The following is a 57671-nucleotide window of genomic DNA, read 5'->3' on the forward strand; positions in this document are numbered from 1 at the left end:
GTCGGCGGGACAGCCGGGGCGGTGGGCTGGCACATCGCCCCTGAGTGGAGCGGGCGGCCGTCCGTGGACTGGTAGGTGGTCTCGACGCCGCAGCGGACGCACGGGCCGGGGTCGCCCTCGATCGCGCGGCCGTCCGGGCCGCGCAGCGTCTCCAGCCCGACGAGCGCCGCCGGAACCGGGACCGGGGCGGGGGCCGGGGCCGGGGGCTGTGGGGCGCTCGGCTGGGCGGCGGCCAGCAGCTCCGCGACCGGGTCACCGGGCGCGCCGGGGGCGGGGTGGAGCTCGGCCAGGCCCTCCAGCAGGCGCAGGTAGGGCAGGCGGCCGGGCGGGGTCGGGTCGCTCTTCCCGGCCTCCCAGGCAAGGACGGTGCCGCGTGCGACGCCGACCGCCTCAGCGACCTGGGCGCGGGTCAGTCCGGCTGCCTCGCGCAGCCGCAGCCGCTCCTCCGGGGGTGGCATCGCCTTGCTCAGTCGGGCCTCTTCGAGCAGCGACTCAACGCTCACTTTCTCATTCACGAGAAAAGTGTATCACCACTGACCTAGGTTTGATGCTAGATTGTGCAGCAGACGTACCGGATATGGACAGCGCGTAGCGAGGAGCATAGGGGCATGCAGCAGACACCACAGGGGGAACAGCCCGGAGCCACCCCCCGGCCGGATGAGGCCGGGGGTGTTGACGCGGCGACGTGGCTCGGGATCACCCTCCGCCCCCACCAGGCGGAGGCCGTGAGCGCGGCCGTGCTCGGGCTGTCCCTCCCCCGGAACGGGGCGGTGCCCGTGGGCGGGGTGCGCGGTCAGCTCCACATGGCCACCGGCACGGGCAAGACCGTCATGGCGGCCGTCGCCGCGCTGCGGCTGTGCCCGGCCGGGGTGATCGGCGTGCTCGTCCCGACGCTGGACCTGCTGACGCAGACGGTCGAGTCGTGGCGCAGGGCCGGGCACACCGGCCCCGCCGTCGCCGTCTGCTCGCTCGGCACGGACCCGCTGCTGGAGGCGCTGGGGGTGCGCTGCACCACCAACCCGACACAGCTCGCCCTCTGGGCCAGCAGCGGCCCGATGCTGGTGTTCGCCACGTACGCGAGCCTGGCCGGGCAAGGGCTGGCCGACGACCTGGACGACGCCGACGACGAATCCCTCGGCGTGCTGGAGACGGCGCTGCGCGGCTCGTACGGGCAGAAAATGGCGCCCTTCGACCTGGTGGTGGTGGACGAGGCGCACCGGACGTCGGGCGACGCCACGAAGAGCTGGGCGGCCATCCACGACCAGGCGCGCTTCCCCGCCGCGCGGCGCCTGTACATGACCGCGACCCCGCGCCTGTGGGCTGCCGGCCCCGCCGCGGCGGTATCCGACGACAACCCGGCGACCGACCCTGACGGCACGTCCGGCGGTGGTGAGGCGCTGGGCGGGCGGGTCGTCGCCTCGATGGACGACACCGCCCTGTACGGGCCCGTCCTGTACGAGATCGGCCTCATGGAAAGCGTCGAGCGCGGCGTCCTGGCCCGTTTCGAGATCGACGTGCTGGAGATCCGCGACCCCGCCCTGCTCAGCGAGAAGGCCAGCACCGAGGAGCGGCGCGGCCGGCGGCTCGCCGCGCTCCAGGCCGCGCTCCTCAAGCACGCCGACGAGAGCGGCGTGCGCAGCTACATGACGTTCCACTCGCGGACGTTGGAGGCGATGAGTTTCGCGCGTGCGCTGCCGGAGACGGCCGCGCGGCTGCATGCGGCCGACCCCGCCGCCTACCCCTCCCGCGTCGGCTCCGACTGGCTGTCCGGAGAGCACGCGGCCGCCCACCGCCGCGACGTCCTCACCCGCTACGCCGACGGCCTCGACGCCGAGGGGTGGGTGTGCGAGCTGTCCTTCCTCGCGTCGTGCATGGTCCTCGGCGAAGGCGTCGACATCCGGGGCGCACGCGGTGTCGGCGCGGTCGTCTTCGCCGACACCCGCTCATCGCCCGTGGAGATCGTGCAGATCATCGGGCGGGCCCTGCGCCAGGAGCCCGGCGAGGGCAAGGTCAGCCGGATCGTGGTGCCGGTCTTCCTGGAGACCGGCGAGGACCCCGGCGACATGATCGCCTCCCCCAGCTACCGGGGCTTGGTCGCCATCCTCCAGGGCCTGCGCAGTCACGACGACCGGGTCATCGAGCGCCTGGCCCTGCCCACCACCACCGCACGCGGCACCATCACCTCCGTCCTCGCCCTCGACCCGCAGGCCCCGACCGACACCACCGACCAGGACCAGGACCAGGACGAGGACGAGGACGAGGACGAGCGGGCCGACGACGGCGAGGAAGCCGCACCCGCCACCGACGATCGGGACGACCAGGACGACGACGAGGAGACCGACGCGGCCCCCGGCATCACGGCCAGCAGCACGACGCCGCTGCTGCGGTTCTCCCTCCCCCGCGAGGACGTCCAGGGCGTCGCGCTCTTCCTGCGGACCCGAGTCCTGCGCCCCGAATCCGAGATCTGGCTCACCGGCTACCAGGCACTGCGCACCTGGGTCCGCGAGCACGGCCACGCCCGCGTCCCCCGGACCGCCACCGTCGAGCTGGCCGACGGCCGCGTCTTCGGGCTGGGCCAGTGGGTCTTCCGGCAGCGCCGCGCACTCAAGGAGGGCACGCTCCGCCCCTGGCGCTACGACCTCCTGACCGAGACCGGCATGATCTGGGAAGTCGCGGACGCAGGCTTCTGGCGGGTCGTCACCGCCGCCCGCACCGCCTTCGGGACCTACCGGACGCTCGCCCTGCCCCGCTCCCTCGTCATCGACGGCGTACGCATCGGGCAGGCGCTCACCAACCTGCGCCGCCCCGGCGGACTCGGATCGGACCCCGTACGGGCCGACGAGCGCCGCCGGGCCCTGGAGGCCATCGACCCGGAGTGGTGCCCGCCGTGGCCGGCGGACTGGCAGCGCGCCTACGCCGCCACCCGCGACCTCCTCAGCGAGGAGCAGGGCGCGATCCGCGCGGACACCATCCTGCCCGGCAGCACCGTCCACGGCGTCGACGTCGGCGCCTGGCTCACCCGGCAGGCCGACCCCACGGTGTGGGCGGGACTGCTGCCCGAGCAGCGCACCCGCCTCCAGACCCTCGGCCTCACACCCCCGCCCGCCCCCGCCCCGAAGCCGAAGCCGAAGCCGGCGGCGACGCCGACGGTGTCCACGTTCGAGCGGGGAATCGCCGCGCTCGGTCAGTACGCCGCCCGGGAGGGACACCTGAAAGTCCCTCGCCAGCACATCGAGACCGTCGTCATCGACGGCCAGGAGTACGAGGTCAAGCCCGGGGTCTTCCTGTCCAACAGCAAGACCCGCCGCACCCGGCTGACGGATGGTCAGCGCGCGCGGTTCGCCGCGCTCGGCCTCGACTGGGCCGCCGAGTGACCGCCCTCGCCCTCACCGTGGCGCTGGCGGCCGGGTACCTCCTGGGCCGCCTGCGCCCCTGGCGGCGGCTCGGTGACTGGACCGCCGACCAGATCCGCCACACCGGACCCTGGGCCAGGGGCGGACACCTCCGCCAAGCCGCCCTCGCCCTGGCCCACCTCCTCACCGCGCCGCGCACCAGCCTGCGCACCCCGAGCAACCACCCGCCCCCCGCACGCGACCCCGACTGGGCCGCCCACCGCACCCGCCCCCCGGCCGAGGGAAACCCCACGTGAGCACCGACCGCTTCCGCCGCGCCGAGAGGATCGCGGCGATCCTGGCCGATCCGGAAGTACAGCGCATCGGCGCACTGATCCAGGACGAGGAGACCCGGGCCGGGCAAGAGCTCAACGCCGAACTCCAGGTCCTCCAGGACCGGTACGAGACCGCTGTACGCACGGGAGACCTCACGGTCCTCACCCAGGTGTGCGGGGGGGAAGCACGGCCGGTGGGGGCGCATCTGCGTACAGGACACCGGCCACGAGACCCGCACTCCGCACTGGGGCACCACTCCCGACGGCACACCGGTCGCCTGGATCGGCAGCGCACCCGACGACGACTGACCCCACGCACGCGTCCGACAGGCGGGGCCGGATGCAGGTGGCAAGAGCCGCCACCGGCACCCGGGGTCCTGGCCGTACTCTGGGGACCCGGACCTCACCCGTACACCCATACGGCACGAGCTGACCTGCACCCTACCCACCCCGGCACGGACTTCCCCGTCCGCCTGACCCGCCGCCCGCACCCGTGGCATGCTCAACCCGTCTTACCCGCCCCGCACGGGGGTGGTCCTTGCAGAGGCCCCAAGTGGGCTTGTCACCCTCAGAGTCCCCGCGCGTGCGGGGGTGGTCCGATCAGAACGACACCGTGGGCGCCGCAGATGCGACGGTCCGGCAGCAGCCCCCTTCCCGCCGGGTGCGGGGGTGACGCCAGCCTCAGAGGGGGGCCGCCGTACGGCGGCCCCCCTTTCCTCATGCCCGGGTACCCGCACCCGGGGTCCCGGGGATGTGGGCGGCGGCGTGAGCGGTGGCGAGGCGTGCGTACGTGAGGGCCTGGGCGACGGTCGACAGGACAGCGGCGGCGAATCGCGGGTCGCCCTTGTCCGCCGTCGCCACGGCGAGCGCGGCGGGAAAGACAAGCTGGGGCCGGGGGTTGGTCATCTCCCACTCGACATGCCCGATCGCCTCGGCACCGAGGGGCTGGGGGACGAGGAGAGTGGCATGCGCGCGGATCTGCCGGTGCAGCATGGTGCTGTCGGGGTCGCGGTCGAGGTGGTCCTCATGACCGGCCGTCACGTGGATGTCGTAGCCGCTCCACCGGTAGCGGGCGGTCCCTGACGGGGTGAGCCGGACCTCGGCCAGCGGGGCGGCGGGCACCATCGGATCGGCCCGCCGCAGGCGGGGATACGCGGCAGCAAGCGCGGCCACGGTCGCGTCGAGGGGATCTTGCGTGGGGGTGAGGTCGGACATGGCGGGCCCTCCTGCCGCGAGGGGACGGGGATGCGCCCAGACCCGCACACGGAGTGCGGCTGGCTTGAGACGCCGTCCCCGCGTACGCGGGGCAGAAGGCCGGGACTGCCCGGCTCTCACCAGCATGCCCGGCGGCAGCCGCGCCGGTCCACGGTCACGCCGGGGTGACGCGCATGACGGTCAGCTCCGGCCTCGGGGTCGTCGGACCCTCCAGCACCACCGCCCAGCACTCCCCCGTCTCAGCGCCCCGCCGGGTCGCCGCCCGCTGCTCCCGCAGCGGCAGCGCGTCGAAGACCCGCGCCAGGCGGGCCCACTCCTCGGCCGCGCCCGGCCGGCGGAGCATGTGCCAGATCTAGCCGTGCATCCTTCCCGAGCCGATTGGTCTGCTTCTGCAGCCAAAAGGATGCTAAGCACACGCTTCAGGGTCCGGAGAGGACGTGGCGTGAACGAAACCCGTCGCATCACTGCTTCGCCGTACACCGCCGACGCGGACGCACAGAAGCGTCTACGCAGAACCTGCGTTGGGTGCGCGACTGGTGGATCGGTGGTCGCAGTCCGCTGCCGCCCGGGAGCAACGATCAACCCTGGATGATGGAATGGCAGAAAACCGGCGTGCTCGATGCCGAGGTCCCGCCCTGCTGATCGAGCGTCCCCCGAGGGGTCGGTCAGGCTGGATCGTGCAGGGCGTCGGCCGCGTGCACCTTCTGTGGATGCAGCCGGTCAGCTTCTCATCGTTGCGGCTCCGGGACCCGGAGTCCACCTGCGGCCTTACTCCCTCCTCCCGTCACCGCCTCATGCTGCCTGGCGGCGCGTACAGCGCAAGCGCACGGCCGGCTACGAGTGCCCCGGCTCAGGCCGGGTGTATCGACCCGCCCCAGTACCTCGGCATCGCACGCCCGCGTACCGCTGCCGAGGCCACGGTGGCAGTGCGGCTCTGGGTGAGTTCACCGGTCACCGCTTCTCTACTCGCCGGGGGCCGGGCTCGTCCTGCTGGTACTCGTGGTCGAGGATGGAGTGGGTCACCGAGTCCCGCCACTGGCCGGCGCGCTGGATGTGCTCGCGGATGTAGCCCTCCTCGGTGAGGCCGGCGCGTTCCATTGTCCGGGCGGAGGCGTGGTTGTGCCCGGCGTCGTCCTCATGAACGGCGGCGGCTTCGACGGCCCCGAATGGTCCGCCCGGGTCTCCCTCGCCAACCTCGACGACCTCGACGACCTCAAGATCGGCCACCACATGCGGACCGTCTTCGAGCAGTACGTCGAGGAATGGCAGGGGTCCTCGACCGGGAACTGACCGCCGCCGCCCCACAGCTGTCGCCGTACCGGACCCCGACCGGTACGGCGACGCTCCGTTCCCGCCAATCCGCCGGCCAACCCAGCACCCGGAGTTCCGCATGCCCCGCCCGCCGCACCCCGCACCCCACCCGGCCGGCGAGCACGACGCCACCAGCACCGCCCTGGCGAAACTGCTGCGCGGAACCCCCTACGAACACATCTCCTTCCCCGCAGCGCGCGTTGTGCCCCGCACCGAGGCCCAGAGCATCCTCGCTCTGGCCGCCCAAGTCGGGCGTGCTCTGTTCCGGGCCGGGGCCGAGACCCAGCACATCGAAGCGGCCGTCCTCGCCGTCGCCGCCGCCCAGGGCATGCGCGAGGTCACCGCCGACATCAACGCCCGGATCATCACGCTGCAGTACATCTCCCAGGGTTACGACCCGCTGGCCCTCATGGAGGTCATCGGCTCCGAGGAGACCCGCAACCTGCGCCACCTCGCCCAGCTCGACCTCCTCGTCCTCGACATCGCCGCAGGCCACCACACCCCCGACCAGGCCCGCCAAGCCCTCGATCGGGCTGAGAACAGCCCCGCACCCTCGTGGTGGCAGTCTCAGGCCGGCGGCGCGCTCCTCTCCTCCATGCTGTGCCTGCTGGCCGCCGGGACCCTGCGCGCCGCCCTGATACCCCCCGTACTCTTCCTCGTCGCGGCCGCCGTGGAGCGCGCTCTCGCCGTCACGCGCCTGGCCGGATTCTTCGTGACCGCCGCGCGCGTCGCCGTCCTGGTGGCCCTCGTCACCGCGCTCGTCGGCCTCGGCATCTACAGCCATTCGGAAGCGGCCAGCACCCTGGCCGGCAACCTCATCCTCGTGCTTCCGCTGTTCGCCATCGTCTCCCTGGCCGAGGACATGATCAGCGGATACCGGGCCATGGCCGCCGCCCGCGCCATCAGCCTGCTGTCCTTCTTCACAGCCCTGGCCACCGGCTTCGCCTTGGTCGCCTTCATGCTCCGCAACACCGAGAGCGACGCGCGCTCCACCACCCTCCTCGCCCTGCCCGTCGCCGTCTCCCTGCTCACCGGTGCCGTCGGCGCGCTCGGCAACACCTTCTACATGGGCGGCACCTGGCGCTTCGTCCCACCCGCGTGCGCCCTCGACTCACAGCTCCCGGTCTTCCTCGCCACCGGACTGGCCACCTGGGCCATGGGCTTCGCCACCGCCCACCTCGCCCGCCGCACCCCGCACTCTTCCGGAAGGAGAGAACTGGCCTGCAGCATCCACTGCCTCGTGGTGCACACCGAATGTCTCAGCCGTACCGCAGCACACGACCACCCTCAGCGCCTACAACAACACGCGTTCAACCTCAGCAGCCAAGCACCGACCCCTTGCGGCCCTGAAGACATTCCGCGAAACCGGCGACGCACGGACGCACTGCTTCCGGGCATACACCCCAGGCAGGCAAGGTCTGGCTCCAGTTTCAACCTAAAAAATGATATTCCAGGGCCCCGCCCCCGTCACCACCAGGTCTTCATCACGGTCAAGGTACTGGAGCCGACCGACTCACCGTTTCCCCCTTCGACTGTGGCGGCCATAGGAGTCCTTCCGGCTCAAGAGGTGACGCCCGTCCGTCAGATTCCTGCAGTGCTACAGCCGGGTCAGCGCTCGCGGAACGTAGCGGGAACGCGTGGCGACCCTCGGACATGCAGGTGGGAGGCGGCCATCCCGGTGTTGCCCGGGCTCGACCGCCCCGAGGTCGGCGTGAGTCCTGGCCCGCTCCGTGGTCTATCTCGTTTACGAAGCAATCGGCTCTCACTCTCATCCCTCACCAGGGGAAACAGCCGCAGTGCCCTAAAATCACTATCCGATGGTCCGTCATAAACCTTTGCACACATAAAAGCCGACGGCGCAACTGTTCGGCACCTCATATTTCCTTCACACCTTCTTGAGCTTGGACAGTGATCAGCGACCCTATGTTGAGCCTGACTCCGGTGCGCCGATCAGACACTTTTGCACCAGAGATGACGTGCTGTTCGCGAGAGAAGGGAAGAGCAGATGCTTGACACCGATCCAACGCCAGGAGGGGCGGTCGACCTCGTCGTCGGCGACGCCGACGAGTCCTGGGAGGACCTCGTCCGCGATCTGATCGCGGGCCCGGCGGACCCCTCACGCATCCTCACGGACTGCGGTGGCAACGGCTGTAACTGTGCCGGCTGTGTCGGCTGCGGTCTGAACTGCATGAGCGGCGGCTGGAAGTGCGCTACGTGTGGCAGCGCGTGCTGCTAGTTCCTTACCTGGCCGGCCCCGTCGGTCGAGGCGGTAGGTAGCGAATCGGCCCGTCGGCGGTGGTACCGCCGACGGGTACCACCCGGACAAGGAATCCGTGTTCTTTACCTGACCTGGATGACGTGAACATGAAACAGCTTGACCCGCTGCTCTCGCGCTACGGCGTCGTCGGGGACGCCTTCGACCTCTCCCCGTCCCGCTATCGAGGTCTGCCGGAGCTGAGCTCCTACGGTGTCGATCTCGGCAGCGCATTCCCGGGCTTCGAGGCACATTCGGACGACCGAGTTGTGGCCGGAGGACATGCGCTGGGAGACAAGGACAGGGCACGCCTGCTCGCCATCGCCGAGGGGTGCGAGCGCTACTCGGGGGCGCAGTTCGGCACGGAAGGCGTAGTGACCGCCGCCGCGCACGATCTCGATGGCAGGGTGCTCGACTGGTCGCGTATTCCGCGTCTGTCCGACGCGGAGTACGCGCATCCGCAGTGCCCCCTCGTTCCGTTCGATCCGGCCGCACCGATCAGGTGGGTGCGGGGGGTGGATCTCCGGGACGGAGACCCCACCTGGCTGCCGCTCTCCATGGCGGCCTACCGGTCGGGGCGCCGATTCCCGGCCGAGCGCTTCGTAGCGAGCATCTCGACGGGCTGCGCCGTGCACACCGATCCCGCGAGCGCTGTCTTCGGTGGCATGAGCGAGGTCGTCGAACGGGACATGATCGCCGTTCTGTGGCTCCAGAAGCTGCCGCTGCCGCACATTCCCTTCGACGTGCTGGATGAGCGGGAACTCACCCTGACCGCGTGGGCGCACGACCGCTTCCTCGACACCGTGCTCCTGGATGCCACCAGTGACATCGGTCTGCCCACGGTGTACTGCCTGCAGACCGCGCCGCATGACCAGACGATACGCACCATGGTCGGGTGCGGCACCGGGCTCACGATTCAGGATGCCGCGTACAAGGCGTTGCTGGAAGTCACCTGCTTCCGCGATTCGCTGCACGCGGAGTGGGAGGAGCCCGAGTCCTTCGCCGACTACACCGATATCTCGGACGGCGCGAAGTACATGGGCAAGCCGGAGAACGCCGGGCACTTCGCATTCCTCACCGACGACCACCCCGACCGGCCCTCGTTCCAGGACCGCGGCCGTTACGCCGCCGATGTCACTGAGGGGCTGACCCGCGCTGTCCGGAGGTTCGCCGAGCTGGACATGCCGGTGATCGCCGTGGACCGGACGACGACAGAACTTGCCTCGGTCGGACTGTACTCGGCGACCGTGGTCATCCCGGACCTGCAGCCCATGTCCCTGGTGCCGCTCGCCCAGTATCACGCGCATCCTCGGCTCTACTCCGCACCTGCGGCCATGGGATATCGCGTACTGCCTGTCGAGGAGTTGAACCCGTGTCCGCAACCGTTCGCCTGAACCGTCTGTCCGTCCTCGGTACCGGGGCTTTCGGCGCCCGGGTGTCCGAACTGCTGCCGAACATCTCGGGCCTGGCCATCACCCGGGTCGGTCCGGAGATTACCGGCGACATGCTCGCCGATACCGATGCAGCCGTGCTGGTACTGGACCATCCCGCCCGGCGCTTGGCACGCCGATTCCGGCAGATGGCCTCCGAGACCGGAAAGCCGTGGCTCCTCGTGGAGTTCGATCACCCCGTCATCAGAGTGGGACCGTACTTCGATCCTGCGGCCGACCCCTGCCTGGACTGTTTTTACGCCCGTGAGGACCAGCACGCCGATAAGCCGGCGCCCCTTCAGGGATCCGCACACAAGCACGAGCACAACCACGACCACGCCCACGCCCACGCCCACGCACCGGACTGTTCGCACGCCCCGGCCCCAGCGTCGGCGCAGGAAGGACTCGGCATCGAGGCAGCAGCCGGAGTCCTGCCGCATCAGGCCCGCATCGCCGTGGGCCTGATAAGCCTGTCGCTGGCCGAGCAGGTTCGCGGACGGGTGGTCACCGTCGATCTCCGCACGGCGGGGATCCGCTCGGACCAGGTGATCGGTTGCCACGGCTGCCCGCACTGCGGCGACGAGACCGAACGCACGCTCCTGTCGCAACAGCTCAATCACCTGTTCCGCACCGTGGGAGGCGTCACTCATGACGAGCACCGATAGTTCCCTCGCAGCAGGCGGTCTCCGGCCCAGGTTGCGCGGAGGGGTGGCGGTCTCCGCCGCCGACGGCCAGGTCGTCTTCTCGGCCGGACAGATACGCAAGAGGATCGGCGGAGGGGACGCCCTGCGACTCCTGCTGCCAATCGCGTCGGCGATGGACGGCCGCCGCACGATCGGCGACCTCGCCGAAGCGACGGACCTTCCGTACGAGGCAGTGGCCCAGGCCGTGGCACTGCTGGTGAAGCAGGGCCTCGTCCTCTCCGGGGAGGCCTCGTCGCCGAGCCCGCTGGCGGCCGGCGTCGTCGACTACCTGGAACTGAATGCCGGTACCTCGGCCTCGTTCCGCGACGCCTCTGAGGTACTGCAACGCCTGTCTCGATGCGCGGTGCTGATCGTCGCCCCACCGAGCCACACGGAAGCCATCCGCGACGACCTGGCGATGAGCGGCGTCGGAGCAGTGCACAGCGCGTCCACGCCGGCCGGGGTCGGAAACGAGGTGCTCGACAGCCTGCGGGAAGCGGCGGGCAGCCTCGTGGTGCTGTACGGCCCGCCCCGCCCTATTGACGGCACGGACGACTTCACCGACGACTGCGCGGCCCGCGACATCGCAGTACTGCACTACGCGGCGCACCAGGGGCAGGTCGATCTCGGTCCGCTGGTGCATCCGCGAGCGATGCCGTGCGGACGCTGCTTCACCAGCGGCTACCTCGCTGAGTTCGGAAGCGAACAGCCGGCCCCCGCCGACACCGCCACCGAATCGGTCGCCGCCGGACTGGTGGTGGGTGAAGCGCTGGCCTATCTGGCCGACATCGACAACACGCGCACCAGTCAGACCCTCGTCCGCTGGACCCTGCCGGACTCCACCGTGGTGCGGTACGCGGTCGCTGCCGAGGCAGGCTGCACACGGTGCGCGACGACGTCCCGCCGCTCAGGGGAGCATGCAACGGTACTTGAGGCGTACGAGGACATCGTCGCCGCGGACCCCCTCGCCGACCGGCCCCAGCTCCCGGTTACCGCCAGCCGGGAGAAGCGCCTGACGGCGCTGGGCAAGGAGCGCGAGTCGTTCGCCACCGCACCGGTGATACCACTGCCACCGGCGGCCAACTCCGTAACCCCGACCGGTGACGGGGTGCCAGCCGCGTCTGAGGCGGGCCCTTCCGGGACAGAGGGGAGCGCCGACACGGCGTTCGTCGCCGACCTGGCGGCGATGGTGGCGGGACGACGCGGGGACGGCGAACTCCTCAGATGGACCGCCTCCGGGGGAAACCTCGCGTCGGTCGAGCTGTATCTGATGTGCGCGGACACGGTCTCCGGACTGCCCGCGCACACCCTCCTGAAGTACGACGACATCGCTCACCAGCTCCTCGTCACCCGCCGGACCCACGGGCCCGCTCTGTGGCGGTCGATACTCGACGCGACCGGGACCTCGGACAGTCCGGACGTCGTTCTGGTCGTCGTGGGCGCGCTCTGGAGACTGAAGCTGAAATACAGCACCTTCGCTCTCAGGCTGGGACATCTCGACGCAGGGTGCGCCCTCGCGCAACTGCACGCGGTGGCCACCGACGGAGGAGCACGCCTCACTGTGAACGACCGCTGGCAGCCGACGCTGCCGACACTGCTGGAACTCAAGGAAGGCGAACAGGTCATGGCTGTGGCCGGCCTGTGGACCCCGCGGAGCGCGCGATGCCACTGATCGATGAGACCGAGCTGTGGTCTCTGGCGAAGCGGGCTCTAGCCCCCGCCGACCGCCCCGCCGAGCACATGCCTCCCGACGGGGCATCGGCCCAGGACACCTCCCGCATCTCCAGGAGCGTGCCGCTCCACGATGTACTGACAGCCCGTCGATCAATCCGCCGGTTCCGCCAGGATTCGGTGCCCGACACCAGCCTCGCCACCCTTCTGGATCTGGCCACGTCGACCGACCGGCAGATGTGGCCGCACGGTACGGCCGCAACCACCCCGCAGGCATGGCTCGTCAACGGCGTCACAGGCACCTCGGCAGCACGGCTGCGCCAGTACATCCCGCGGCGGTCCACGGCGGGCGAGCCCCTCTCGGGAGAGTTCACCGACCACGGAGACGGCCCCGAACCGGCCCTGCTCGCTACGCGTTACGCCCCGGGCCCGGCAACGATCCTGATCTGCGCGAAGATCACCGACGACATCGACACCGGGTCCGACGACGCCGGCGCGGACTACCGGCGGGCGCTTCTGCGTGCGTCGGCATTCGGCTACAACGCCTGGCTGTCGGCGGTCGCGGCGGGTCTCGGCGGCAGCGTGTACGGCCGTTCCTCACCCGAGGTGACCCGCATCGTGCGCCGGTACACCGGTACACCGGCGAGGCACCTGTTCACCCTTGTGCTGGGGCACCCTGCCGAAGCTCCGCAGGAGTCCGGGTCGTGAACGACAGCGAGCGGATACAGATGCGCGCTCTCGGCCGGCGCGTACTGCGGCGATTCGCCGCCCACAAGGGCGGCTTCGCGCTGTCCCTGCTGACCGTCGTGGTGTCCACGGGGCTCGGGATCAGCGGGCCGCTGTTCCTTCGCGTCATCGTCGACGAGGCGGTGCCCCAGCGCGACCGTGAGCTGCTGATGTGGATGTGTCTGGGCATGCTCGCCGTAGGGATCGCCCAGAGCGGCTTCTTCTACCTACAGAGCCGGCTGACGAACTCGATCGGACTCGGGGTGGTCCACGGTCTGCGGGTGGATGTGTACGAGCGAGTGCAGTCGATGCCGATCACCTTCCACGCCGGCCGGTCGGGAGCAGAGGTGCAGACAAGGCTGGCCAGCGACATCGGTGGCATCTCCGATGTGATCACCTTCACCGCCCAGCACGCACTCGGGGCACTGACGATGGTGATCACCATCGGCACCGCCATGCTCATCCTCAGCTGGCCCGTCGCCGTGGTGGCGATCGGTCTCACACTGGGGCTGGTCATCATGAACCAGCACTACGCCGAACGACAACGGCTCCTGGCTGTCGAGGCACAGGAGCACACATCGGAGATGATGCGCCTGACCGGAGAGCACCTCTCTCTGCCCGGGGTCCTCATGGGACGTACGCTGCGCTGCTGGGACGGCCAGCGGGACCGGTTCCGCGCGTCGTCGTCGGCCATCGCCGACCTGACGATCCGTGAGCGCTCCATGGCGACCAGCGCGGAGTCGATCATCAGCGTCTCCTTCGCGGCGATCCCGCCGGTGGTCTACTGGATGGCTGGCGGCGGCTTCACCAGCCTGTCGATCGGCACCGCGATCGTGCTGGTCGTGCTGCAACTCCAGCTCGCGCAGCCCATCCAGGCACTGCTCGGCCTGAGCACGTCCGTGCGGCGGTCACTGGCGCACTTCGACCGGATCTTCGAGTACATCGACCTCGGGCCGACGGCAGCCCTCCCCGCGCCGCGGAACCCCCACACCGGGACCCAAGTACCCGCGGCAGGCATCACACTGCGCGAGGTCTCCTACCGCTATCCGGAGAGCGGCAGGAGCACACTACGCGGGATCGACCTGGACTTCCCCGCCGGTTCCACCACCATCATCGTGGGTCCGACCGGCTCCGGAAAGAGCACCCTGGGCTACCTCATAGCGGGACTGCTGGAGCCCGGCGCCGGTACGATCCGGGTGTCCAGCGGAGATGAGAAGCCGTCCGAAACGGTCCTGCTGGTGCCCCAGGAGCCCGGAATCTTCAACGCCTCCTTCCGGGACAACCTCCTCCTCGCACGCCCTGGTGCCACCGAGGCCGAACTGCGTGAGGTGCTGTCCAGACTGGCCCTCGACGATCTCGTCTCCTCCTTCCCCGAGGGACTGGACACCTCGGTCGGCGAAAGGGGCTACCAGCTCTCCGGCGGCGAACGTCAGCGGCTCGGGTTGGCCCGCGCACTGCTGTCGGACGCACCCGTCGTCGTGCTCGACGAGGTGACAAGCGCTCTGGACTGGGCGACTGCACGAACAGTTCAGGCAGCACTGGAGGAACTGCGCGGCAACCGGACCACGGTCGTCATCAGCCACCGGCTGTCCGGAGTCAAGGACACCGACCGGGTGGTGGTTCTCGCGGAAGGGCTCGTCGCGGAGAACGGCACCCATGGCGAGCTCCGTACCACGCCCGGCCGGTACTCCGACCTCCTGCGCATGCGCGACGAGGACCTGTCCGAGGCGGGTACAACGCCATGAGTTCCCCCATCAGACTCTCTGCGGCGATCATGACCCACCCCGCCCGCAGGGCGAGAGCCCTCGCACTCAGGGACAGCCTTCCGGAGTTGAGCCTCCAGGTCGTCGAGGATCCCGACCCCTACGGCGCCGGCTCCTGTTCGGCGAGGACCGCAGTGCTCGCTTGGGGGACAGTGGCCCACCATGCCACCCACCACCTGGTCCTTCAGGACGACGCCGTTCCCGTCGCGGACCTGCGGGAACGTGTGCTGCGTATGGTCGGTGAGCGACCGGTCGCCGCGATCAGCCTCTACGCGGAATGGGCTTCGGCCACGTCGTCCGCCGTCCACCTCACGGCCTGGCTCGGACAACCCTTCGCCGAGGTGTGCGACCCGTACACACCCTGTATCGGACTCGTTCTGCCGGCGGAGGCGGCCCGTGAACTGGCGAGAGCGAGACCGGAGGTTCCGCAGGACGACGTCATGATCGCCGGCGTGCTGCGCAGGCTCGGGGTCCCCGAATACGTGACCGTTCCGAATCTGGTCCAGCACGCGACCGAGGTAAGTCTCACCGGCAATACCCCGATGGGGCTGCGGCTGGCCGCCTGCTACTCCACCGCACCCCACAGTGACACCGCGCCGGTGGTGGACGCCCGGGTGGACCTGCTGCCCTGCTTCTCACGCTCGTACGGAAGGCCGTACTACCTGGAACGGGACCCCGGCAGCGTCTCGGGCTGGTCACAGCGAGGTCTCCTCGAGACGCTGCGGCGGCGGGACGTGGACGTGGCCGCACTGCAACGCACGGCGGCACGCCGGTCGGCTGCTCTGCACCGGGCCGAACCAGATCTGCGGCCCGACATCATCATCAGCCTGTGGATCACCGCATGGCTGGGGGGTGCCGAACTCCGCCGGCTCCTCGGCGACCATGCCGTGGACCCGTCCGAGGTGCTCGACCGGAGACTGGGGCAGATAGCTCTGGCCAACATCGGGCCCGGAATCTTCGACCAGTACATGCTGCCGGAACGACTCCTGGAACTGTCACCCGTCCTGCAGACGTTCGCCCTTGCGGCGTTCACCGAGGGCATCACTGCGTCTGTCCGTGACGGGGGACTCCCCGACCACCGGTCGCTCAGCGGCTGAAGAGGAACTTACCGATGAGAGTCAATTTTGTCTCACGCGGTCATGGCTACGGCCACGCTGCCAGAGACCTGAGGATCATGGCCGCGATGCGCCAGGTGAACCCCGGGATACAGATCAGGCTGGCTTCGGCCGGGAGCGGAGCGGACTACTACCGCTCCCGCGGCGTCGAGGCCGTCGACCTCGGTTTCGACGACGCCGACGACATGAGTGAGGCCGCGAGTTGGCGCGTGTGGCGATTCCTGTACGAGCGTGCCGACGCCGACCTCGTGGTGAGCGACGAGTTCCTGACCGTACCCGGCTTCTGCCGCCATGTCCTCGACGTTCCGAACGTGCTGATCACGGACTGGTTCTTCGCCGAGTACGGCCAGCGCGACGCCGACTCGATCATGGACGACGCGCTGGAGGTGGTGGTCCCGGACTTTCCCGAGGCACATCCGGTCCCACCGGCCACGACCGCACCGGTGTGGTTCTGCGGACCCCTCGTGGACGCCTTCGCACCACAGCGGGCGGATGCCCGCAAGGCACTCGGGCTCGACGAGGACGCGCTCGTCATGACGGTGGCGGCGGGCGGTCGCCCAGACCGTATCGCCGCCCTGCGCATCCAGTTGCAGGCGCTCCAGGCGTGGAGCAGATACGCCGCCCCGACGGATCAGCTGCTCCTTTTGGCGGACCCGCCCCCCACACGCGGGCGAGCCCCCGCCACCCCCAACGTCCGATGGGTCGGGCGGACCGACCGGCCGGAGCTGTACTACCGGGCCGCCGATGTCGTACTGGCCGACGCGCTGGGCTTCACCGGCTGCGAACTCGTCGCCAACGGCGTGCCGGTCATCGCCTCCGTCACCCCGGACCCCGGCCGGGCGGTGCGCGCCGGATTCGCCGAGCGCATGGACATGCTGGAGCGGACCGGTCTACTGACCCGCACCCACGCCGACGAGGACCCCGCGGCCCTGTGGGACAAGGTGCGGGAAATGCGCAGCCGCTCCGATGATCCGCGCCCCGGGGGCGTCTGGGCCGACCCGTTGGATGTCGCCACCCGGATACTCAGCCACGGCCGTACGAGTTGAGCAGACGGTTCCGCGATCCCCTCGCACAGACCGATCCCCGGGAGAGTCCGCGCCCTGCTGGCAGTTGCCGAAGCGGAGGCCCTCGTCAGCGAGACCGTTCGACCACAGCGCGACGACGAACGGGGGGCCGGGCCTGGCGGTAGAAGGAAGGCGGCGGTGCGCCCCGCCGCCGGCGCAAGCCCCGTGTGGATGCCTCGCAATGGAGAGTCGGCGGCGGGAACGGCTGCGGACCTGGACCACCGGGGTGCGGCCGCGTGGCGACCATGTCTTCGCGTGCGACGGCGTCATGGAGAAGCCGGCTTCGTCCTCGAAGACCAGCCAGGCCCCACGGTTCGCGACGCCGCCTCGGTGCTGCTGGAGCGTGCCGCCCTGGACCAGGACTCCCGCAACCGGTGGAACGCGCTCCAGGCCGCCGTCGGCATCGGCTCGGAGCGCGCCCAGGTGACCGGCAGGCGGGTGTCCGTCCGGGGCACCGCCGCCACCGGTCCGGTCGTGGCGGCCAGGTACCCGCGGACTGTGGCGTCGTCCTCGGTGGGGGCGGCGTGCTGGAAGGGTACGCCGCCGTTGTGCGTCATGCCCCGTTCCGGTGCAGGAGGTGCCTGTCATTCGCGTCGCCCAGGGTCTGCTCGACGAACTCGGCGTGCTCGGCGCAGCTGTAGCGCAGGCGGTGCCAGCGGGGGAGGTGGTCGGGGTGGCTGGCGAAGCGCTGAGCGGTCTCCACGAGCCGGTTCCAGTCGGTCGGCAGGCTCTGGCGAAGGGTCTGCACGAGCCCCACCTGCTTGATGTCCCCCTCTGTGAGTTCGGCATCCCAGGAGACCAGGGCGTCGTCGAGATCGCGGCAGTCGGCGTCGATGGTCCGGGCGAGGTGCTCGGCTGCCCAGCGGGCGTCGGTTCCCTCCGGCTGTGCCCGGGCGATCTCGCCGAGGCGCGCGACGAGGAAGCCCTGCGGCGGCCCGACGTCGGCGGAGCGGAGGTCGTCGGAGAACTCCAGGACGACCGCCGGGGTGAGGAGCGCGGCGTGGTCGGGGATGACGTGATGGGTCATCGGGTTCCCTCCGAGGAGGAGGTGTTCGCCGGGGCCGCTTCGGCCGTGGCTACGAGCAGTTCGGCGTGCTCACGGTTGGAGGCACTGTTCCGGCGGGCCTGTTCGGCGCTGTCGCGGTGCTCGTCGGCATCACCGCCTCGACGCTGCGGGCCCACATCTCGCGCGGCAACAGCGAGGTGCCCCAGCCGCAGGCCCTGGTCGGTGGTCGTGACCAGTGGGCCCGGGCCGTGGCCGACGACTGGGTCGAGGCACGCCAGCGCTCCCACGAGGGCGTCCGGGCCACCATGTCCGCCGACGACCGCGACCAGTTGTCGCGCGGTGCTGCGGAGGTCCGCGACCACTTCGCCGCCGACTTCCACGGCACCCTGTGGGGGCGGCCGGACGTACGCAAGCGGTGGATCCTGCGCGCCCGCAACGAGGACTCCGTCCGGGAGATCGCCGACGCGCTGGCCTGGAACGTCGTCAGCAGCCTGGACCGCGTCCTGCCCACCCACCTCCTCGGCCACACCGTCGAGAACGCGGTGCTGCACGACTTCGCCGAGGCCATCGACCTGAACCGCGAGGTGCAGGCCCGGCCGAAGAAGTCGGCGAAGACGAAGGACTGGCTGCACCTGTGGGTCTCCCGGCCGGTGGCAGGGATGCTCGCCTGGTTCATCCGTCACCACCCCGAGTCCGCCCACTACTACATCGGCGAGATCACCCGCGAGTCCCACACGCGCTGGGACATCCCGGCCAAGGACACCCTTTCCACACTCCGCCAGTACGTGATCACGGAGGGCAATCTGAGCGTGGAGGACGCGGAGTCGTTCTTCGCCCTGCTCACCCCGCCGGAGAAGAACGACTGACCAGAGGTCCGACACAGCAGCGGAGCCAGGACCAGTGGCTCCGGGCCCCGTTCGTGACTGTAGCCGGGCTGACAGCGTCTCCCGGGGGGATGCCGGGCTGTGAGCCCTACCGGTTCGACGCCGCGGGCGGAAGCTCGCTCTCGCCGCGGCGGTTGTCCAGCCAGTTCAGCAACCGGAAGCCGCGCTCACTCTGTTCGGCGTTTCCGAACAGGGCGGCCGAAGCCGCTGCGGTGAAGATCGCCAGAACGGCGCCACCCACAACCTTCTGCGGGCCGGTGAGCTGGAGACCCGCAGGAAGTGGAGCGCTACCGGCTGCCGGAGGCCGAGAACCAGCGATCGCTTCTCACGCCGCACCTACAGGTCGAGCACCGCCCAGAGCCTGCGCCCGTCGTCGGCGGTGTCCGTCCCGCACGACACGGCCCCCAGCCTGGTCAGCGCCGGCAGGACCGCGGTGTCCGCGGCCGCGAGCCCCGGCCGATGCGACAGGGCCACGATCAGCGCCTGCCCGCTCTGGTCGGCAAGGTGCACGGACACCCGCCGGCCGCCGTCCGCGACAGCCGTCCGTACCAGCAGTTCCGTCAGCCCTGCCGCCGCGACGTCGGTCTCCCGGTACCCCCACTCGTGCAACCGCCCCAGAACGTGCGCGCACGCCTTCTTCGCGGACCACGGGGCGGCCTCCAGCGACCAGTTCGCCGACCGCCGATTCCGCACCTGCATCCGGGCCCTCGGCGTACCCGCCAGACTCGTCTCCGGGCGCGGCGGGGAGATCGGGCGCTTGGGAGGCGGCGTCTTCGGCGGGTAGTCCGGAGTGTGCTCAACGGCAGCCATCAGCGGCCTCCCAGCTCAGGTGCGAACCCTCATCGTAGAGCCAGGACACCCAAGCAGCGCCGGGAATCAGGTCAGCGGGCCCGAGCGATGGTGAGCATCCCGTGCCGACCGGACCCGGCCGGCATCTCCACCACGACACCAGTCTCGACCAGCACCTGCGGTTCCTCATCGTCAAGGACACGGCCACCATCCAGGAGGCTCTCCTGGATGGTGGCCGGAACGGTCGCTCTTCCCGCCTGAGTCAGCTCCCCGGGGAGCCCCCGGGTCAGTGGAGCTTGTTGACGGCGGTCTTCGTTGTGGTGCGGAAGGCAGTCAGCGGGGCGTCCTTGAGGTCGCCCATCTGGCCCCAGCGAACGAGGGTGACGGTGCGGCCGTCGCGGCCGACGGAGAACAGGTGGATGTCGGAGATCCCGATCTGCGGGTCGGCGGTGTCCAGGCTGTAGACCCAGGCGCCCTCCTCGACGGCCAGCTTGCCGTGGGAGGCGCTGACGGCCTGCAGGCCCGGGTTCTGCTGCTCCAGCAGGGGACCGCAGCCGGCGAGGGCTTCGCGCAGGGTGTCGACCAGCTTCACGGCGTCGGCCTCGGTACGGGCGACGGTGGTGACCTGGACGCCGTTGGTGTCGAGCTCGGTGCTGAACTCCCGGTAGCGGGTGTTCTGCGCCGGGATCTTGTACGGGGCGCACAGGACGCCGCCGTTCTCCGGCACGCCGGTGAAGACCTGGGTGGCGGTCCACGGCGTCGAGGACGGCGGCATCTGGGAGGCGGCGAGGAAGGCGGGCTGGGCAGCGGCCTGCGCCGCCGGGGCTGTGGCGAGGGCCGCGAGGCCCAGTGCGGCAGCGGCAGCAGCGGCGAGTGCGGTGCGGAGCTTGTTCATGGTGGTGAATCCCCCGTCGGGATATTCGTTCGGTCAGTGCTCAACCAGCGTGCGGCCGGCGCCCGCCGACTGCAACGATCACGCGCCCACCAGCCGTCCCGAACCCGTTCCACCCCCACTGACGTGCAAGAACGTGAACGATGGGACGCAGGGGCAAAGGGGGTGGAATACCGAAGGACGCCGCTGTCAAGGAGTTCGCGGAGCTCGTGCGCGCGCTGAAGGCACGCGACGGGAAAAGTCACGAGGCGCTGGGCCGACGACTGAGCATCAGCGCGTCCACCCTCCACCGCTACTGCCCGGGCGCGACTGTCCCGGAGGAGTTCGCCATGGCCGACCGCCTCACCCTGCTGTGCGGGACGAACGAGGGCAGCGGTTCGCCCCCGCGGGCGCGGGGACGACGGGCCGGCCTGCTCGGAAGGCCGGCGTATCTGGTTGACGGTGCCCGGCGGCAGGGCCGCGGGGCACTTATGCGCCTCCTGATCTGCGAGTCCTGCTACGACCGTGGTTGTCCGGATTCGGATACGGGTCTGACCTCGGCGGTCCCCATGCGGCGGATGCAGAACATGGAGTGGAGGGGGCTCGCCGGCCGCGGCGCGGACCAGCGCACTTCGTGCCCCGTCTCCGTCTGCGTTTCGCCCACCGGTCCCCTTCGCTCCACGCCCGACCCGGATCTTCGGGGGACGAGCGGAACGAGTATCGCGACAGCCTCACATCCACCGCTGGATCTTTGCGAAGGGTGGCGCGAGTCCCGCCATCCACAGCCATCTGCCCGGGGAACTGCCGCTGCCTGCCCGCACAAGGGGCCACCCGGGGGGCAGCTGCATCACAAGGTGGGCGTGCCGGCGTACGTCGTGCACCGCGGAGCCGAAGTCGTGGACGGTAGCGATGCCTGTGATAGCTGCCAGCACCTGGGATGGCTTCCAAGCGCGGGCCGTCGCAGATCGCCTGTGCCGTCCACGGCTCGTCTTTGGAGATCAGCACACGCACGCTTCGAGGCTACGGGCCCGGGCCTATCGTCGGCGTATCGAAAAACGCATACGGGATGACAACATGCCGCGGTGTGGACTGCGGGGATGACCACCATCAGAACATTCGGCGACAGGCCCGAGCCGCGGGCCGCCGTGACCGATCGGCGCTCCTTGCGGCTGCCTCGTTCGCGGCGGGCCGGTCCGTCCCGATCCGGCTTCGAAGCCGGATCGGAGGTCGGGTGTTCATGACGGTCCGCGTGGTGCTGGCCGATGAGCAGGCCGTGGTGCGTGCGGGGCTCCGTGCGCTGTTCGACCTGACCGACGACCTGGTAGTGGTCGCTGAGGCTGGGGATGGGGCCCGGGCTGTGGAGGCGGTGTGTGCCACTCGTCCGGACGTGGTCTTGATGGACATCGGGATGCCGGGCGGCGGTGGCATTGAGGCGACTCGAAGGATCGTCGCCGACCAGGACCTGGACGGCGTACGGGTCGTCATCCTCACCACTCACCGTACGGACTCTTATGTCTTCGACGCTCTGCGGTACGGGGCGGCCGGCTATCTGCTGAAGGACGTCGAACCGGACGAGTTGTGCGAAGCTCTGCGCGTCGTGGCGAACGGAAACAGCCTCCTCGCGCCGACGGTGACCCGCGCGGTCCTTGCGGAGTTCGTCCGTCTGAAGACCCCGGAACTCGTGGGAGAGGACCGGCTGGTCGTACTGACCGGCCGGGAGCGCGAGGTGATGGGCCTGGTTGCGGGCGGCCTCAGCAACGACGAGATCGGCCGGGAGCTCCTGATGAGCCCCCTCACCGCCAAGACCCATGTGAGCCGGGCGATGACCAAGCTCGGTGCCCGGGACCGGGCCCAGCTGGTGGTGCTCGCGTACGAAACGGGTCTGGTCAAAGCCGGGGAGCCCCGGCGACCGGCTGGGGGCGTGCCGCCAGCGCTTGTCGGCCCTGCCGCGTACGTCTCGGGGAGTAGTTACCGACTCCCCCCGGAGGATGCCCCGATTCCCCCGCGTTCATAGGGTCGATCGGGGGCACCCCATTGTGTGTCCGCCCGGTCATGACCGGTACCGAATGCTGCGCTCGGGGAAGCCGAAAGCTGCCGGGAGGTGCGAGGAGACGTTGTGTGTCGGGTGGCACCAGAAGCCATCGGGGCAGGGAGAGAAAATCGAGAGAACCAGCTTCTCGCGCGCGGGTTCCACCTGTCCGTATTCTTGCGGTTCTGATTTTTGGCCAGTCGCCCGGGCCGCACAGTGGCGGCAGATAATGATACTTGAATCCTGCCCCCTTGATCGGTGATTCGATTTCGCCGATGCGACGGCCTACTGCTGGACCACGTTCGCGAACCGGTTCATTCCGCCGATGCCCCACAGCCGTCCGAGTAACGCTTGCTTCTGGTATGCATAACTCGCTCGGCGTGCTTATCGGCGACAGGCATATTCGATCGGCGGGTTGAAGAGGCATTTCTCTATCAGCGCGCTTCTCGCTGCGGCACCATCACCGTCGCGCAGCGCCGGGCCGGCGGCCTGTGAGGGCCGCCGGCCGTTGTGGTGGGCTGGGTCGCCGGTGCCCGCGGCGGCCGAGCCGCCCCGCCGACGGGCGGTCACTCCCCGGGTCCGCACTCCCCGCGCCAGGTCGCCTTCGTGAACGTCACGCCTTCGGCGAAGTCCAGCTTGTACTCCTCAGGGCCCGGGTTGTAGTGAACGCACTTCTCGTAGGTGTGCCCCTGGTAGGCGTAGGTCAGCTGGATGTGGTCGGCGCCGGGGTGGGCGATGCCGTTGTTGAAGATCGACTGGCCGCTGACGCTGCCGGTCCAGTTGCCCTTGGTCTTCACCATGACACGGCCGGTCTGGCCCGGACGCTCGAACACACAGAAGTATTCCTTCTCGCAGCCGACGGGGTTGGGTTCGGCGCTCGCGACGGGTGCCAAGGAAACGGCGTATGTCAGTGCGGCGGTGGCTAGCGCGGGAAAAAGGAGGAGCTTGCGCATGGGTACTCCGATCTGGGCGCCGCCACGCGGAACCCTGCCGAGGAAAGAAGAACAAGCGCGGTGCGCTCACACCTCATTGTGTAGTGGTTGCCAATGATGGAGGGACTTATTCCGCGAAGCAGAACCGGCCAATCTTCCTACTCGAGACTGAATGTCATGACTCCATACGTCGCACCGGGCGCGAGAGAGAAATGCCCCGAGAAATCTGCAAGTGGTCGTTGGCCTATTTCGCACACCTCACCCGGTTCGACACACGAAAACGACAGCGATCTCCGGCTGGCGCATGGCACCGTCACGGAGAGACCGGCGGCCGCACGGCCGCCGCGTTCAGCGCACATAACAGGGGGGAAACCATGATTCATCCACGCGTCGGGGCGCGTCTCCTGCGCTCTACCCGGCTGAGAACCGCCCGCTCCCTCACCGCGGCCTTCACCGTCCTGGCCCTCGGCGCCGCGGCTTCTCCCGCGCTCGCCGCCCCCAGCCCCGTGCCCGCCGATGCCACGCACTGGGGCGACCACGGGCGCGCCGCCATGCCGCCGGTTCGAGCCGGGACGACCCGACCACCACGTACCGCTGCCTCGACCGCTCCGACGGCTGCCGAAAGAGCCTGGCGCGACAGGGAGTCGGAGCGCCTGAGCGACGCGGGCCGGCGTCCCGCGCTGTCCCGGCCGCTCGGGCCCGCTGCAACGTTCGTACCGCGCCGGCAGGGTGAAGTGCCCTGGCACCGCGTCTTCGGGTTCCGTATAACCGATGCCCTGACCGGCCGGGTCGACTACTCCACCGGCAACCTGATGCTCGCTGCCACCGACTTCGACATCGCGGGCGTCGGGCAGAAGCTCCAACTCAACCGCACCTTCAACGCGTTCACCGCACCGACCGGCCAGCTCAGCAGCCCCTGGTGGCTGAACGGGGAGCGCGCTCTCGATGTCTCGGGCGCGAACTCGGTGCTCGACTACGACGACACCGGTGCCACGGTGGAGTTCACGCGCAACGCCGACGGCAGCTTCACCACCCCGCCCGGCTACTCCAAGGACCTGCGCAAGAACGCGGACGGCACCTACACCCTGACCGACCGCGGGTCCGGCACCGCCGACACCTACGACGCCGGTGGCCGTCTGACCAAGTCCACCGACCGCAATGGTGGTGTCCTGACCGTCACGGCACACCTGGACCCGTCGGGCGCCTCGGCGGGCTTCAAGCTGACCGAGACCCGCTCCGGCCGCTGGATCGATCTGACCCGGACCAGCGCCACCCGCTGGAGCGCCAAAGACAGCGCCGAGCGTACGGTCACCTACGAGCTGAGCGCGGAGCACGGCAACCTCGTGCGCACCACCGACACCACCGGCCAGACCACCGCCTTCGGCTACGACGGCGACGGACGGGTGGTCAAGGTGACCAGCGCCGAAGGACGCTCGACCGCCTTCACCTACGACGCCGCCGACCGGGTGACCTCCATGCGCCGCTACGCGGAGAACGGCACCGGGGGTAGCGGACCCACCTACACCTACGCCTACAGCGCCGCCACCCCCGGAGAGCAGGGGACCACCACGGTGACCGACCCGCTCGGCCACAAGACCCTCTACGAGCACAACACCGACGGCGAGATGCTGAAGGTCACCGACCCACTGGGCCACGCCCGCTCCTCGACCTACCAGAACCACCTGCTGCAGACCGCCACCGACGCCATGGGCGCCGGCAGCGGCGGGGGCGGGAACGTCACCAGCTACGGCTGGGACGACCGCAACAACCCCCAGTCGGCCCAACTGCCCACCGGAGCGAGCGCCACGGCACGCTGGCAGACGGTGGCCGGCGCCGAACGCCCCAGTACCTCCAGTGGTACCGACGGCGAGAAGACCGACTACACCTACGACACCGCCGGCAACACCAAGACCGTCGCCACCACCGGCACCGGCGGCGGCAGCCGGTCCTTCGAGTACAACGAGGCGACCCCCCGCTGCGGTGGATTCCAGGGACAGGTGTGCACCGCCAAAGACGGCAACGGCAAGAAGACCGAGTTCCGCTACGACGCCCAGGGCAACCTGGAGAGCGCCACACCGCCCGCCCCGCTGGGCCGCACCACCTACACCTACGACGCGCTCGGCCGCACCACGAGCACGACCGACGGCCGCGGCGTGAAGACCACCTACACCCACGACCGGCGCGACCGGGTGACCGCGGTGACGGCGACCGGCTCCCCGGAGGCCACGTACAGCTACGACGGAGACGGCAACCTCAGCCGCCGCACCGACCCATCCGGCACCCAGCGCTACCAGTTCGACGCCCTGAGCCGGGAGACCATCCGCACCCTCCAGGACGGCTCCCAGACCGTGCTGGCCTACACCGCCGACGGCAACGTCGAGACCTACCGCGACCCGGGCGGCACCACGGCCTACCAATGGGACGCGGCCAACCGACTGACCCAGCTCACCGGCCCCCAGGGCAAGAAGACCAGCTACGCCTACGACGACAACGACCGCCGCACCAGGACCACCTACCCCGGCGGCACCCAGCAGACCCAGGCCCTGGATGCCTCCGGCCGCCCCCAGGACGTCCGTGTGATCGACCCCTCCGGCATCATCCTGAACCACCTGTCCTACGGCTACGCCGCCCCCGGCACGGGCAAGGACGGCGGAAAGATGTACACCCGGACCGACGCCCTCACCAAGGTCCGTACCGACTACTCCTACGACGGGGCAGGACGGCTGTCGCTCGCCAAGGAGACGGACCCGCAGGGCCGCCAGACCTCGTGGCAGTACTGCTTCGACCCGGCCGGCAACCTCACCTCCCGGGGCGAGACCCCCGGCTGCCCGGGGCACACCGCCTACACCTACAACGACGCCTCCCAGCTGATCGCCCGCAACGGCATCACCACCGGATGGTCCTACGACGCGGCCGGCAACGAGACCGCGGCCAGGTCCACCGACACGGGTGCGCGCACCGCCGAGCAGTACACCGGATACGGCCAGCTGAAGTCCCTGACCAGCGGCGGTACCTCCTACCCGGCCCAGTACGCCAGCACCGACAGCAGTGAGCGGACCCGCCTGGGCGAGACCCTCTTCCACAACGGGCCCCTCGGACTGTCCGGCCAGACGACCGGCGGCAAGGACACCGAGTTCATTCGCGAACCCGGCGGCACCCTCAACTCCGTCTCCACCGGCGGCAGCAGCCGCTACTACCTCACCGACGCCCTCGGCTCGGTCATCGGCCTGATCGACGAGTCGGGCAAGCGGATCAACACCTACCTGTACACCCCCGACGGCCGGACCCGGACCGGGACCGTCGAGACACTGCCCCAGCCCTTCCGGTTCGCCGGCGGCCATCTCGACCCCACCGGCCTCTACCACCTCGGGGCCCGCTACTACGACCCCCAGACTGTCCGCTTCACCCAGCCCGATCCCTCCGGCCAGGAGGTCAACCCCTACCTCTACGCGGAAGGCGACCCCGTCAACCGCATCGACCCGGGCGGTCTCGCCTCCGTGAACGTGTCCGGTGAAGTGTGCTACTACGTCTGCGTCGGCGGAGGCGCCAACTTCAACGTCGGCTCCCGCCCGGACGCCCACCCCTACGTCTCCTTCGGCTTCGGCAATCCGGGTGCCAGCGGGGACGTCAGCTTGGGCAGCGGCAAGGCGAGCAAGGGCTGGAGCGTCCCGGCCCAGTGCTCGGCCGGCCCGTTCAGCGGCTCGGTCGACCTGCTGAGCGGCACACCATCCGCCTCGGCCGGTACGGGGATGAGCACACCAAAGTGCTCGGTCCGCGCCTCATACACCTGGTGAGCCTCCGCCCACCCCAGACCTGACCCATCGGTCCCCCAACGGCGCGGGGGACCGCGACCACACGATCCGATCGACCCCCAGGGCGGCTTCGTCGCGACGAAGCCGCCCTGCGGTCTCGATGGCGGCGACCTCGCCGAGTCAGCCCTGGTCCCTGGCCTCCTGGAAGCAGTCGACGAGGTTGGCGTGAATCTCCTGGAGGCGTGGCATCTAGGCCGGGTCCACGAGCAGTAGGGGACATCTGACACAGGCTTCTCTGAACTTGGCCACCGGGCGTCCCGTCTGCTGCGGGGACCTCGGTAGAGTCGGGCCAGTGACAGGTAACCGGGGCCGCCGGCCAAAGATCGACCAGGATCGTGGCATCGAGGACGTGACGCTACTCATCCTGGAACGGTTGGGTGAGCAGGGCGTGAATGCCATGATCAGGGTGGATGCTGAGAGGGTGGCTGACAACGCGCCGGCGTGGACATTCGCCGCCGGTGGGGGCCCTTGGAGCATGGCATGCGTGCCGATGGCAGGACTGTGCAGCAGTGCATGTCCGCCGCTCTGGCCAAGCTGCGCGAGGCAGGACTGTCGGTTCCTCTTTGATCTTCGACCGATTCTGCTGAAACCTCGCCTTGGGAACTCAGTTGTAGCGATCTGATCGCCGGAGGGCCGGTCAGGGCAGGAGCGGTCGGGTTGCAGTCCAGGTCACGAGTCGTTCCCGTACGGGGCCGGGTGCCAGGTAGCCGACCAGGCTTTCCAGATGAGCCGTCAGGTTCCTGTGCCGCCGCAGCTCGCGGATCTGCCCGGTGGGAAGGTCACGCCAGCCCTCGGCGAGAGCTGCGGCCTGCGTGGGCGTGAAGGACAGTGCGTCGAGCGTGTCGGACGCCAGCGCCTCGGGACTCCAGCCGGGGTCCGTGTCGTCGGGGCCCAGCCGGTCGATCACCCACATCCGGAGCATGAAGTCCTGCTGAGCCACGCGCGCAGGGTGCCCCTCGACGTGGTCGAGCATGCGTCGGTTCGCGAGCAGCGCCAGCTTCGCCCACTGGCGACGGGCTTCCTGGGGATGGCTGGAGTTGTAGGCCTGTCCCTGCGCGGCGACGCGTGCTGTCTCAAGTTGCTGGCCGCGGGCGTCATGGATGAACGTCTGGAGTTGGCCGAGCGTCCACGTGCTCAGATCGTGGCCTGGTTCTTCTCGATGTGCGTTGCAACTCAACGTCCCCGCTCCTGGTCGTAGGCATGCCGAGGATGATGGTGGCCTTCTGGGACTGCCTGTCGATCTGGGCGAGCTGATCTCGGCTCCGGCGAGGCTGACCGTGAGTCCTTCGACCTCGCCGGGCCAGCCCTCGCGCTCGGCCTCGGCGACGCGGGCGAGGAGGTTGTCGCGGATTTCCTCCAACCGGCCGAGCTGGGCCAGGTCCGGTCGGAGGAGTGAGCAACGAACGCAAGCGTGTTCATGGGCACAAGGGCTTGAGAAGGCGCGACCACAGGTGCCGATGGAGACCTTGCGCTTCTCGCCTCCTCCTCAAAAGCCTGGCCGGTGTTCCCGCCAAGGCTGGGCCAGTGGAGCGAACCAGACTTTCTGTCCGGTTCATTGACCTCATGCATCGCAGTGCGCACACGACCAAGAGCACGGAGGCCGGTGCCGCGCCGTCGTCTGCGGGCCGTACGTTCTTGCAAGACCGGCAATCAGGCTGCCGACGGAGCGGCGTGGGCCACCCGTGCCGACTCGTCTGAGGGAGCATGCCCGCCACGTCAACGAGGGGCACCACGACGGGGTACAAGTCCTCTCCAGCGGGGTCGGCGAGTCCGTGATGGCGCTGCTCCACGGCAAAGCCGGCCGCGGCGGCCACGATGCGATTGCGGGTCGGCAGGCCCTTGGCGGTCATCCCTCGGTTCAGCTCCATCCTCACGGACGGGTCACGCGGCCCGGGGCGCACTGCACAGCACCGCCCAGTGCCGCCCCGGTGCTCGCGGACCCGGAAGCGGGCACCTCTCGGGACCGGATGGAGCCGCCCGGTTCGCGGTCCTCCGCCCGTACGCCGAGCCGGCGGGTCACGGGGCGGGCGTGTAGCCGCGCGTGCGGACGACCTCGTGGATGAGCCGGGTGAAGGCGCGGGCCGCCGCCTTGAGGTAGGCGCCTTCCCGGTGCAGGAGAGCGACGGTGCGGGCCGGCAGGGGCGGTTCGAGGGGGACGGGGGTGAGGTGGGGGTGGTCGTGGGTGATGGCGTCCGGCAGGACGGTGGCCAGGTCGGTGCGCCGGACGATCTCGGTGAGCGCCTGGATGGAGTTGGCCTCGACCGTGATGCGCGGAACAGCCCGGTGGCGGGAGAAATAGGCGTCGATATGGCCGCGGGTGGCGAAGTCGTCGCCGAGAAGGGCAAGTTGGCGTCCGGCGAGGTCCTGTACGGGGAGCGGGGCGCCCCGGCCGGCGTCGGCCGGGGCGCCCGTGACGAGAGTGAGCGTCTCCGTGAACAGGGCGGTGGCGGCGACACCGGGGAGGTGGTGCCCGGTGAAGGCGATGCCGAGGTCGAGGTCGTCGGCGAGGAGGGCCGCTTCGATGCGGTCCTGGGGCATCTCCGTCAGGGTGAGGCCGATGCCGGGGTGCCGGGCGTGGAGCCCGGCGACGAGGGGGCCGAGCAGATAGGCGGTGAAGGTGGGGGTGGCGCCCAGCCGCAGATGACCGCGGGAGAGGTTCTGGACGTCGTGGACGGCACGTTCTCCGGCGGCGAGATCGCGCAGCGCACGCCCGGCGTGGTCGGTGTAGACGGCGCCGGCGTCGGTGAGCCGCACCCTGCGGCCGGTGCGGTCCAGCAACTGCACCCCCACGGTCCGCTCCAGCTGCTTGATCTGCTGGGAGAGCGTGGGCTGGGAGATGTGCAGTTCCTCGGCGGCCCGGGTGAAGTTCCCGTGCTCCGCCACAGCTAGCAGATAGCGCAGGTGACGCAGTTCGACAGAGGCCATGGAGCTGAGTATAGATGCGATCTATCGCAGCGATGCCAATCCGCTCTTGGACACTATAAGCACAGGTCATGCATGGTTGGTCTCACCAGCCCACCGGGGCCGGTCACCGCTTCGAAGGGAGTGACCATGCAGGACCTGACCGACGGCGTCACCCGTTTCCAGCGGGACGTCTTTCCGGCGAAGGCAGACCTCTTCGCCGCCCTGGCGACCCGGCACACACCGCACACGCTGTTCATCGGCTGCTCGGACGCCCGCGTCGTACCCGAGCTGATCACCGGCACCGAGCCGGGCGACCTGTTCGTCGTCCGCACCGCCGGGAACCTCGTGCCCGCCTACGCCCCCGAAGCCGACGGGATCGCGGCGAGCATCGAGTACGCCGTCACCGCGCTGGAGGTCCGGGACATCGTCGTCTGCGGTCACTCCGCGTGCGGCGCGATGACCGCGCTGGCCGAGAACCACGACCTCAGCGGCGCCCCGGCGGTCGCCACCTGGCTGCGGCACGCCAACGCCTCGGTGGCCCGCACGTCCGCCGCCGGTGACGTCTCCGCCCTGGTGCGGCAGAACGTGCTGGCCCAGCTGGCCAATCTGGCCACTCACCCCTCGGTCGCCAACGCGCTGGCCCGGGGAAAGACCACCCTGCACGGCTGGGTCTTCGACATCCCCACCGGCCGCGTCCAGGACCTGACCGCCCCGCAAGCGGCCTGACGCTCCCGGAACCGGCCTTCCGGCCGCCAACCCCACCCCGATCACCACTCCGCACCGCCCCCGCGGAGTGACCCCACCGAGAAAAGGACATCCCTGTCATGACGCACGCCCAGCTCGACCCGACCGCACGTGAGACCCTGGCCGCCGAGGCCGTGGAGGCCAAGATCCTCAAGGACCTCTCCTGGCAGCAGATCGCCGACGCCGCGGGCCTGTCGGTGGCCTTCACCACCGCCGCCGTCCTCGGCCAGCACCCCCTGCCGGAGACCTCCGCGAAGGCCGTGGCCGAGCTGCTCGGCCTGGGCGACGACGCGGCAATCCTGCTGCAGACCATCCCGGTTCGCGGCTCCATGCCGAACCGGATCCCGACCGACCCGACCATGTACCGCTTCTACGAGATGCTCCAGGTCTACGGCACGACCCTCAAGGCCCTGGTCCACGAGCAGTTCGGCGACGGCATCATCTCCGCGATCAACTTCCGGCTCGACGTGAAGAAGGTCGCCGACCCCGAGGGCGGCGAGCGCGCCGTCATCACGCTGGACGGCAAGTACCTCCCGACCAAGCCCTTCTGACCGACGCCGGTACGGCGTCACGCCCCGCGCGACAGCGGGGCGGGCCGGACGAACGGCCCGTCCCGCCCCGCTCCCCCACTCCGGCGAAGCCGCCCACAGGCGGCCCCGCCGTCCCCTTCGTCCCCGGAGGTTCCTCACATGGACTTCGCCCGGCGCACCATCGAACTCGCCCGTCAGAACGTCGCCGAGGGCGGCCGCCCGTTCGCGACCGTCATCGTCAAGAACGGCGAGATCCTCGCCGAGAGCCCGAACCGGGTCGCACAGACCGGTGACCCCACCGCCCACGCGGAGATCCTCGCCATCCGCGACGCCTGCACCAGGCTGGGCACCGAGCATCTGACCGGCACGACCATCTACGTACTCGCCCACCCGTGTCCGATGTGCCTGGGCTCCCTGTACTACTGCTCGCCGGACGAGGTCGTCTTCCTCACCACGCGCGAGGCATACGAGCCCCACTACGTCGACGACCGAAAGTACTTCGAACTCGCCACGTTCTACGACGAGTTCGCCAAGCCCTGGCAGGACCGGCGGATGCCGATGCGCTACGAGGAGCGGGACGAGGCCGTCGAGGTCTACCGCTTCTGGCAGGAACGCAACGGCGGCGAGCGGCGCGTCGCCGGCACCCCTGCCGCGTGAGCCGGGCACCTGCCGCGTGAGCCGCACAGCCGGGAGGTGAGACCACTCAGGCCGAGTGCTCCCAGGTGAAGCCGTCCGGGTCGGTGAAGGCACCGCCCGTTCCGCCGAGGACGATCCGGTGCGACCCGGTCCCGTCGTCCGCGACGCCGAGGTCCTTCGCCAGGGCACGGCGCTTGTACAGGGCGAGCCTGACGGCGTCGGGGCCGTCGGCGGCGAACTCGGTGTACCTGCCGCCGAAACTCCTGGCGGCGGCCAGTCCCCGGGCGGCGTAGTACTGCCGGGTGGCCTTCACGTCCTCGACTCCGAGCAGCAGGACGAACGCGTCGACCGTCCGGGTGGCGGGCCCGGTGTCCTTCTTCGCGGACGTGGCGATCTTCCAGATCGTGCCGTCCGGGGCCCGTACGACCCCGCCGTACCCCCACAGCGACTTCGCCGCGGGCTTCAGCACGTCGGCACCGGCGCCGACCGCGTCGGCGAGGAACCCGTCGACGGTGGCCGGCCCCGGAACCGTGAGCGCCAGGGTGAACCCCCGGAACCCGCCGGTGTGCGCGCCGGACGCCCGCAGACGTACGCGCGTCTCCACGCCGAGGGCGCTGTGGAAGTGGTGGGCCGCCTCGGGGTCGGCCACCTCGAGGGTGACGGAGGTGAGACTCATATGGACTGTGGTGGAAGCCGTGGTTGCCATGTCTCTCAGGCTAGGACCGGGGCGCGGGCCACGGCTTCTTTGATCCTGACCGGTCCTCGTCCGCCCCTCGGGGGCTCAGGCGTCCCGTGTTCCCCCGGACTCGGCGGTCAGTTCGGCCAGCTTCTGGAACTCGCCCAGGTCGTAGTTGGCCAGCACGGAATCGAGGTTGGTCAGGGCCCCGACGCGCTCGATGAACCCCTGGGGGTCGTACTCGATCTGCAGGGCGACGCGGCTCGTGGAGGCGTCGATCCGGTGGAACGTGACCACGCCCGCGTGGTGGACGCCCTCGACGGTCTTCCAGGCGATGCGGTTCTCCGTGACGACCTCGGTGAGTTCCGCGACGAAGTTCTTGTCGGCGCCCGGAAGCGAGAGCTGCCAGGCGAACCTCCGCTCGTCGATCGGGTCGACCCGCTGGACGTGGCTGAGGAACCTCGGCCACTGCGTGACGTCGCTCCACAGCGCCCAGGTGATGGCGACCGGGGCCTTGACATCGATGGTTTCGACGAGCGAGGAGGACATGAGCGACCGCCATTCCGTGGGGTACGTGGACAACTTCGCCCTCTCGTACCCAGCCTGCCGCCTCTCAACAGAACTCGGCCTCCCGGACGGCCCGGGGCACGCCGCCGGACGCGCGGAGCACACCGGCCCGGTGCCGCCCCTCGCGCCCGACGGCAGCCGGTGGTCCGGCCCCGGGCGGGCAGGATCAGGCCAGGATCTCCACATAACCGTCCGTGCCGTGCACGCGGACGCGCTGTCCGTCCCGGATCAGCCGGGTCGCGCCGGCCACACCCACGACGGCCGGCAGACCGTACTCCCGGGCGATGACCGCGCCGTGCGTCATCGGGCCGCCGACCTCCGCCACGAGCCCGGCGATCCCGACGAACAGCGGCGACCAGCTGGGATCGGTGAACGGGGTGACCAGGATGTCGCCCGCCTCCAGGTCGGCGTCCGCCAGGTCCAGGACGACACGGGCCCTCCCCTCCACCGTCCCGGCGGAGACGGGCAGGCCGGTCAGCGCGCCTTCCGGCACGTCGTCGCGGCGGTACGCGCCGTTCAGCGCCTCACCGTCCGAGGTGAGGACCCGCGGCGGAGTGAGCGCCCGGTGCGCACGGAACTCCTCCTTGCGCCGCTGTACGAGGCCGTCGTCCACCCGGTTTGAGCGCGCGGCCGCGTGGAACTCCTGGAACGTCAGGTGGAAGGCGTCCTCCCGCTCCGCCAGCACGCCTGCCCGTACCAGCCGGTCGGCCTCCGCCAGCAGCGCCCGTTTGTAGGCGGCGTAGCGGCAGACGATGCCGTACTTGGGGTACTCGCGATACCCGATGAACGTCCTGACGCGTTCGACCATGCGCCGGGTCTCCTCGGCCTTCCGCTCTCCGTCCGGCAGGGCCCGCAGCCGTGCCAGCACCTCCTGCTCCTTCTCCCGCGCCCTGCGGCGGCCCTCCTCGAAGCGGCGTTCGGCCGCGCCGGGTCCGAAGTTGCGGACGTTGTCGAGGATCGCGGGCACGAGTGCGGCGGGGCGCTCGCTCCAACGCGGCCGGGTGATGTCGATCTCGCCGACGCAGCGCATGCCGTACCGGTCGAGGTACGCCTCGATGGCGGTGCGCGCACCGGCACCGCCGGCGATCTTCGTGAGGTCGTCCAGGAAGTCCGCGTTCTCGCAGTGCTGGGACTCCCGCAGGAAGTCCACCACCGCCGGCCACGGGCGGACGGCGTCCGCCACGTCGAGCAGTGCCAGCCCCATCTCGGAGGTGATGTTCCCAGGGGCGGAGAGGGTCAGCGTGTCCGCCGCGTTCTTCTCCCCCAGCCACTCCAGCAGCTTCTCGTTCAGCCACCAGGTGGCGTCCATGCCCGCCATGATCGCCTGGATGCTCAGCGGATCGCCGAGCACCCGCTTGTGCTCCTCGAACGCCTCCAGCAGGAAGTCGAACAGGGCCGGGCCGCTCTTCGTCCGGATGGCGCGTTCCAGTGCGGCGACGGATGCCTCACTGCGTTCGATCAGCCCGGCGACGAGCGCCGGGTCGGTCGGGATCGGATCGGGCGGACCCATGGGGGGCGCGTCGGCACCGGACGGCGGGACGGCCGGACCCGGGTCCGGGGGCGGGGGAACGACGTCGCCGCGGTCGAGGACCGTCTCCAGGGCGTCCCTGACCAGCGGATCGCCCTTGCCCATGGCGTCCAAGGTGGCCTCGCGGGTCGCGGGCGAGGCCAGCCGCCGGGCGACATCGACGTACAGGCGTCCGCCGGCCTCGTGCATGGGAACCATCGCCGTCAGCCGCCACATCGAGTGGCCGAGGGGCTTCATGGCGTCCGTCATCATCTGGCCGTGACCCACGGAGACGTACACGTGGGGCTCGTCGTCGCCGGGGTCCCGGACGGGAATGGGGAAGAGCGTCGTGATCGGCCGGCTCTGCACGATCCGCACGTCGTCGTCGACGAGGCACCACTCGATGTCCTGCGGGCGCCCGAAATGCGCTTCGATCCGCCGCCCGACCGCCACGAGCCGCACCGCCTGCTCGTCCGTGAGCGCCGGCCGCTCCCGGAGCCGGGCGTCGACCGCCGTCGCACGGGTGCCGCCTGCCGGGAGCGGCCGGACGGCTCGCTCCTTCACCGAGATCGTCCGGGCCACGACCTCGCCGTCGCGCACGGTGAAGACGTCCGGATCGACCAGGCCCGAGACTAGGGCCTCGCCGAGCCCGAAGCCCGCGTCAATGGTGGCGTTCCTCCGGTTCCCGGTGACCGGGTCGGCGGTGAACAGGATGCCGGACGCCTGCGGGAAGACCATCCGCTGGACGACGACGGCCATGTGCACGGCGCGGTGGTCGATGCCGTTGCGACGGCGGTAGACCACGGCCCGCTCCGTGAACAGGGAGGCCCAGCACCGGCTGATGTGCCGGAGGACCGCATCCGGTCCCAGCACGTTCAGATACGTGTCCTGCTGCCCGGCGAACGAGGCGGTCGGGAGGTCCTCCGCCGTCGCGCTGGAGCGCACGGCGTACGCGTCCCGCTCGCCGAACCGGGCCAGCGCGCCGGTGATCGCGGCCGCGATGTCGTCCGGGAGGGGGATCTCCTCGATGGTGCGGCGGACGCGTGCGGTGAGGGTGCGGAGCGCTTCCCCATCGTCCAGGTCCGTGCGGGACAGCCGATCGAGTTGTTCGCCCAGCGACGGCTCCCCGGCCACGGTCCGCCGGAATACCTCCGTCGTCACGCAGAAGCCGTCCGGAACGCGTATGCCGTCGATCCGCGACAGTTCGCCCAGGTGCGCGCCCTTCCCTCCCACGGAATCGGCTTGGGTCCCGTCGATCTCCCGGAGGTCCAGCACGTACCTCCGCGTCATCGGGGCGTCTCCGGGCCCGGTTCCCCCGGCCGCATCGCGCCGGTCGACCGGTTCTCCGGCGCTCCGTTCGTCGAACCTCTTGTCGGGCATGCACTCATTCCTCGTTGTCCTGCGGGTGGCGAGCGACGATTCTGCGGGAACACGGGGGTCTTGCCGCAAGCCCCCCGGTGCGCTATAAGTTGAGAGTGGCAAGGAGTTCTCTCCTTGCCTTTTCTGTTGCCGTCGGCCTCTTCGTCGTCACGCGCCCCTCTGCCGACCGTCGCCGCGGCCCGTCGACACGATCCCCCGCCGACCCGAGCGGATCTTCGGGGCGCGCCGGGAACGGTGAGGCGGCTTCCCTCGTTCGCTCTCAGGCCCGACGACATACCTGTTGAACCGTGAATCCGGGGGATCACCGTGCACGACACCTCTTCGACCGACACCTCTTCGACCGACACCTCTTCGACCGAGGCCGAAGCCGACGTCGCCGGCGCCCGCGACCCGGCGACGGACACCACCGACGGCGCGGCCGCGCCCGGCCCGGCGTACCGGCTCCGGTCTCCCGCCGCGCAGGCGGAACGCCTGATCGAGCTCGGGGTGCACGAGATCGCGGGGATCGCCGCCGATGACGTCCGGGCCTTCGCCGAGAAGGCCGGCGCCGACGACGACGTCCTGCTCGTCGTCCATCCTGACCGCGCCCCCGCCTCCGCGCTCGCACCGCTCCTCCGGCGCGACGACAAGCCGGGCTTCGTCGTCACCGACATGCGGGACGTCGACGCGTTCGCTCCCAGCGGGATCGAACTCCCCGACTCTCCGCTCTACTTCGTCACCGGGATCGACCGCGGTGACCACATGTCCAACTGGAGCCCGGAGGAGGCGCTGCCCGCCCTGACCGAGGCGGGCCGTACGCCGTTGGTGCTCGCCGAAGGCATCCACTGGGTGCTGCAACAGCCCTCGGTGCTCGAACGGAACCGCTGCTTCATGACCATCGGGTCCCGGTTGCGCAAGGCGAACGGGGCGCTCGACGCGCGTACCCCGGCGATCTGGATCAGCAACGGCACCGGGCGGGACGGCCGCGAGCGGCGCGACGCCCCCAAGGTCGGCTGGTGCTGGTGGGGCAACCGGCACACCTGGCTGGGATTCGCCTCCACGACCGGCCGCGAGAGCCGGCAGCCCCCTGGCCCCACCGAGGTGATCTGACGCCTCCCCGACGCCCCGGAGCCCGCTCTCCGAGGCGTCTTCACGTTGCGGACGGCCCGTCAGATCTGTTTCATGGCAAGGGTTCTGGCCACTTTCTCTCTGCCGCAGCGAACTTTGAACACTGTGGTGACGAAGTATGGACGCCGCCGGTAGAAGCCTCCTACTCTTCTCGGCGCGGCCATCGGAGCCCCTGGTCCGAGGGCAGCGCCGTCCCACCGCACGAGCCGAACGTTCACCCCCGGGCGCCGGGTGGCCCCACCCACCGCCGCGACGCGCCCCTCGCCGCGAGGGGCCAGGAGGAAGAATGCATCCACGGCCGCTCCACCGTTGCCGCAGACACCTCACCGGCCTGCTGGCCGCCGCACTGCTCGTCGGCGCGTTCTCCGCGACACCCGCCGCCGCCGAACCGGTCCCGATGGAGGAACTCCCTCCGCAGGAACCGGGCGTCACCCTGAGAGTCTTCGACGTTCAGTCCCCCCTGGACGAGTTGTGCGACCTGAAGACCGGACAGACGCCGAACGTCGACAAGTTGATGCCCACCATCGACTGGAGCTCCACGGACGACTTCGGGATCGACGACCATTTCGTCTCCCAGGTCATCGCCAACCTCGACGTTCCCGACGACGGGACGTACGCCTTCCGGCTGACCAGCGACGACGGGTCACGCCTGCGGATCGACGGCGCCACCGTCATCGATCACGACGGACTGCACGGTGCCGAGCCCAAGGAGGGCACCGCGCAACTGACGCCCGGTCACCATGCTCTGCGCATTGATCATTTCGACCGCACCGGCGGTCAGCAGATCACCCTTGAGTGGAAGCCTCCGGGCGCCGGGGACTTCTCGGTCGTGCCGAACTCCGCGCTGAGCACCGACGCCGATGTCGTACGGGTGACGGCTCCGGGCCGCAAGGAGTGCGAGGGCGTGCTCGACTCCCCCGGCGACGGGCTGCCCCTCACCGGAACGCATCCCGACTACGCGCTCACCGATCTGCGGCCCGAGGGCTTCGAACCGCAGGTCACCGCGATGGACTGGCTTCCCGACGGCCGGCTCGCCGTGACCACGTGGGGCGGCACCGACAACACGGCCGGCGAGGTCTACCTCATGGACCACGTCCAGGGACAGACCGATCCGGGGAAGGTGACCGCGAAGAAGGTGGCCGACGGGCTCAAGGAGCCCATGGGCGTGAAAGCCGTCGACGGCAAGCTGTACGTCTCCCAGAAGCACGAGCTCACCGAGCTGACCGACACCGACGGCGACGACGTCACCGACGAGAAGCGGACGGTGGCCACCTGGCCCTACGGCGGGAACTTCCACGAATTCGCCTTCGGACTGCTCTACAAGGACGGCTTCTTCTATCTGAACCTCTCCGTGGCGATCAACCTGGGCGGGGCGACCACCGACCCGCAGCCCGCACCCGGCCGCGGTTCGACGATCAAGGTGAACAAGGAGACCGGCGAGGTCGACTACGTCGCCGGGGGCCTGCGCACGCCCAACGGCATCGGCTGGGGCCCCGAGGGCGACATGTTCGTCCTCGACAACCAGGGCGGCTGGCTGCCGTCCTCGAAGCTGCTCCACATCGAGCAGGACCGCTTCTTCAACCACTACACCAACCCGTCGGGCCCCTTCGACGCACGGCCGGTGACCAAGCCGGTGCTGTGGCTGCCGCAGAACGAGATAGCCAACTCCCCGAGCACACCGCTGCAGTTGAGCGAGGGCCGGTTCGCCGGGCAGATGCTGTTCGGCGACGTCACGTACGGCGGCATCCAGCGCGCGTACCTGGAGAAGGTCGACGGCGAGTACCAGGGCGCGGTCTTCCGCTTCACCCAGGGGCTCGAAGCCGGCGTCAACCGGATCAGCATGGGGCCGGACGGGGCGATCTACACAGGCGGGCTCGGGGCGGGCGGCAACTGGGGCCAGGAGGGCAAGCTGACCTACGGCCTCCAGAAGCTGTCCCCCAGCGGAGACAACGCCTTCGACATCCTCGCCATGCGGGCGAAGCCCGGCGGTTTCGAGCTGGAGTACACCGAGCCGCTCTCGGAGGAGACCGCCGCACGGCTCGCCGAGAGCTACCGGGTCGAGCAGTGGACGTACGCCCCGACCCCCGCCTACGGCGGCCCCAAGGTCGACGAGGAGTCCCTCGGCGTGAGCGCGGCCGCGCTCTCCGAGGACCGGAAGAAGGTCACGCTGACCATTCCGGGGCTCAAGCCGAACCGGGTCGTCCACCTCCGCTCGCCGCGCCCCTTCAGCTCCGCCGAGGGCACCGAGCTATGGAGCACCGAGGCCTGGTACACGCTCAACTCGCTGCCCGGCGACCAGCCGCCTGCCACACGGTACGAGGCGGAGGAGGCCGCTCTCACCGGGGGCGCGGGCTTCGACACCGAGCACGCGGGCTACTCCGGCGGCGGCTTCGTCGACGACTTCGGTCAGGAGGGCGCGGCGGTCACCTTCGACGTGGTGACGGAGACGCCGGGTGCGTACGACGTGGGGCTGCGCTACTCCAACGGGCCGAACCCGGCGCCCGGCACGAAGTCGGTGAGCGTCCACGTCAACGGTGAGAAGGTGCGCCAGGTCAAGCTGCTGTCCACCACCGACTGGAAGACCTGGTCCACGGGGACCGAACGGTTGGAGCTGCGGGAGGGCCGCAACACCATCCGGTACTCCTACGACAGCGGCGACACGGGGCACGTGAACCTGGACATGATCACCGTCCATCCGAAGGGCGCCCGGATCCAGCTCTTCGACGGCTCGGACCGGGAGTCCTGGCAGCACCCGGACGGGCGCAGGCCCGAGTGGCCGGTGAGCGGAGGGGAGATGGAGGTCGCCGGCGGGGATCTGCGCACCAAGCAGGGCTTTGAGGACTTCCGGGCGCATGTGGAGTTCCGGCTGCCGAACCTGCCGCCGGACGTGACGGGCCAGGACCGCGCCAACAGCGGCGTGTACCTCCAGGAGCGGTACGAGGTGCAGATCCTCGACTCGTACGGTGACACCACGCTCGCCGACGACGAGGCCGGGGCGATCTACACGAAGAAGGCGCCGGACGTGAACGCGGCCACGGCGCCGGAGACCTGGCAGACGTACGACATCACCTTCCGCGCCGCCCGCTACGACGCGTCGGGGGCGAAGACGGAGGATGCCCGGGTGACCGTCGTGTGGAACGGCGTCACCGTCCACGACGACGTGGCGATCGACGGCGCGACGGGCGGGGGCGCGGCCGAGGGGCCGACGGCCGGAGCGCTGAGGCTCCAGGACCACGGCAGCAAGGTCCGCTACCGGAACGTCTGGGTGGAGCCGCTGACGTAGCCGCCGTACGGGTGCGGGTCCCGGGGCGGTGGCGGCAGGCCGCCGCCCCGGAACCGTATGCGCCGACGCTCTTCCGGAGGGCGGGGGCGGGGCGGGGACGCGTCGCTATGGTGCTCGGGTGACCCGCACCGCGCAGCCTCCGCTGCTGTTCCTCGACGTCGACGGTCCGCTCATCCCCTTCGGCGCGTCCCACCCGTATCCGCTCTACGAGACGGGCCTCGCGGACCCGAACAGCGGGGAGAACCCGCTTCTGGCCAGGATCAATCCCCGGCACGGTCCTCGGCTGGCGGCTCTGGCCTGCGAGCTGGTGTGGGCGACGACCTGGCTGGAGGACGCGAACGTTCTGGTCGCTCCTCGTCTCGGGCTGCCTCCGCTGCCTGTCGTGGGTCTGCCGGAGCCCTCCGGGGCGGTCGGGGTGAGCGGAGGAGCCGGTGAGGCCGGCTGCGAGGAGGAGGAAGAAGACGTGCGGATCGGGTTGCACTGGAAGACCCGTCCCGTCGTCGCGTGGGCCGGCGGGCGGCCGTTCGTCTGGGTCGACGACGAGATCACCGAGGTCGACCGGGGCTGGGTCGCCGCCCACCACCCGGGCTCGGCCTTGCTCCATCGGGTGGATCCCCGGCGGGGTCTGACGGGCGGCGACTACGCGGTGGTGGAGGGGTGGCTGCGGCGTACGGTCGCGGGGTAGGCGCGGCCCGGACCGGACGTGCACGGCGGCCGCTCGCGTCGGGCGGGGTGAGCCCGTGGGTGCGGCGCGGTGTCAGGTCGAGGTGCTTCTGCGGCAGGAGAGGACGACCAGGAACGGCCACAGCGCCTGGAGGAACGTCACGACGCGCTCGGCGGTGCCCGGGGCCCGTGCGCTCTGCAGCTCCGCCAGGAACCACAGGGCGCTCGCGAACATCACCGCGCTGGCCGCGAGCGACACGTCGAGGCGCAGCCCCCACGGGCGCCGGCCCTTCGGCGCGGACGGCGGCCAGGGGCGGCCAGACCGCGAGCAGCACGAGTCCCACGGTGGCCACCGCGCCGTGTTCCAGGGCCCCGCCGCTGCTCGGGGCGGGCACCAGGGTCAGGGCGAGCGCCGAGAGCCCGCCGCCGGCCAGGGCCAGTCGTCCGGCGGGCGCCGCCCGGCGCAGCGCGTGGGCGGTCACCACGTAGGACGTTCCCAGCACCAGCAGCATCCCCGTCATCAGCCAGTAGCTGGTGGCGCCGTAGGAGGCCAGCACGCTCAGTGTGTCCGTCGCCGGGTCGTACGCCGGCCCCTGGCGCTCCTGCGCGATCGCCCAGGAGCCGACCAGCAGGACGGGGGCGCATCCGGAGGAGAGCAGGGCCCACCAAGGAGCAGATCGCATCAGGTCAGCATAAATGGGCACATCGCGGGCGTCTTCGATCCTTAGCTCGCCGGGACGGTCAGCGGGTCGGGGGCGGCTGCGGGGCGTCGGCGCGGGAGCGCGCCCGGAAGGTGCGGCGGTAGGTGTCGGGGGGAACACCGACCGTCCGGTGGAAGTGGCGGCGCAGCGTCGTGGCGGTCCCCATGCCGGTGGACGTGGCGACCGCGTCGACGGTGTCGTCGGTGGTCTCCAGCAACTCCTGTGCGCGGCGGATGCGCTGGGTGTGGAGCCAGTGCAGCGGGGTGGTCCCGGTCACCGCCCGGAAGTGGCGTGCGAGGTGGCGTGAGCTCATCCGCGCCCGGCGGGCCAGGTCCTCGACGGTGAGCGGGCGGTCCAGGTGCTGGAGCGCCCAGGGCAGCAGGTCGGCGAGCGGGTGGCTGCCGGGCTCGGGGACCGGGGTGGTGACGAACTGCGCCTGGCCGCCGTCCCGGTGCGGCGGCACGACCAGGCGGCGCGCGAGGGCGTTGGCGACCGACGAGCCGTGGTCGAGGCGGACGAGATGCAGGCACAGGTCCATGGCGGCGGCCTTGCCCGCCGAGGTGAGGACGCGTCCGCCGTCCACGTAGAGGACGTCGGGGTCGACCGTGACGCCGGGGTGTCGCGCGGCCAGCTCCCGGGTGTGGGCCCAGTGCGTGGTGGCGCGGCCGCCGTCCAGCAGCCCCGCGGCGGCCAGGACGAAGGCGCCGGTGCAGAGGGAGGCGACGCGGGCGCCCGCGTCGTGGGCGGCGCGCACCGCGTCGACCAGTGCGGCCGGCGGGTCCCGGTCGATGTCGGCCCAGCCCGGGACGATCACGGTGCCGGCGCGGGCGAGGGCGTCGAGCCCGTCGTCGGGCGTCATCCGGAAGCGGCCGACCCGCACGGGGCCCGGCCCGCAGAGCTGGAAGTCGTACCAGGACTCCGCCCCGGCGGGGGCGTGCGAACCGAAGACCTCGCAGGCCAGGGACAGTTCGAAGTGCAGCATGCCGTCGGTGACGGCCAGAGCGACGGTACGCATGTCCGAAAGTGTATGGCTCTTGGCGTTCCGGACAGGCGCGTGGCGGGTGCCCGCCCGGCCAGGATGTCCGTGACGGGGCGGACGGCATCGGCCGGCCCCGTCGCCGCGGCCCGCCGATCGGCGGTGACCGTCCGGCGTGGAGCCGACGACAAGGGGAGAGATCATGGCATCGGGCCAGCAGGTGGCGGTGTACGGCGCGTACGGTCACACCGGGCGGTTCGTCGTGGCGGAACTGCTGGAGCGGGGGTTCTCCCCGGTGCTCTCCGGGCGGGACGCCGCCGAACTGGAGGCGCTGGCGCGGGAGACCGGCGCGCAGGCCCGCCCGGCCTCGGCCGACGACGCGGCGGCGCTGGACCGCGCGCTGGCCGGGGCTTCGGCCGTCGTCAACTGCGCCGGGCCCTTCGCGGTCACGGCGGCCCCCGTGATCGAGGCTGCGCTGCGCGCCGGGATCCCGTACCTGGACGTGGCGGCCGAGATCGAGGCCAACGCCGACACGTTCGAGCGCTTCGCCGAGCGGGCGCTGGAGGCGGAGACGGTCGTGGTTCCGGCGATGGCGTTCTTCGGCGGTCTGGGGGATCTGCTGGTCACCGCCGCGATGGGCGGCCGGACGGCGGCCGACGAGGTGCACGTCGCGTACGGGCTGAGCAGTTGGCACCCCACCGCCGGTACGCGGACGGCGGGCGCGGTGTCCCGGCAGCGGCGGGACGGGCGGCGCGTCGTCCGCACCGGGGGGCGGCTGGAGTACCGCGCCGACGCGCCTCCGACCCTGGAGTGGCGGTTCCCCGTGCCGCTGGGGCCCCGGACGGTGATCGGGGAGTTCACCATGGCCGACGTCGTGACCGTGCCCAGCCATCTGTCCGTTCCCGAGGTGCGGACGTACATGACGGCGGACGCGGCCCGCGACATCGCGTCCCCACGGACGCCGCCGCCTGCCGCCGCGGATCCGAGCGGGCGGTCCGACCAGACGTTCCTGGTGGACGTCGTCGTGCGCTCGGGCTCAGAGGAGTGGCGGGCGGTGGCCCGGGGCCGGGACATCTACGCGGTGACCGCGCCCCTCGTCGTGGAGGCGCTGGAGCGGGTCCTCACGGGACGGGCGGAGGCGTACGGCGTCGTCTCGGCGGGCGAGGCGTTCGACGCACCCGACTTCCTGCGCGCGCTGTCGGCGCACATCACCGTGGAGTTCCCGTCCTGAGGCGGCGCCGTCAGAGCGGGGATGCGCCGCTCTCCGCCCGGCGCAGCGGCATCATCGTCTCGACCGCCTCCTGGGCGAGGTGGTCGAGGATCATCCGGTTGACGAGGCCGGGTTTCTCCAGCGGGACCAGGTGGGAGGCGCCGGGGAGGATCGCGAGTTCGGCGTCGGGGATCGCCCGGTAGAGCGCTGTCGTGTGCTCCAGCGTCATCAGGTCGTCGTCGCCCGCCATCACGAGGGTGGACGCCCGGACGCGGGCCAGGTCCCCGGAGGTCAGCGCGGGCTGGGTGCGCCACATGTCGATCACCTTGGCGGCCACGACGGGCCAGTGGCCGGCTCCGTCCGGTGCGACCGGCTCGTACATCTCGCGGAAGAACGCGAGGTCGGGCCCGTCGGGCGTCATCGTGTCGAGCATCGCCGGTTCGGCGAAGCACTCGGGCCCGGGGCGGAAGTTGGCGCCGATCGCGACGACCTTGCGGACGAGGTCGGGCCGGTCGCGGGCGACGAGCAGTGCGACCACTCCCCCGTCGCTCCAGCCGACGAGGTGCGCCGGCCCGCCGACGACCCGTTCCAGGAAGGCCACGGTGTCGTCGGCCATGTCCTGGTACGTGAGCGGGCCCGGGACGTCGGCGGTGTGGCCGTGCGCGCGCCGCTCCGGCAGGAAGAGGCGGTGGGCGGCGGCGAGGTCGGCGCGCTGGGCTCCCCAGGTGTCGTTGGTGCAGAAGCCGCCGTGCAACAGGACCAGCGGGTCGCCGGCGCCCTCGGTCTCGTACCAGGTCCGGACCCCGGGCAGATCCGCGTACTCACCCATCGTCTACCGCCTCCCAAGGGCTGCCGCGTGTCCGTGCCGGGCCCGTCCGCGGCCGGTCCGCGCGTCTGCGGCCAGTCTGTGCGGTGGCCTCGGGGGTCGCCAGGCGTACGGGTCCGGTGGGGTGCGGGCGGGGCGGCGGTGGGGCTCGCGCGGGGGTGACGGGGCGGTGGCGGCCGGCCGGAAAGAAATCCGGGAATTCTCGCGCGCCGATGTCGAGATCCCGTGTCCGGCTCCGTCCCCGGGGTGGAAGCGGCCAGAATGGGCCGCCCGCACCGAGGAGTGACACCATGGCCAAGTACCTGCTGCTCAAGCACTACCGCGGCGCCCCCGCCCCGGTCAACGACGTTCCCATGGACCGGTGGACGCCCGAGGAAATCTCGGCCCACATGCGGTACATGCAGGACTTCGCGGACCGGCTGGAGAAGTCCGGGGAGTTCGTCGACGGCCAGGCCCTGGCCCCGGAGGGCGCATGGGTCCGGTACGACGGCGAGGGCCGGCCGCCGGTCACCGACGGGCCGTTCCCCGAGACCAAGGACCTCATCGCCGGCTGGATGATCATCGACGTGGACGGGTACGACCGGGCGGTCGAGCTGGCCGGGGAGCTGTCGGCCGCTCCGGGGGCGGGCGGGAAGCCGATCCACGAGTGGCTGGAGGTGCGGCCGTTCCTGACCGCGCCGCCCGCCGTCACGGAGTGACGCCCCGGTGGACGCACTCCTGTTGCGGAGTCTCACACCGGGGGTGATCGGGGTCCTCGTCCGCCGCGGAGCCGATTTCGCGGCGGCCGAGGACGCCGTGCAGGACGCCCTGGTCGAGGCGGTCCGCGTCTGGCCCGACGACCCGCCGCGCGACCCGAAGGGCTGGCTGATCACCGTGGCGTGGCGGCGGTTCGTGGACGCGGCCCGGGCGGAGACGGCCCGGCGGCGGCGCGAGGACCGGGCGGAGACGGAGCCCGCCCCCGGCCCAGCGCCGTCGGTCGACGACACCCTCCAGCTGTACTTCCTGTGCGCCCATCCGTCGCTGACGCCCTCGTCCGCCGTCGCGCTCACCCTCCGGGCCGTCGGGGGGCTCACCACACGCCAGATCGCCCGGGCCTACCTGGTGCCCGAGGCGACGGTGGCGCAGCGCATCAGCCGGGCGAAGCGCACGGTCTCGGCTGTGCGGTTGGACCGGCCCGGGGATGTCGCGACCGTGCTGCGGGTGCTCTACCTCGTCTTCAACGAGGGCTATTCGGGGGACGTCGACCTCTCCGCGGAGGCGATCCGGCTCACCCGTCAGCTGGCGGCGGCGATCGACCATCCGGAGGTGGCGGGGCTGCTCGCGCTGATGCTGCTCCACCATGCCCGGCGCGCGTCGCGGACCGCCGCGGACGGGAGCCTGGTGCCGCTCGCCGAACAGGACCGGGGCCGGTGGGAGACCGGAATGATCGCCGAGGGCGTCGGGATCCTGCAGGCGGCCCTCGCCCGGGACCGGTTGGGCGAGTTCCAGGCACAGGCGGCGATCGCCGCGCTCCACTGCGACGCCCCTTCGGCGGAGGAGACCGACTGGGCGCAGATCGTCGAGTGGTACGACGAGCTGGCGGGGCTGACGGACAGCCCGGTCGTCCGCCTCAACCGGGCGGTGGCGGTGGGCGAGGCGGACGGCCCCAGGGCCGGCCTCAACGAACTCGCTTCGCTGAGCGAGGAGTTGCCCCGGCACGCGGCGGTTTCGGCGTATCTCCACGAGCGCGACGGCGATCGCGCGACGGCGGCCCGGCTGTACGCGGAGGCCGCCCACAGGGCGCCGACGCTCGCCGAGCGCGACCATTTGACGCGGCAGGCCGCCCGATTGAACGCCGTCGATGCGGATCGGGCGGAAGACCCCCGTGGTGACATTTAGGTAAGCCTCACCTAATATGCGGTTGTCGACTTCGGGTCCCCCACATTCCAGGAAGCCGGTATCCCCCCTTTCTTTCGTTCACCCCCGGGCGCGGCTCCGTCCTGACGAGCGCCGTACCCCTCCCCCGAAGGAGACATGCAGCGCATGTCCATGCCCCGTCGCGGCCGCCTGGCCGCACTCGCCGCCCTGACCGTCGTCTCCGTGGGCGCCGGCGTCCTCGCCGTCCCCGCCTCCGCCGCCACGGGCGTCCACGCATCGGCTCGGGCCGAGACGTCGGGCACCGCCCGCGCGGCCTCCCCGATCCTGGTGAGCGGCGCGTCCTCCTGGGGCTTCAAGGACACCTGGACCCAGTACGTCACCCGCTTCGGCGGCACGGTGACCACGGGCGGCGGCGCGAGCGCGGACACCGCCGGCAAGGTGACCTATCCCGTCAAGCACGGCACGGTCGACGCCGCCGGGCGCTCCGCCGACGTACGGTTCGGCGGATCGGTCACCTACGCGGTGCCCGCCCACGACATCACCGGCATCACCCTCGCCAACCCTCGGGTGGTCCTCAAGGACGGCCGGGGCGCGCTCCACATGGACGTGACGACCGATCTGGTCGCCGGTGAGGCCCCGGTCACCACGACGGCCGTGCCGCTGGCGGACCTCACCGCGTCGGCCGGCGCCCTCGACGGCGACGTCCTCGACTGGTCGGGCATCACGGCCGCGCTCACCGAGAAGGGTTCGTCGATCTTCTCGTTCCAGGGGCGGCCCATGTACCCGGCCGGCACGGCGCTGGACCCGCTCACCGTCGGCGGCCGCGTCAGCGTCCCGACCCTGACGGTCAGCCAGGCGACCGGACTGGGCGCGGAGAACGAGGTCACGGTCAGCGGGAAGGGCTACCAGCCGGGGCGCGGGGTGTACCTGGCCCAGTCCATAGCGATGCCCGGCACCACGTACCCGAGCGTCTTCGGCAACCCGGTGTACATCCGCCAGGTCGGCGCGGACGGCACCTTCACCGTCACGGCCAAGCTCACCGAGACGTTCACCCCCTCCGGGGGCGACGCCGTCGACTGCCGCACGACCGCCTGCTTCCTCACGAGCTTCAACTCGCACGACGGTTCCGACCCCACGTGGATGCCGTCCCGTGCCCAGGACGTGGCCCAGCCGCTCTCGTTCGGTACGAAGGTGCCCGCCGCCACCGTGACCCGGCAGCCCGTGTCGCGTACCGCGCGTTCGGGTGCGACCGCCGTCTTCACCGCCGCCGCGGACGGCGCCGACTCGGTCCGCTGGGAGCGGAGCACCGACAAGGGCGCGACCTGGAACACCGTCTCCGGCGCCACCTCCACCACGCTGTCGGTGAAGGCGGCCGCGTCGCTGAACGCCTCCCGCTACCGCGCCGTCTTCGTCAACGCCTCCGGCGAGACGGCCACCTCGGCCGCGACGCTCACGGTGTCCGCCGTCCCGTCCCGGATCATCTCCTTCAACGCCTCCCCCGAACCGGTCGCCAAGGGCGGCAAGCTGAAGGTGGTCGGAACGCTCCAGACCGTCGGCGCCACGGACAACACCTGGCGTCCGCAGGCCAAGACGGCCCTGGTGGTCGAGTTCCAGGCGAAGGGCGCCAAGACCTGGAGCCGGGCCGCCACGGTCACCACCGACGCGAAGGGCGTGGCGACCGCGTCGGTCACCGCCGTCAAGGACGGCACCTGGCGCGCTCGTTACGCGGGCACCGCGGACCGGGCGGCGGCCGTCAGCTCCTCGGACTACGTGGACGTCAAGCTGCGCACCTCGGTGTCGGGCTTCAACGCGTCCCCGGAGCCGGTCCGCAAGGGCCGCACCATCACCGTCAAGGGCACCCTGCGCACCCTGGACGGCACCTGGAAGAACACCTCGGGCCAGTCCGTGGCCATCCTGTTCAAGGCCGACGGCTCCAGCAAGTGGAGCAAGCAGGCCACCGTGCGCACCAACAGCCGCGGCGTCTTCTCCAAGGGCTTCACCGCCAAGAAGGACGGCACGTGGAAGGCCGAGTTCAAGGCCACCTCGTCCCGGCTGGGCACGATCAGCTCCGGCGACCGCGTCGACGTGCGCTGAACCCCGTACGTGTGCCGCGGCCGGCGGGTGCTCCCGTCGGCCGCGGCCCGTACGCGTCGCGGCGCGCGGGTCAGCCCGCGTTCCCGCCGCCGAGGGGCGGGTTGGCGTTGCGGAGCAGCTCCCGGAACTGCGCGGAGAACCAGTGCCCGGCCACCGGGGAGTCGGGCAGGGCGCCGGTGAGGTTGTAGCCGTTGCGCCCGTTCCCGGTGTACGTCGGGTCGCACATCCGGTCGAAGCCCTTGCCCTCGTCGTTGTCGACGGGCCGGCTGCTGCCGTCCGACTCGCCCGGGGGCTTGGCCCAGACGTAGGCGTCGATTCCCGGCTCGGGCGCGGTCGTGGGGCGCTCCCCGATGCCCGCTCCGCTCTGGTTGCACCAGTTGCCGGCGTGGATGCGCCGGTCGGTCCGCCCGCCGTCCACGTAGGCGTCGGCGCTGGTCAGGAGGCCGGGCCCGGTGGGGCGCGAGGCGCCGCCCCAGCCGTTGCGGGCGGTGTCGACGAGCATCCCGAGGTCGGCGGCGAAGCCCTGGCGAACGAGTTCGGTGCGCAGGGCCTGGGCGAAGGACAGCTCGTCCACGTAGTAGTTCCAGTCCACCCAGCGGGACTGGCGCACCGTGGTCCCGTTGACGGAGTCGGTCACCTTGAAGTGCGGTTCCCTCAGGGCCGAGTAGTTGGCCGTGTTCACGATGAAGCCGTGGACGTCCGAGACGGTGGCGCCCTCCGTCGTCGCCGCCTTCTTGAACTGTGCGGCGGCCGGGACGAAGTTGGAGTCCCAGCCGAGCCAGCCGTGGTGGGCGGCGTCCACGTAGTTGTAGACGTTGGGTATGGCACCGAGGGTGTGCAGGGCGTACCCGACGCCCTTCTCGTAGTTGCCGTTGGCCTTCATCGTGGCGCACTCGGGCGTCGAGCCGGCCGTGCCTCCGGCGTTGGTGACGAGGTTGGGCAGTGAGTCCGGTTCGATGAGGGTGACGATGCGCAGGCTCGCGTAGGCGGGGTCGGCGAGGATGTCGGCGATGGGGTCGATGTAGTCGCTCTTGTAGCGGCCCAGTTCGGTGGGGCCGAGTTCGCCGTTGGAGGCCAGTGCGGCGCAGTCCCGCCCTGGCAGGTTGTAGACGACGACCTGGAAGAGGTCGGCTCCCTGGCTCACGGCCGTGTCGAGGTGCGCGCGCAGGCCGCGTGCGCCGGGTGTGCCGCCGATCGCGGCGATGCGGTCCATCCAGACGAACGAGGGCTCGTTCGCGACGGCCGCGCCACCGGGCTCGGCGGCGGCCTTCGCGGACCAGTCGGGGTTCACGTAGGGGGTGGCCCCCGCGTAGGGGTTGTCCACGCGGGCGGCGGCCGACGCCTGTCCGGGAACGGCCACGGCGAGCGATGCGCCCATGATCAGGGCGGACAGTGCGGCGGCGGTCCTGCCGCGCGGTGCGGGTCGGGTGGTGCCTCTGCTGGTCATTGCGGCTCCGTGCTCCTCTCGTGCGCCCGTCGAGGTGTCGACGGACGAATCGGGGGTCCGTGACGCTCAGGAGGTAGGTGCTCGGTGGGGGAAAACGTTGCGTGGGAGCGCTCCCAAAGTGGCGCGACATCCGAGGGCTGTCAAGCACTGCAACCCAATGAGCTTGATAGGTAAGGGAATTGATGGTGAGTGGAGCGCTCCCACCGCCAGGGTGAGAACCAGCGATCAGGCGCTACGGGTCGGTTCGGCGTCGAGGTTGGCCGACTTCCGGCTTGCGGACGGACGGGAACGGACCGCGGGCCGAAGATGCCGTGACGCTGGTCTGGGCCAAGTGGCTTCCGTCCCCCTATCCTCACCCGTAGCCGGTGACACACCTTCCCCCCACCCTGGTTGCCTGCCGGCCCGCACACCCCACCGAACCCCGTTCGGGCAGCAGGGTGACTCCCCCCATGCGCCGCCTCCAGGAGGCCACGGTGAACGTTCGCACCAGAAGCTCGGCGATCATCGCAACGCTCTGTCTCGTCACTTCTCTCGCTCTGACGTCGGCATCGGCCGACGAATCCGCCACCGGACCGCGGGCGGCCGCCGCCCTGACCCAGGTGGCGAAGGCCACGTCGCCGACCGCCGGGGCGGCGGGTCCCGGCGACACCCTGTGGATCGCCGAACGCGCGGGAACCGTGCGCGTCCTGGACGGATCGGGGCTCGGCACACCGGTGCTCGACATCTCCGACGAGACCACCACCGACGGCGAACGCGGGCTGCTCGGCATCGCGTTCGACCCGACGTTCGCGCACTTCTACGTCTCGTTCACCGATCTCCAAGGCACCACCACCATCGACGAGTTCGCGGTGGAGGGCGGACGGTTGCAGCCGGACACCCGGCGGACCGTCCTCACCCAGGAGCAGCCGTACGCCAACCACAACGGCGGGGACATCGCCTTCGGCCCGGACGGCTACCTGTACATCGCCCTCGGTGACGGCGGCTCGGGCGGCGACCCGCACGGCAACGGGCAGAACCTCGACACCTTGCTCGGCAAGCTGCTGCGGATCGACCCGGTCGGCGGCGAGCCGTACGCGATCCCGGCGGACAACCCGTTCGTGGACGACGCGAACGCGAAGGGCGAGATCTGGGCGTACGGGCTGCGCAATCCGTGGCGGTTCTCCTTCGACGCGGGCACCGGCGACCTGCTGATCGGTGACGTCGGCCAGAGCGACTGGGAGGAGATCGACTGGGCGCCGGCGGACAGCGCGGGCGGCGAGAACTACGGCTGGTCCTCCATGGAGGGCACCCATCCCTTCCGGGGCGGCACGGAACCGGCCGACCACGTCCCGCCGGTCCACGAGTACGACCGCACGGGCCTCGGCTGCTCGGTGACGGGCGGATTCGTCTACCGGGGCGACGCCCTGCCGGAGTTGCGGGGCAGCTACGTGTTCAGCGACTACTGCGACGGCACGCTGCGCACGCTCCGGATCGAGGACGGCCGGGTGACCGAGGAGGGCGACCTCGGCGTCAACGGCGGCGAGGTCATCTCGTTCGCGGAGGGCGGCGACGGCGAGCTGTACGTACTCAACATCGCGGGCAGCGTCTTCCGGGTGGACCCCGCGTGATCCGCTGACTCCCGCGCGGGCCGCCTCGGCACGGGCCCGCGCGGGCGCCTCGCCGTCCGTGGTGGCCGGCGGGGCGCCGACCGGCGACGCGACACCGGTGAAACACGGTTGAACACCGGTCCGTACCGCGGGAACAGTGTCCGCATGAACGTGAACGCACGCGGGCTGAACCCGGACGGAACGATCGCACGGGAAGGCGCACCGGACCGAGTGCCCGAGTCGTTCGCCCCGGTCGTCGACGCGGCCCGCGCGGAGATCGGCGCCCGGTTCGACGCGACGCGGCTGCACAGTGCCTACATGTACGGCAGCATCCCTCGCGGCACCGCCGTCCCCGGCCTCTCCGACCTCGACCTGCTGCTCGCCCTCCACGCGGAGCCCGCGGAGGCGGACCGGACCGACGCCCGCACGATCGAGAGGGTCCTCGACCGTTCCCATGAACGGATCGACGGTGTCGGCATCCTGCTCCACGGCGTGGCGACGCTGATGAGCGAGGCGGAACGGTACGACGGCGGTTTCTTCATCGCCTGCCTGTGCACGCCGCTGCTGGGACCCGATCTCGCGGAACGGCTCCCCCGCTACCGCCCCACGTCGCTGCTGGCCCGGGAGACCAACGGCGACCTGGCGCTCGCCCTGCCCCGCTGGCGCTCCCGGGCCGCCGGAGCCGCTACGGACGCCGAACGCGAGACGCTCTCCCGGACGGTCGGCCGCCGTCTCGTGCGCACCGGATTCACGCTGGTCATGCCGCGTTGGGAAGGTTGGACGAGCGATCTGGGCGAATCGGCCGAGGTGTTCGGGCGCTACTACCCCGAGTGTGCGGAGCAGATGCGGATCGCCGCTGCTGCCGGCCGCACTCCCACGGCGGACCCGGCGGTGCTCGGCATGTTCCTCGACCGGCTGGGGCCCTGGCTCGCGGCCGAGTACACCGCGGTGCACGGCACGAAGGCACCGCGTCCCTGAATCGCGGACTCCCGCCTCGGTGGAGGACGGGCCCGCGCGGGCGGGACGGCGAAGGCGTCTACGAGGGCGGGCCCGTCCGGGGTGCGCTCTCCGCGTCCTCACCGCCGTCACCGCGCTGGTGGCCGCGGCGGGCATCCCGGTCGAAGATGCCCAGGAGCTCGCACGGCCCGCCCTCGGCGCCGATCGCGTGCGGGAGCATCGTGGGGAACTCCGCGGCCTGGTTCGTCTCGATCCGCAGGCGCCGGTTGCCCAGGAGCAGGATCGCGGTGCCGGAGAGGACGACGAGCCATTCCCGGCCCGGATGGGCGCGCAGCCGCGACGGGTTGTCGGGCGGCGGCTCGGTCAGCCGCTGCCGGATGACGGTCATGCCCGGTTCGGCTTTGATGGGCCACCGCAGCCGGTCATGGGTCCCGTCGGTCACCGGGTGGGAGACGATGTCGTCGGCGGCGGTCTCAACCAGCTGGTCGAGGGTCGTGTCGAGGGCACGGGCCAGCGTGACGAGCTGGTCCAGAGCCAGCCGACGACGGCCGTTCTCGATCCGGCTCAGCGTGGACTGGCTGATCGCGGCACGCCCGGCCAGCTCCTCCAGCGACCACCCCTGGGCCACGCGCAGGGCCCGGATGCGTCTGCGTACCAGGCTGTCCAGCTCACCGCCCTCTTGCGTCATGGGCGTGACTGTATGCGACAGGAGCAAAACGGCGGGCTCCCCCCTCTGATCGCGGCGCCGGCTCCGGGGCGTCGCATCCTCACCTTCGCGCATACGCACATGACTGACGCCTCTCGATCGCGACCACACGCATGGAATGCACAAGTGCCTCTCCAACCGTCAGCAGCCGCCATTCAGGAGAGTGACACCTCGACACCAGTTGTCGTACCTTCCGTCGTGTGACCACACCTCGCGAACCGCATGAAGATCGACACGGCGTTGAGAACAAGATCTCTGGTGGAACCTTCCACGGGCCCGTCTTCCAGGCCGGTTCATTTCACGGCGAGGTGAGGTCCGACGGAGCATCCGGAACGGTGGACCCGGAGGAATTGATATTCCGCGCGGAGTTCATGAAACGCCAGCGCGCAGCATGGAAGGAAGAGGAGGCGGCCCGCAGGAAGAAAGCGGAGGAGAAGCGCGCCAAGACCGAGAAGGAACAGGCAGAGGTACGAATAGGGTGCACGTTCCTCGTGTTCTCCCTCGTGTTCGCGGCAGCCGCGTTCACTCTGATCTATTTCTCCCACAACTGGCCGGGGCTGGCCTGTGCTGCGCTTGCGTATGTGTGCTTCAAGAAAGTCATGTCGGACTGACTCCCGAAGCTCACCCACCCACGGCCCCGGGGATCGAGCAGGACCGCCCCCGGCCAGGCGAACCGGCACCGGCGGCACCGGCCTCGTCCGACAGGGGAGGAGGGCCGGTCTTCCCGCGCGCTTCCCTCGTACCCCATTCACCTCGCACCCTCTGACGGTCGGCAGGGCGGGCGGTCAGCTCACCGCGGCCCGTGCGGTCAGGCGTTCTTGCGGGCCGCTTCCCGGCGTTGGCGTTTGCCCAGCGGGGCCTGGGAGAGGTCTTCGGCGGTGCTCCTGAGGTTCTTGTGGCCGTAACCGCGTTCGGCCAGCCACGCCTTCGCCGCCTCCTCGGCCCGTTCGGTCGCCGCGAGGATGTCCTCCTCCGCCTCCCCCGCGTCGAGGAAGCGGAAGGCGAAGGCCGGCCGCGCGGCCAGGTCGTAGGTGAGGTTCCCCTCGGGGGTGAAGGCGGCCCGCAGGACGTCGTGCTCCTCGGCGCGGGCCAGGAGCTCGGCACGCTGGTCGGCGTCGAGTCCGTCGAAAACACCGCGGACGATGACGCGGAAGGTACGAGTGCTCATAGGGGGACCCTAACCAGCACGCCCGACATCGCTCCAACGACTTTTCCACCGGATACCGGACACCGGAACGCGGCTCCGTCGTGCGGCGCCCGCGCGGATCCCGGCCGCTCCCGGGCCCGCGCGTGTGCGGCCGTGGCCGGATTCGGCGTCGGACCCGCGTTGTGGCCCCGGCCCGGCGGACACGTACGGTACGGCAGGTGAACGAATCGCTCGAACCCGTGTCAGGCTCCTTCGCGACCGAGCCGGTCCGGGCCGCGACGACCCGCGTGTTCCTCGCGCTCGCCCCGCCCGACGACGCGAAGGACGAGCTGGCCCGGGCGTTGGGTCCGGCCTACGCCGCCTACCCCCGGATGCGCTGGAACCGGATCGAGGACTGGCACATCACCCTCGCGTTCCTCGGCGAACTGCCGGTCACCGCCGTCCCGCCCCTGACGCCTCCGCTCACCGGACTCGCGGCGCGGCGAGCACCGCTGCGGCTGGCGTTGCACGGGGGCGGCCACTTCGACGAGCGCGTGCTGTGGAGCGGGATCACGGGGGACCTGGAGGAGTTGCACAGCCTCGCCGCCGAGGTGCGCGCCGTCGTCCGGGAGTGCGGTGTCCACTTCCCGGAGCGAGTGTTCCGCCCCCATCTGACCCTGGCCCGCTCCCGCCGGGGCGATCAGGCCGCCACGGTGGAGGCCGCGGCGGGCCTCGCGGGGTTCGCCGGCCGGGCCTGGGTGGCCGGGCGGCTGTATCTGGTCGGCAGCAATGTCGGGCGGGGGCCGGGCCCGATCCGCTACCGCACCATCGAGGCATGGGATCTCGGCCGCGGCCCGGAGCCGGCCTGACCGGGGTGGCACGGCCCCGTACCGCGATCGCGGCGACGTACTCCTAGCCGAGGTGGAACGGGAGCGCCGGGGCCAGCTCGCCGAGGGCGCGCGTCTCGGCCTCGGTCGGGTCGCGCCTCCCGGTGCCGACCAGCAGCACGTCCTCGTCGGAGAACGCGGCGGGGAACACGACGGGCGACGCGGCCCCGGCATCGGAGAAGCCGCCGGGGAGGGCGGCGCCGGCGATCCGCTCGACCATCTCGCGCGAGCGGGCGAGCCCTTCCGGAGGCGGGCCCGCCACGCCGGGCAGGTGAGCGGTCAGGTCGAGGTGGTGCAGCGTCCACTCCAGGACGTACGCGGCGAGATAGTCGCCGACGGTGAGGACCTCGCCGCGGGTGGAGACCCGGAGGCCGGGATCGGCGAGCCGGGCGGCGCGGCCGGCGGCGGAGCCCACGTCGTCGAGGTGGAACATGAGCAGCGCCGGATCCCCGTAGGCGGCGGCCAGCCGCACGGTCAGCGCGTCGAGCGGGTCGTCACCGGTGGGCGGGGTGCCGGAGACGGTCCAGTAGGTCAGCGCGTCACGGGTCGGCTCCCCCTCGGCGGGCGTGGCCAGCGTGATCAGGACGTCCTGGGCGTCGATGACCAGATGGCACACCAGGTCCCGTACGAGCCAGCCCGCACAGCCCGAGGGCCGCTCGAAGTCCTCGGCCCGGAGGCCGGCGGCCGCCGTGCGCAGCGCTGCCCATGTCCGCGAGAAGAGATCCACGGCGGCCACGGTAGTACCGGTCGGCGGCATCCGTGAGCGGTCTTCCGCGGCGTCCTTCCCGGGCGTCGCGCTCAGACGGCGCCGGGAGCCGCGGGCCGGGTGTGCGTCAGCAAGAACTCGGTCGCCCGTGCGATGGCCTCGGCCGAGGTGGCGTACACGGCCTCCGACTCGTCCTCCCTCTGGTCCGCGCCGGTGGCGGTGTACCACCAGGCGTCGGCGCCCGGGTCGTGGTGGATCACGGCGTCACCCCCCGCGTAATGCAGCGGGATGGATTCGCTGGCGGACTTCTTGGGCACCGCGTGGGGCCACTTGAGACGGGCGGACTGACGCTTGATGCCGCCCCAGGCCACACCGAGCTGGGCATAGCTGGCGCCGCCTCGCCCGGCGACGGTGGCCGCGCTCTCGGCCAGACGCTCGACGGACAGCTTGGCCTCGTGCAGCGACCGCAGGAGCGCCAACTGCACATCGGGAGCGGCCATGAGCGCGGTGTCGAACGGCTTGCCCGCGGCGCGGTAGGCGTGGGCGCGTGTCGAGATCCGTTCGGCAAGAGATCGTGCCGCGTCGAGCACCTGCTCGTCCATGTCGAACGTGTCGCCGGTGCCGGGGTCGCGCCAGGCCGGGTCCACCGGCGTCAGGACCGTGGTCCAGAAGTCGTCGTCGCTCGGTTCGGGAGTCGGAATCGTCCTCGCATCGCTCATGCGACAAACATAGCTGTCGCAGCTATTTCTGACAAATTTTCCTGTCATCGAGTTCGGGCGACAGGTCACCCTACCGACAGTCCGTAACTGTACCTTCCATAAGGTACAGTTACGGTGATCGACAGCGGCTCTCGCAGCGAGGTTCAGGATGATGACCACAGGCACGTCTCGGCGCTGGCTGCTCCTGGCGGTGGTGAGCGCGGGCCTTCTGCTGATCACCCTGGACAACTCCATCCTGTACGCGGCGCTGCCGACGCTGGTGGAGGATCTCGGGGCGACCAGCTCCGAGGGGCTCTGGATCATCAACGCCTACCCGGTCGTCATGGCCGGCCTGCTGCTCGGCAGCGGCACGCTCGGAGACCGGGTCGGGCACCGGCGCATGTTCCTGATCGGGCTCGTGGTCTTCGGCGCGGCCTCCCTCGTCGCGGCCTTCTCCCCGACCCAGGAGGCCCTGATCGGGTCACGTGCCTTCCTCGCGGTCGGAGCGGCCGCGATGATGCCCGCCACGCTGGCGCTGATCCGGGTCACCTTCGAGGACGAGCGCGAGCGCAACGTGGCCATCGCGGTCTGGGGCACCATGGCGGTCGTGGGCAGTGCGCTGGGGCCCATCATCAGCGGCATCCTGCTCCAGCACTTCTGGTGGGGATCGGTCTT

At 70.8% G+C, this 57671-nt stretch carries 52 protein-coding genes and 3 pseudogenes (1 of these 55 running past the window's edge); 32 read left to right on the top strand and 23 right to left on the bottom strand.

Features of this window, described 5'->3' with window-relative positions; all coding sequences use genetic code 11:
* Positions 1-515: helix-turn-helix transcriptional regulator (locus tag IF19_RS0120435; protein WP_346009382.1), on the bottom strand; the 515-nt coding region annotated here is incomplete at its 3' end.
* A gap of 93 nt (positions 516-608) precedes the next feature.
* On the opposite strand from IF19_RS0120435, the gene IF19_RS0120440 reads away from it, so the two are divergent.
* The gene (locus IF19_RS0120440; RefSeq protein WP_078580762.1) at positions 609-3374 is read left to right on the top strand and encodes a DEAD/DEAH box helicase; all 2766 of its coding nucleotides are present in this window, start codon (positions 609-611) and stop codon (positions 3372-3374) included.
* Positions 3371-3649, top strand: a complete 279-nt coding sequence (locus IF19_RS1000000138695; RefSeq protein WP_050494077.1) for a hypothetical protein — start codon at positions 3371-3373, stop codon at positions 3647-3649. Before IF19_RS0120440 ends, IF19_RS1000000138695 begins: the two co-directional genes overlap by 4 nt.
* A 735-nt stretch (positions 3650-4384) precedes the next feature.
* On the opposite strand, the gene IF19_RS0120450 is transcribed toward IF19_RS1000000138695, so the two are convergent.
* From IF19_RS0120450 to IF19_RS1000000137445, 3 genes are all read right to left on the bottom strand, one after another.
* The gene (locus IF19_RS0120450) at positions 4385-4882 is read right to left on the bottom strand and encodes a hypothetical protein (protein ID WP_030278045.1); all 498 of its coding nucleotides are present in this window, start codon (positions 4880-4882) and stop codon (positions 4385-4387) included.
* A gap of 154 nt (positions 4883-5036) precedes the next feature.
* A complete protein-coding gene (locus IF19_RS0120455) occupies positions 5037-5225 on the bottom strand; it encodes a hypothetical protein (RefSeq protein WP_030117685.1) in 189 nt (62 codons plus the stop codon).
* Positions 5226-5833: 608 nt separating this feature from the next.
* A complete protein-coding gene (locus IF19_RS1000000137445; protein WP_191044664.1) occupies positions 5834-5980 on the bottom strand; it encodes a GNAT family protein in 147 nt (48 codons plus the stop codon).
* A gap of 15 nt (positions 5981-5995) precedes the next feature.
* Here IF19_RS1000000137445 and IF19_RS1000000137740 point away from each other — a divergent pair, with 15 nt between their 5' ends.
* From IF19_RS1000000137740 to IF19_RS0120505, 10 genes are all read left to right on the top strand, one after another.
* On the top strand, positions 5996-6172 hold the full coding sequence (locus tag IF19_RS1000000137740) for a hypothetical protein (protein WP_169749622.1): 177 nt from the start codon (positions 5996-5998) through the stop codon (positions 6170-6172).
* Positions 6173-6272: 100 nt separating this feature from the next.
* The gene (locus IF19_RS1000000135465; RefSeq protein ID WP_050494078.1) at positions 6273-8024 is read left to right on the top strand and encodes a threonine/serine exporter family protein; all 1752 of its coding nucleotides are present in this window, start codon (positions 6273-6275) and stop codon (positions 8022-8024) included.
* Positions 8025-8198: 174 nt separating this feature from the next.
* Positions 8199-8429: a hypothetical protein gene (locus IF19_RS1000000137450; protein WP_109981233.1), complete on the top strand. Its 231-nt coding sequence runs from the start codon at positions 8199-8201 to the stop codon at positions 8427-8429.
* A gap of 128 nt (positions 8430-8557) precedes the next feature.
* Entirely contained in the window at positions 8558-9841 is a 1284-nt protein-coding gene (locus IF19_RS0120475) for a YcaO-like family protein (protein ID WP_223857831.1), read from the top strand.
* Positions 9820-10542 (top strand): TOMM precursor leader peptide-binding protein, encoded by a 723-nt coding sequence (locus IF19_RS0120480; RefSeq protein ID WP_030117688.1) that lies wholly within the window; start codon positions 9820-9822, stop codon positions 10540-10542. Before IF19_RS0120475 ends, IF19_RS0120480 begins: the two co-directional genes overlap by 22 nt.
* Complete coding sequence (locus IF19_RS0120485; protein ID WP_234313309.1) at positions 10526-12232, top strand: hypothetical protein; 1707 nt, start codon at positions 10526-10528, stop codon at positions 12230-12232. The genes IF19_RS0120480 and IF19_RS0120485 overlap by 17 nt, the downstream gene beginning before the upstream one ends.
* Positions 12223-12939 (top strand): nitroreductase family protein, encoded by a 717-nt coding sequence (locus tag IF19_RS0120490; protein WP_030117690.1) that lies wholly within the window; start codon positions 12223-12225, stop codon positions 12937-12939. Before IF19_RS0120485 ends, IF19_RS0120490 begins: the two co-directional genes overlap by 10 nt.
* On the top strand, positions 12936-14702 hold the full coding sequence (locus tag IF19_RS0120495; protein WP_030117691.1) for an ABC transporter ATP-binding protein: 1767 nt from the start codon (positions 12936-12938) through the stop codon (positions 14700-14702). Before IF19_RS0120490 ends, IF19_RS0120495 begins: the two co-directional genes overlap by 4 nt.
* 29 nt (positions 14703-14731) lie before the next feature.
* A complete protein-coding gene (locus IF19_RS0120500; RefSeq protein WP_234313310.1) occupies positions 14732-15817 on the top strand; it encodes a hypothetical protein in 1086 nt (361 codons plus the stop codon).
* A gap of 86 nt (positions 15818-15903) precedes the next feature.
* The gene (locus IF19_RS0120505; RefSeq protein ID WP_223872250.1) at positions 15904-16881 is read left to right on the top strand and encodes a glycosyltransferase family protein; all 978 of its coding nucleotides are present in this window, start codon (positions 15904-15906) and stop codon (positions 16879-16881) included.
* Between the two features lie 195 nt (positions 16882-17076).
* Here IF19_RS0120505 and IF19_RS1000000138350 read toward each other — a convergent pair.
* Both IF19_RS1000000138350 and IF19_RS0120515 read right to left on the bottom strand, forming a co-directional pair.
* Positions 17077-17217 (bottom strand): annotated as a pseudogene (locus IF19_RS1000000138350) (IS630 family transposase); the annotation flags it as partial.
* Positions 17218-17452: 235 nt separating this feature from the next.
* Positions 17453-17926, bottom strand: a complete 474-nt coding sequence (locus IF19_RS0120515; protein WP_030117694.1) for a hypothetical protein — start codon at positions 17924-17926, stop codon at positions 17453-17455.
* A 65-nt stretch (positions 17927-17991) separates the two neighbouring features.
* Here IF19_RS0120515 and IF19_RS0120520 point away from each other — a divergent pair, with 65 nt between their 5' ends.
* Positions 17992-18771 carry a hypothetical protein gene (locus IF19_RS0120520; RefSeq protein ID WP_199807296.1) on the top strand — a complete coding sequence of 260 codons (780 nt, stop codon included), beginning with the start codon at positions 17992-17994 and terminating at the stop codon, positions 18769-18771.
* 106 nt (positions 18772-18877) lie between these two features.
* Here the strand turns inward: IF19_RS0120520 and IF19_RS1000000137745 are convergent, their stop codons facing one another.
* The 3 genes from IF19_RS1000000137745 to IF19_RS0120540 form a co-directional block, all read right to left on the bottom strand.
* Entirely contained in the window at positions 18878-19030 is a 153-nt protein-coding gene (locus IF19_RS1000000137745; protein ID WP_156095461.1) for a hypothetical protein, read from the bottom strand.
* Between the two features lie 95 nt (positions 19031-19125).
* Positions 19126-19599: a hypothetical protein gene (locus IF19_RS0120530; RefSeq protein ID WP_030117696.1), complete on the bottom strand. Its 474-nt coding sequence runs from the start codon at positions 19597-19599 to the stop codon at positions 19126-19128.
* 265 nt (positions 19600-19864) lie between these two features.
* Positions 19865-20473 (bottom strand): hypothetical protein, encoded by a 609-nt coding sequence (locus IF19_RS0120540; RefSeq protein ID WP_030121090.1) that lies wholly within the window; start codon positions 20471-20473, stop codon positions 19865-19867.
* A 140-nt stretch (positions 20474-20613) separates the two neighbouring features.
* Between IF19_RS0120540 and IF19_RS1000000138355 the strand changes: the two genes are divergently transcribed.
* Positions 20614-21519: a helix-turn-helix domain-containing protein gene (locus tag IF19_RS1000000138355; protein ID WP_234313206.1), complete on the top strand. Its 906-nt coding sequence runs from the start codon at positions 20614-20616 to the stop codon at positions 21517-21519.
* A gap of 167 nt (positions 21520-21686) precedes the next feature.
* Positions 21687-22346: pseudogene (locus tag IF19_RS0120545) on the top strand (response regulator); the annotation flags it as partial.
* A gap of 698 nt (positions 22347-23044) precedes the next feature.
* On the opposite strand, the gene IF19_RS0120550 reads toward IF19_RS0120545, so the two are convergent.
* The gene (locus IF19_RS0120550; RefSeq protein WP_234313207.1) at positions 23045-23371 is read right to left on the bottom strand and encodes a hypothetical protein; all 327 of its coding nucleotides are present in this window, start codon (positions 23369-23371) and stop codon (positions 23045-23047) included.
* Positions 23372-24144: 773 nt separating this feature from the next.
* On the opposite strand from IF19_RS0120550, the gene IF19_RS0120555 reads away from it, so the two are divergent.
* The gene (locus IF19_RS0120555) at positions 24145-27204 is read left to right on the top strand and encodes an RHS repeat-associated core domain-containing protein (RefSeq protein WP_063755077.1); all 3060 of its coding nucleotides are present in this window, start codon (positions 24145-24147) and stop codon (positions 27202-27204) included.
* 655 nt (positions 27205-27859) lie between these two features.
* On the opposite strand, the gene IF19_RS1000000138360 is transcribed toward IF19_RS0120555, so the two are convergent.
* On the bottom strand, positions 27860-28162 hold the full coding sequence (locus IF19_RS1000000138360) for a hypothetical protein (protein WP_234315944.1): 303 nt from the start codon (positions 28160-28162) through the stop codon (positions 27860-27862).
* 21 nt (positions 28163-28183) lie between these two features.
* Between IF19_RS1000000138360 and IF19_RS1000000138365 the strand changes: the two genes are divergently transcribed.
* Positions 28184-28420: a hypothetical protein gene (locus IF19_RS1000000138365; protein ID WP_234315945.1), complete on the top strand. Its 237-nt coding sequence runs from the start codon at positions 28184-28186 to the stop codon at positions 28418-28420.
* Positions 28421-29238: 818 nt separating this feature from the next.
* On the opposite strand, the gene cynR is transcribed toward IF19_RS1000000138365, so the two are convergent.
* Complete coding sequence (gene cynR, locus IF19_RS0120565; protein WP_030117046.1) at positions 29239-30147, bottom strand: transcriptional regulator CynR; 909 nt, start codon at positions 30145-30147, stop codon at positions 29239-29241.
* A gap of 126 nt (positions 30148-30273) precedes the next feature.
* Here cynR and IF19_RS0120570 point away from each other — a divergent pair, with 126 nt between their 5' ends.
* The 3 genes from IF19_RS0120570 (at position 30274) to IF19_RS0120580 (ending at position 32057) form a co-directional block, all read left to right on the top strand.
* Positions 30274-30852 carry a carbonic anhydrase gene (locus IF19_RS0120570; RefSeq protein ID WP_030117045.1) on the top strand — a complete coding sequence of 193 codons (579 nt, stop codon included), beginning with the start codon at positions 30274-30276 and terminating at the stop codon, positions 30850-30852.
* Between the two features lie 98 nt (positions 30853-30950).
* On the top strand, positions 30951-31421 hold the full coding sequence (cynS, locus tag IF19_RS0120575; RefSeq protein ID WP_030117044.1) for a cyanase: 471 nt from the start codon (positions 30951-30953) through the stop codon (positions 31419-31421).
* A 138-nt stretch (positions 31422-31559) separates the two neighbouring features.
* Complete coding sequence (locus IF19_RS0120580) at positions 31560-32057, top strand: nucleoside deaminase (RefSeq protein WP_030117043.1); 498 nt, start codon at positions 31560-31562, stop codon at positions 32055-32057.
* A 46-nt stretch (positions 32058-32103) separates the two neighbouring features.
* Here the strand turns inward: IF19_RS0120580 and IF19_RS0120585 are convergent, their stop codons facing one another.
* The 3 genes from IF19_RS0120585 to rph form a co-directional block, all read right to left on the bottom strand.
* A complete protein-coding gene (locus IF19_RS0120585; protein ID WP_030117042.1) occupies positions 32104-32742 on the bottom strand; it encodes a VOC family protein in 639 nt (212 codons plus the stop codon).
* A 75-nt stretch (positions 32743-32817) separates the two neighbouring features.
* The gene (locus IF19_RS0120590) at positions 32818-33261 is read right to left on the bottom strand and encodes an SRPBCC family protein (RefSeq protein ID WP_030117041.1); all 444 of its coding nucleotides are present in this window, start codon (positions 33259-33261) and stop codon (positions 32818-32820) included.
* A gap of 184 nt (positions 33262-33445) precedes the next feature.
* On the bottom strand, positions 33446-36076 hold the full coding sequence (gene rph, locus IF19_RS0120595) for a rifamycin-inactivating phosphotransferase (RefSeq protein WP_030117040.1): 2631 nt from the start codon (positions 36074-36076) through the stop codon (positions 33446-33448).
* 561 nt (positions 36077-36637) lie between these two features.
* Between rph and IF19_RS0120600 the strand changes: the two genes are divergently transcribed.
* The 3 genes from IF19_RS0120600 (at position 36638) to IF19_RS0120610 (ending at position 41241) form a co-directional block, all read left to right on the top strand.
* Positions 36638-37255, top strand: coding sequence for a DUF5701 family protein (locus IF19_RS0120600; protein ID WP_050493856.1), 618 nt, complete (start codon positions 36638-36640; stop codon positions 37253-37255).
* Positions 37256-37559: 304 nt separating this feature from the next.
* Entirely contained in the window at positions 37560-40556 is a 2997-nt protein-coding gene (locus IF19_RS0120605; protein ID WP_030276673.1) for a 3-keto-alpha-glucoside-1,2-lyase-like domain-containing protein, read from the top strand.
* A 118-nt stretch (positions 40557-40674) separates the two neighbouring features.
* A complete protein-coding gene (locus IF19_RS0120610; protein ID WP_030117036.1) occupies positions 40675-41241 on the top strand; it encodes an HAD domain-containing protein in 567 nt (188 codons plus the stop codon).
* A gap of 72 nt (positions 41242-41313) precedes the next feature.
* Here IF19_RS0120610 and IF19_RS01000000134875 read toward each other — a convergent pair.
* A pseudogene (locus IF19_RS01000000134875) lies at positions 41314-41902 on the bottom strand (DUF998 domain-containing protein).
* Between the two features lie 58 nt (positions 41903-41960).
* Positions 41961-42935 (bottom strand): helix-turn-helix domain-containing protein, encoded by a 975-nt coding sequence (locus tag IF19_RS0120620; RefSeq protein ID WP_030276675.1) that lies wholly within the window; start codon positions 42933-42935, stop codon positions 41961-41963.
* 163 nt (positions 42936-43098) lie between these two features.
* On the opposite strand from IF19_RS0120620, the gene IF19_RS0120625 reads away from it, so the two are divergent.
* The gene (locus IF19_RS0120625; RefSeq protein WP_030117034.1) at positions 43099-44127 is read left to right on the top strand and encodes a saccharopine dehydrogenase NADP-binding domain-containing protein; all 1029 of its coding nucleotides are present in this window, start codon (positions 43099-43101) and stop codon (positions 44125-44127) included.
* A 10-nt stretch (positions 44128-44137) separates the two neighbouring features.
* Here the strand turns inward: IF19_RS0120625 and IF19_RS0120630 are convergent, their stop codons facing one another.
* Entirely contained in the window at positions 44138-44935 is a 798-nt protein-coding gene (locus IF19_RS0120630) for an alpha/beta fold hydrolase (protein WP_030117033.1), read from the bottom strand.
* Between the two features lie 287 nt (positions 44936-45222).
* Between IF19_RS0120630 and IF19_RS0120635 the strand changes: the two genes are divergently transcribed.
* From IF19_RS0120635 to IF19_RS0120645, 3 genes are all read left to right on the top strand, one after another.
* Positions 45223-45630: a YciI family protein gene (locus IF19_RS0120635; protein ID WP_030276676.1), complete on the top strand. Its 408-nt coding sequence runs from the start codon at positions 45223-45225 to the stop codon at positions 45628-45630.
* Positions 45631-45637: 7 nt separating this feature from the next.
* A complete protein-coding gene (locus IF19_RS0120640; protein WP_050493847.1) occupies positions 45638-46810 on the top strand; it encodes an RNA polymerase sigma factor in 1173 nt (390 codons plus the stop codon).
* A gap of 144 nt (positions 46811-46954) precedes the next feature.
* On the top strand, positions 46955-48883 hold the full coding sequence (locus IF19_RS0120645) for an HtaA domain-containing protein (RefSeq protein WP_030117030.1): 1929 nt from the start codon (positions 46955-46957) through the stop codon (positions 48881-48883).
* A gap of 70 nt (positions 48884-48953) precedes the next feature.
* On the opposite strand, the gene IF19_RS0120650 is transcribed toward IF19_RS0120645, so the two are convergent.
* Positions 48954-50330, bottom strand: coding sequence for a glycoside hydrolase family 6 protein (locus tag IF19_RS0120650; protein WP_030117029.1), 1377 nt, complete (start codon positions 50328-50330; stop codon positions 48954-48956).
* Between the two features lie 473 nt (positions 50331-50803).
* Here IF19_RS0120650 and IF19_RS0120655 point away from each other — a divergent pair, with 473 nt between their 5' ends.
* Positions 50804-51937: a PQQ-dependent sugar dehydrogenase gene (locus IF19_RS0120655; RefSeq protein WP_030276678.1), complete on the top strand. Its 1134-nt coding sequence runs from the start codon at positions 50804-50806 to the stop codon at positions 51935-51937.
* A 144-nt stretch (positions 51938-52081) separates the two neighbouring features.
* A complete protein-coding gene (locus IF19_RS0120660) occupies positions 52082-52894 on the top strand; it encodes a nucleotidyltransferase (RefSeq protein ID WP_234313208.1) in 813 nt (270 codons plus the stop codon).
* A 58-nt stretch (positions 52895-52952) separates the two neighbouring features.
* Here the strand turns inward: IF19_RS0120660 and IF19_RS0120665 are convergent, their stop codons facing one another.
* Positions 52953-53561: a helix-turn-helix domain-containing protein gene (locus IF19_RS0120665; RefSeq protein ID WP_030117025.1), complete on the bottom strand. Its 609-nt coding sequence runs from the start codon at positions 53559-53561 to the stop codon at positions 52953-52955.
* 218 nt (positions 53562-53779) lie between these two features.
* On the opposite strand from IF19_RS0120665, the gene IF19_RS0120670 reads away from it, so the two are divergent.
* On the top strand, positions 53780-54190 hold the full coding sequence (locus tag IF19_RS0120670) for a hypothetical protein (protein WP_128647672.1): 411 nt from the start codon (positions 53780-53782) through the stop codon (positions 54188-54190).
* Between the two features lie 197 nt (positions 54191-54387).
* On the opposite strand, the gene IF19_RS0120675 is transcribed toward IF19_RS0120670, so the two are convergent.
* Positions 54388-54747 (bottom strand): DUF6204 family protein, encoded by a 360-nt coding sequence (locus IF19_RS0120675; protein WP_030117023.1) that lies wholly within the window; start codon positions 54745-54747, stop codon positions 54388-54390.
* Between the two features lie 197 nt (positions 54748-54944).
* On the opposite strand from IF19_RS0120675, the gene thpR reads away from it, so the two are divergent.
* On the top strand, positions 54945-55574 hold the full coding sequence (gene thpR / locus IF19_RS0120680; RefSeq protein WP_030117022.1) for an RNA 2',3'-cyclic phosphodiesterase: 630 nt from the start codon (positions 54945-54947) through the stop codon (positions 55572-55574).
* 43 nt (positions 55575-55617) lie between these two features.
* Here thpR and IF19_RS0120685 read toward each other — a convergent pair whose 3' ends face one another.
* Both IF19_RS0120685 and IF19_RS0120690 read right to left on the bottom strand, forming a co-directional pair.
* Positions 55618-56319, bottom strand: coding sequence for a maleylpyruvate isomerase N-terminal domain-containing protein (locus IF19_RS0120685; RefSeq protein ID WP_030117021.1), 702 nt, complete (start codon positions 56317-56319; stop codon positions 55618-55620).
* Positions 56320-56390: 71 nt separating this feature from the next.
* Positions 56391-57017, bottom strand: coding sequence for a hypothetical protein (locus tag IF19_RS0120690; RefSeq protein ID WP_030117020.1), 627 nt, complete (start codon positions 57015-57017; stop codon positions 56391-56393).
* A 151-nt stretch (positions 57018-57168) separates the two neighbouring features.
* Here IF19_RS0120690 and IF19_RS0120695 point away from each other — a divergent pair, with 151 nt between their 5' ends.
* Positions 57169-57671 carry the start of an MFS transporter gene (locus IF19_RS0120695; protein ID WP_030117019.1) on the top strand. Its footprint extends 1006 nt past the window's final position, so the window shows 503 of its 1509 coding nt (coding positions 1-503); it begins with the start codon at positions 57169-57171; its stop codon lies off the right edge, out of view.

It is taken from the genome of Streptomyces californicus, from assembly GCF_000717645.1.
In the GTDB taxonomy this organism is placed as follows: Bacteria; Actinomycetota; Actinomycetes; order Streptomycetales; family Streptomycetaceae; genus Streptomyces; species Streptomyces californicus.

Bases quoted from the DNA above. Each gene is read 5' to 3' on its own strand.
- IF19_RS0120440 (WP_078580762.1), top strand. From the start codon at position 609: ATGCAGCAGACACCACAGGGGGAACAGCCCGGAGCCACCCCCCGGCCG.
- IF19_RS0120450 (WP_030278045.1), bottom strand. From the start codon at position 4,882: ATGTCCGACCTCACCCCCACGCAAGATCCCCTCGACGCGACCGTGGCC.
- IF19_RS0120455 (WP_030117685.1), bottom strand. From the start codon at position 5,225: ATGCTCCGCCGGCCGGGCGCGGCCGAGGAGTGGGCCCGCCTGGCGCGG.
- IF19_RS1000000137445 (WP_191044664.1), bottom strand. From the start codon at position 5,980: ATGGAACGCGCCGGCCTCACCGAGGAGGGCTACATCCGCGAGCACATC.
- IF19_RS1000000135465 (WP_050494078.1), top strand. From the start codon at position 6,273: ATGCCCCGCCCGCCGCACCCCGCACCCCACCCGGCCGGCGAGCACGAC.
- IF19_RS1000000137450 (WP_109981233.1), top strand. From the start codon at position 8,199: ATGCTTGACACCGATCCAACGCCAGGAGGGGCGGTCGACCTCGTCGTC.
- IF19_RS0120475 (WP_223857831.1), top strand. From the start codon at position 8,558: ATGAAACAGCTTGACCCGCTGCTCTCGCGCTACGGCGTCGTCGGGGAC.
- IF19_RS0120485 (WP_234313309.1), top strand. From the start codon at position 10,526: ATGACGAGCACCGATAGTTCCCTCGCAGCAGGCGGTCTCCGGCCCAGG.
- IF19_RS0120490 (WP_030117690.1), top strand. From the start codon at position 12,223: ATGCCACTGATCGATGAGACCGAGCTGTGGTCTCTGGCGAAGCGGGCT.
- IF19_RS0120500 (WP_234313310.1), top strand. From the start codon at position 14,732: ATGACCCACCCCGCCCGCAGGGCGAGAGCCCTCGCACTCAGGGACAGC.
- IF19_RS0120505 (WP_223872250.1), top strand. From the start codon at position 15,904: ATGCGCCAGGTGAACCCCGGGATACAGATCAGGCTGGCTTCGGCCGGG.
- IF19_RS0120515 (WP_030117694.1), bottom strand. From the start codon at position 17,926: ATGACCCATCACGTCATCCCCGACCACGCCGCGCTCCTCACCCCGGCG.
- IF19_RS0120530 (WP_030117696.1), bottom strand. From the start codon at position 19,599: ATGGCTGCCGTTGAGCACACTCCGGACTACCCGCCGAAGACGCCGCCT.
- IF19_RS0120540 (WP_030121090.1), bottom strand. From the start codon at position 20,473: ATGAACAAGCTCCGCACCGCACTCGCCGCTGCTGCCGCTGCCGCACTG.
- IF19_RS1000000138355 (WP_234313206.1), top strand. From the start codon at position 20,614: ATGGGACGCAGGGGCAAAGGGGGTGGAATACCGAAGGACGCCGCTGTC.
- cynR (WP_030117046.1), bottom strand. From the start codon at position 30,147: ATGGCCTCTGTCGAACTGCGTCACCTGCGCTATCTGCTAGCTGTGGCG.
- IF19_RS0120570 (WP_030117045.1), top strand. From the start codon at position 30,274: ATGCAGGACCTGACCGACGGCGTCACCCGTTTCCAGCGGGACGTCTTT.
- cynS (WP_030117044.1), top strand. From the start codon at position 30,951: ATGACGCACGCCCAGCTCGACCCGACCGCACGTGAGACCCTGGCCGCC.
- IF19_RS0120580 (WP_030117043.1), top strand. From the start codon at position 31,560: ATGGACTTCGCCCGGCGCACCATCGAACTCGCCCGTCAGAACGTCGCC.
- IF19_RS0120585 (WP_030117042.1), bottom strand. From the start codon at position 32,742: ATGGCAACCACGGCTTCCACCACAGTCCATATGAGTCTCACCTCCGTC.
- IF19_RS0120590 (WP_030117041.1), bottom strand. From the start codon at position 33,261: ATGTCCTCCTCGCTCGTCGAAACCATCGATGTCAAGGCCCCGGTCGCC.
- rph (WP_030117040.1), bottom strand. From the start codon at position 36,076: ATGACGCGGAGGTACGTGCTGGACCTCCGGGAGATCGACGGGACCCAA.
- IF19_RS0120605 (WP_030276673.1), top strand. From the start codon at position 37,560: ATGCATCCACGGCCGCTCCACCGTTGCCGCAGACACCTCACCGGCCTG.
- IF19_RS0120620 (WP_030276675.1), bottom strand. From the start codon at position 42,935: ATGCGTACCGTCGCTCTGGCCGTCACCGACGGCATGCTGCACTTCGAA.
- IF19_RS0120625 (WP_030117034.1), top strand. From the start codon at position 43,099: ATGGCATCGGGCCAGCAGGTGGCGGTGTACGGCGCGTACGGTCACACC.
- IF19_RS0120630 (WP_030117033.1), bottom strand. From the start codon at position 44,935: ATGGGTGAGTACGCGGATCTGCCCGGGGTCCGGACCTGGTACGAGACC.
- IF19_RS0120635 (WP_030276676.1), top strand. From the start codon at position 45,223: ATGGCCAAGTACCTGCTGCTCAAGCACTACCGCGGCGCCCCCGCCCCG.
- IF19_RS0120645 (WP_030117030.1), top strand. From the start codon at position 46,955: ATGTCCATGCCCCGTCGCGGCCGCCTGGCCGCACTCGCCGCCCTGACC.
- IF19_RS0120650 (WP_030117029.1), bottom strand. From the start codon at position 50,330: ATGACCAGCAGAGGCACCACCCGACCCGCACCGCGCGGCAGGACCGCC.
- IF19_RS0120660 (WP_234313208.1), top strand. From the start codon at position 52,082: ATGAACGTGAACGCACGCGGGCTGAACCCGGACGGAACGATCGCACGG.
- IF19_RS0120665 (WP_030117025.1), bottom strand. From the start codon at position 53,561: ATGACGCAAGAGGGCGGTGAGCTGGACAGCCTGGTACGCAGACGCATC.
- IF19_RS0120675 (WP_030117023.1), bottom strand. From the start codon at position 54,747: ATGAGCACTCGTACCTTCCGCGTCATCGTCCGCGGTGTTTTCGACGGA.
- IF19_RS0120690 (WP_030117020.1), bottom strand. From the start codon at position 57,017: ATGAGCGATGCGAGGACGATTCCGACTCCCGAACCGAGCGACGACGAC.